Source organism: Pararhizobium sp. DWP1-1-3 (genome assembly GCF_049896125.1).
Lineage (GTDB): Bacteria > Pseudomonadota > Alphaproteobacteria > Rhizobiales > Rhizobiaceae > Pararhizobium.
Window position 1 is genome coordinate 455560 of sequence record NZ_JAFCTR010000001.1, and the last position, 50213, is coordinate 505772.

Here is a 50213-nt window from a genome sequence, read left to right on the forward strand (position 1 = left end):
CTTTTTCGCGTCCTTGACCCAGAAGTAGAGCGGCATGCCCTTGAGAGCCCATTGCTTCTTGCCATCCTTGCGCTCGACCAGCGTATAGTCGCCGTCGGCCTTGGCCGAAGTGTCGCCGAGGTAGGGCGGCCAGTTGGTGGCGCATTTATCATAGCAGTAGGATTCGCCCTTTTCATCCTTCTTATAGGTGTAGAGCGTCATGCCGTTTTCGGCGGCGACAACCTTACCCTTGTCGGTCTCGACCGTCTGGACTGCGGGGGCGGCGAAAGCGGAAGCGGCGGATATCAGGGAGAATGCGGTAACGAGCGGAAGAAATCTCATGGGATGTGTCCTCTCTGGAAGTGTCCAATCGAACCGTTGTTTCAGCCGGTTCGAACGTAAGACAGATGAGGGGCGCTTCTTATTCCCGGTTCGCGCAAAAACTTATCGCGGCGGTATCGCTTTTGAGGCGACGAAGCGGGCAAGCGATGGGCCGATGGCCATGATCATCAGCAACCGTGCCGTCTGCAGCGCCATCACGAAGGGCACGTCGACATTGCTGGAGGCGGCGATGATGGCGATCGAATCCATGCCGCCGGGGCTGGTGGCAAGATAGGCCGTCAGTGGATCGATGCCGGCGGCGTGTACGAGGATATAGGCAAGCAGTCCGGAAAAGCCGATCAGCACGAGAATCGAAATGACTGTTGGCACCAGCGCGCGGCGGGCATGGGCAAGGATCGGGCGGGTAAAGCCAAGGCCGATATTCCAGCCGAGCATGGCATAGCTCAGCGCCAGCAGCCATTCGGGGATTTCGATGACCAGCATGCCACTGACGCTGAGCGCTGAGCCGAGCAGAAACGGCACCAGAAAGACGCCGGCGGGGATGCGCAGCCATTTGCCGAGACAGCCGCCCACAAGCGCAAGTAAGAGGGTCTCGAGGAATGGCACAAAATGGATCGGCCCGAACCAGATGATTTCAGGGCCGGGTCCATCGATCCCGGCCCAGTATCGTGCCACGAGCGAGGCGGCGGCGGCGACGAAAACGACGCGCAGATACTGCATGAAGGCAACCAGCCGGACATCGGCGCCATAGGCATCGGCCATCACCAGCATCGAGGTGGCAGCCCCTGCCGAGGAGCCCCAGATCGCCGTCGTGCCCGGCAGGATGTTAAGCTTGCTGATGGCGAAGCCGCTGAGCGTGCTCATGGCGATGACCGACAGCACGATGGCGAGGAACAGCGGCCAGTTTGAAAAGAAGGTGGTTAGAATACCGGGTCGGATGGTTTCGGCGATCATCGTGCCGATCAGCGCTTGGGCGCAGAGGAAAGCCGGTCGTGGCAGCCGGATGGTGCCGCCGTTCATGCCGACGATCGCGCCGGCCACCATCGGTCCCATCAAAAGGGCTGCCGGAATGCCGGTGAGTTCGAGCCCGCCGGCAAGGATTGCCGAGATGAGGAGCAGAAAACCCCATTGTATCGGGGCAGACCAGCGGCCGATGCCCGAGGCCACGGGAGCGGACGGGTCTTCGGAAGGTTCAGGCGTCACGTTTGGCACTTTCGAATTGCAGAAGAGGCAGGCGCTTGGGAGGCGGGCGGAGAGATTATTATCACGGGTTGTAGGCCTGCGATACGCGAGCAGTGTGGAAGTTTCTTGCTATCTTCGGCACTTGCGAGCGAAAATGTGATGCGGACGGCGCGAGCGCAGGCCACCGATCAGCGCTGCAGGACGCGACAGGCAGCCCCGAATCGGGCAATAGAACAAACATGGAATTCGCACCGCAACAGGATGAGGCCCTCAAGGCTGTTTCGCGCTGGTTGAAGGAAGGGCGTTCGCCGCTATTCCGTCTGTTTGGCTATGCCGGCACCGGAAAGACGACGCTTGCCCGGCATTTCGCCGAAAATGTCGAGGGCGAGGTTCTCTTTGCCGCCTTCACCGGCAAGGCGGCGCAGGTGTTGCGCTCGAAGGGCGCCAAAAACGCCCGGACCATTCATTCGCTGATCTACCGGCCGCGCGGCGAAGAAGAGGTGTCGGACGAAGAGACAGGCAAGACCTCGATCGCCCCGATGTTTTCGATCAACAGGCAGTCGCCAGTTGCCAAGGCGGCGCTGATCATCATCGACGAATGCTCGATGGTCGATGAGGCGCTCGGCCGCGACCTGATGAGCTTTGGCACGCCGATCCTGGTGCTGGGCGATCCGGGCCAGCTTCCGCCGGTCTCGGGTGGCGGTTACTTCACCAATGAGGAGCCGGATTACCTTTTGACGGATATTCACCGTCAGGCGCGTGACAATCCGATCATCCAGCTTGCCATGCATGTGCGTGAAGGCAAGGAGATCATGCACGGCGACTATGGATCGACGGCCAGGATCATTTCCAAGAACGAGGTGACGCAGGACCTGGTGCTCGGCGCCGATCAGGTGCTGGTCGGCACCAACAAGACGCGGCGCCGCTACAATACCCGCCTGCGCGAACTGAAGGGTTTTACCACCGAATACCCGCAGTCTGGCGACAAGCTCGTCTGCCTGCGCAACGATCCGGCCAAGGGCCTGCTCAACGGCTCGCTCTGGCAGGTGATGACCTCGTCCAAGGAAACGGTGAAGCCCGGCATCAACCTGATGATCCGCCCGGAAGACGACGACATGGATCGAGGCGCGGCCAAGATCAAGCTGCTGAAAACTGCTTTTGAAGACGTGGAAGGCGAAATTCCCTGGTCGACGCGCAAGCGCTACGACGAGTTCGACTATGGCTACGCCCTGACGGTGCACAAGGCTCAGGGCTCGCAGTGGAACAATGTGGTTCTGTTCGACGAGAGCTGGGCGTTTCGCGATACCCGCGAGCGCTGGCTCTATACTGCGATCACGCGCGCGGCCGAGACACTGACGATCGTGCGCTGACGCCTATTCGGCAGACACAAATCCCAACAGGACAGCTTTGGCGACCGCCTGGAAGCGGTTGTGGCCGTTGAATTTGCGGATAATGTCGGATTCCAGCGTCAGGACGGCCGTCAGGTCCATATCCATCATCGTGGCGATCCGGTTTGCGGGGTAACCTTCGGCCATGAACACAAGGCACTTCGTCTCGATCGGTGAAAGATGGATCGGCGGCAGAGCGGTGCGCTCGGGGTTGTCGCCGTCGGCAGCCGATTCCAGGAGTTCGCTGATCCGCTGCATCTGGCGCCGCAGGATGGACTGCTGGGCCGCGAGTTCCCGTTTTCGCGCATGCAACGCATCCTCGAAAATCTGCGCTGCATCGTGTTGGCTGGTCGCGGTGCCGAGGGCTGACATCAGTTCCTGGATCGTCGCGATCGGCATGTCGATCTCGCGGCAGGCATTGATGACGGTCATGCGGCGGATGTCTTCCAGTCCATAGACCCGCATCGGCCCCATTCTGTCGGCCGAGAGTAGCCCCTTTTCCTCATAGAAATGCAGCGTGCGGTGGGTGACGCCGAAGGCATCCGCCATATCGGCGATGCCGACATGATTGTCCGCTATGGTGCCCGGCAAGGGCAGATGGGGAAGAAAACCGGACGATTGCCGGCTACCGGGTGGAGAAGGATGTGCTTTTCCCTGTTCTGGCATTCTTTGACATAACCCCGCTGGTCAGTTGGCGGGAGAACATATCCTGGAGACGGCCACCGCCTTTGGCGCATCGAGATGCGGCGCGTGTCTCCTTGGGCTGCTCTTCGATGTCATGCACGCCATCCCGGCGGGAAGGATACTCGCAACCATCGTGCTTGCCTGATGAGCGACCAGGCTTTCTCCCACTTGCACAATTAGAATACACGCGCACGTCGGCGATGAACAGCTAGTAACTTTAGGGATGGAATCTAATGTTTTTCAAAGGTTTCGGTGGTTTTCCTGCTCAGAAATACTATTTTTCAAGGTGATTTGTGACAGTTTTGTTCCGGCGCCTGAAGGCGTTGCTCGACCTAGCGAATAAGGGTCAGGGGCAGTGCGCCGGCGTTGATCACGAATTTCAGCTTGCGCTGATGACTGATCGACAGTTTTTCCTGGCAGGACTTGGCATCCTTGAAAGCCTCGCGGGTCTGCTGGTGGCGATACCTGTCGGTCAGTACCATGCATTCCATCAGCGGACTGTCGATCTTAGCCTCGCTGGCATAGCGGAAAATATTGCCATCCGAAGCCAGAACCTTGGCCGCAAGCGCCAGGCTCTCGTAAAGAATGTCGGCTTCGCTCGCCAACTGCGCGCCATCGAGGAACTGGTCGTAGACAATGTCCGACGACGCATCATTCTTGATCAGCACGCGAAGACCTGCGGGTGATTTCTGTGGCAGGATGGAAACCGTGAAAGCCAGTGGATTGGTTACCGATCGTTTGGGCCGTTGCCACAGAACGGCACCAGGCACCGGTGCGATCGTCCGGTAATGTGACGCGGCATTGCGAAACGCATCGGCAAAACGTCCGGCTGTTCCGCTGCGCGGCCATTGCGAACGCACCGTTATCTTCGGCAGGTCATCGGCGAACTTGCGCTCCAGCACTGCACCATGAAGGCCCGATTGCGCGGGAATGTTGACGCTCAGCGCCGGTGACGACAACGGAACGAAAATCAAAAGCGGCAGCACCGACAGGACAGCAAGCGGCGAGGACAGGGGGGCAGGCAACCAGGAAAAACGCCGTTTTCCGGACCGGCGCGGCGGTGCAGGCGCGCGCCGGGCTTCCGTCTGGTGCGATGAGAGCCGTTGGCGCGTATACTCGGGCACATAGGTGCCCTTCGGAATGTCGATGCGCCAGGCGTCGTGTTCGCCTTCGCCGGCATAATAGGCAGCCAGCAACTTGCGCAATTTGCCTGCGTGGACGCGGACCAGAGGATCGCTATCGGCATTGAAGGCCTGGGGGCGATCGAATACGTCGATGCCGATCGTATAGCCCTTCAGCTGGTGCCCTGTGCCCTCCATCTCCTTGTCGACGACATATTTCAGAAAGGCACGCAGGCGCTCGGAGCGCGAAAAAAGAGCGCTCGACAGCACACCGTCAAGGGATTGACGGATTGCCTGGTCGTCCGGTCTCTCATGCTGCGACGCCATTACTGCGTCATCCCCGAAAACACCATCGAGATCAGCGCTTCCCTTCCAGGAGCGGGTGGTGATTGGATAGTGTCGAGGCAAAAACGAGGGTTCATCGGTTCCGGCTTGGATGATTCTATGGTTTTCAGCACTGCCGCTCACCATTCGGGATGCATGGCCTGTACTGTGAGTCTCTATTAAATCGAAATTTTATCATTTTGTCAGGTGCTGCATTCTCTTAACGTGAGTTTTGTCTGAAATAAAGGCGTTGAACGGTCTGCGGACGATTATTGTAACGGAGACGCTTTCTCTGCCGCAGATTTGTTGCGGGGTGGCTGACGAACCGCTAGAAAAGGCGCCACAACGACGGCGGTATCCTTGGAAGGTGCTGAAATGGCTGCGAAACTCTCCGTGAACCTGAATGCGATCGCGATGCTGCGCAACCGCCGCGATCTTCCTTGGCCGTCGGTTACCGGACTTGGGCAGATTGCGCTGGAAGCAGGCGCTAGCGGCCTGACGGTGCACCCGCGGCCCGACCAGCGGCATATCCGTTTTTCCGATCTGGCACCAATCCGCGCACTGATCGACGATCTGTATCCTGAGACTGAATTCAACATGGAGGGATTTCCCAACGAGGAATTCCTGCAGCTTGTCGAGCGCCATCAGCCCGAACAGGTAACGCTGGTGCCCGACGACCCTGCCCAGGCGACCTCTGATCATGGATGGGATTTCCGCAAGAACCACAATCTGCTCGGCAATGTCGTCGGACGCTTGAAGAAGAGTGGTTTTCGAGTGTCGTTGTTTGCCGATGCAGATCCGGACCTCGAGGCACTGACGATTGCCAGGGAAACCGGTGCCGACCGGATCGAGCTTTACACCGGTCCCTACGGCGGCTGCTACGACGATCCCGCGCGCGGCGCAATGCTGCTGGAGAAACTGGGCGAGACCGCCGATCTTGCAGCGACTTTGGGGCTCGGCGTCAATGCCGGCCACGACCTGACGGTTGCCAATCTGCCGGCCCTTGCCGCGCGGATTTCCAATCTCGCCGAAGTCTCGATCGGCCATGGCCTGACGGCGGACGCGCTGGAATTCGGAATGGCAGAAACCGTGCGCCGCTTCTGCCGCGCCTGCGGGCAGGATGTTTGATTTTAACTGACAAGCAGGCAGAAGGGCTCCGTTTTGCGGAGCCCTTTGTCGTTTAGCCGAGCAATACCGCTTTGCTGGCGGCCAAAAAATCTTCGAGCGAGGTCAATTTCTGACCGGAAAGCGTGCCCGCATCGGCCGTCACCAGGTCGATATGGCCTTCGCGGGTGTTGGTGTCGAACGAGACGACGACGGGGATGATGAAGTCGGGAAGGCCAGCCGCCTTCAGGCCGCCTGCGAGCTGCTCGTCGGAGACGTGCACGACCTCAAGCGGCTTGCCGGTGACTTTTGCGACAAGGGCTGCAACCTCGTCGACCGTATGCTTCGTTTCGCCGGTCAGCGTGTAGGTCTTGCTTTCGGTCGAGCCCGACGCAAGCGCGTTCGCCGTCGCCTTGGCAATGTCGGCGCGGGCGATATGGGCAAGCTTGCCCTGTCCGGATGCGCTGTACCATTTGCCTTCGGACAGCGCCTGCGGCAGAGCCATGAACAGGTTTTCCATGTACCAGCCGTTGCGAAGGATGGTGTAGGCGATGCCGGTTGCCTTGATCGCGTTTTCGGTGCCGAGATGGTCCGGCGAGAAAGGAATGACCGAGGTCTCCGGGTTCGGCATCGAGGTGTAAAGGATGTGCTTGGCACCGGCCTTCTTGGCGGCGGCAACGGCTGAGAGATGCTGGCGCAGGCGCTTGCCCGGTTCGTCGAGGGCATCGGTTGAGATGATCAGGATGCGGCCGGCACCCTTGAAGGCGGCATCCAGCGATGCGGCGTCGTCAAAATCGGCAGCGCGGGTCTGAACGCCTTTTGCCGCATAATCGGCGAGCTTTTCGGTATCGCGGCTGGTGGCGATGATATCGGAAGGCGCGACCTTGCCTGCGGCCAGCAGTTCGTCGAGGACAAGACGGCCGAGCTTGCCGGTGGCACCGGTGACGAGGAGAGTTTCGGACATGATGGTTCCTTTGCTTGTCAAATGACGTCGGTTCGTTGCCGAAGCATCCCGTTTGAGATATGGTTCCGAAATGAGACCTTCTCTTATTTCGTTATCTGGAAACGGATGTAAAGGAGGCAGTAATTTCTCTGGTGGTTACGTGAAGGGAACCAGCCTATGAACACGGCGGCAGGAAAGACAGAGGGCGAGCAGGTGACCGTCTTTGCGGGCATGGTGTTCACGGGGCAGGATTGCCCGGTCCGCGACGTCGTCGACAATATCGGCGGCAAGTGGAACACGCTGATGATCCTGGCTTTGGCCGATGGGCCGATGCGGTTTTCGGCGCTGCGGCGCCTGATCCCGGATATTTCCCAGCGCATGCTGACGCAGACGCTGCGAGACCTGCAACGCGACGGCTATATCGGCAGGCAAGTGTTTCCGACACAGCCGCCCAGCGTCGAATACAGCCTGACGCCACTCGGCCAGTCCTTTCTCGTCCTGGTCAAGGGGCTGGTCGACTGGTCGGTAGAGCATCATCAGGCGATCAGGGCTGCCCGTGTCGAGTATGACGCAGCTGCCTGACACCGTGTGGCTTTTATCGGCTGGACGGTTCGTTGCGCTCGCTGGTAGAGATGCAGCCGGGGCGATATCCGGATAGGCATTGATGAAACAGCTCGATATTGGCGTGGTGGGAGCGGGGCCTGCAGGACTGGCGGTTGCCCTTTTCCTCTCGCGCGCAGGTCATCGCGTCGAAATCCTTGAACGTTTCGATACACCGGCACCCGTTGGCTCGGGCCTGTTGATGCAGCCGACCGGGCTCACCGTGCTCGCTGCTCTCGGCCTGTTCGACACCATTCAAACACTCGGAAACCGCATCGACCGGCTGCACGGCGCCGATGCTGTCAGTGGCCGGACGGTTTTGGACGTGCGTTATGATGCGGCACCGGGCGGGCGCTACGGGCTGGCGGTACAGCGGGCGGCTCTGTTCAACACGTTGCATGATGCGGCGGTGGCCGACGGCATCACCATTCGCACCGGGATCAGTCTTACCTCGACTGTGCAGCATGGAGAGCGCGTTGTGTTGAAGGATCAGGCATTACGCGATGGCGGTGATTACGACCTTGTCATCGATGCGAGCGGCGCGCGCTCGCTGCTGGCTGCAGGCTCAAAGTCCGCGCCGGCCATTCGTGATCTGACCTACGGCGCCTTCTGGGCGACGCTGGATGGTACGGGCGCGGTGTATGACCGAACCGCGCTGTCGCAACGTTACGACAAGGCCAAGGTGATGATCGGACTGTTGCCGGCCGGCCGCGCCACCGTAGGGGATTCGGACAAGGTGGCGTTCTTCTGGAGCCTGAAGATTGCCGATGTCGAGGCGGTCAAGGCGGCCGGTCTTTCGCGTTGGAAGTCGGTCATTCGCGATTACTGGCCGGAGTGTCAGCCGTTTCTCGACCAGATCGATGATTGGGACCAGCTGACGCTGGCACGCTATGCGCACCGGACTGCCCTGCCGCCCTATTGCGGCAATGTGGTCTTCATCGGCGACAGCGCCCATTCGACCAGCCCGCAACTGGGGCAGGGCGCCAACATGGCCCTGCTCGATGCGGCAGCGCTCAGTCATGCGCTGGCGAGTTCCGTCGATATCCCCTCTGCGCTGGCCGCCTATGCCCGTGCCCGGCGCAACCATGTTCGGCTTTTCCAGCTGTTGTCGCTTGCCTTCACGCCGTTCTACCAATCGGATTCGGCCGCGATTGCCTGGGTGCGCGACCGGCTGGTCTCTACCATTGCCAAAGTGCCGCCGATGCCCGGCTTGTTGGCTGCGATCGTCGCAGGCACCGTGATCGACCCGTTTAGATCAGCCGGTTTGACGGAGCATGACTGGCTTGCGCAGCGATATCAGGCCGATGGGGCCTTGCCTGAGCTTGCCGCCGTCAGGTCCAGGGCCCAAATCTGACCGGTCAGGTCCTTGCCGAACGAGTGGTGGGCCTCTTCCTTCTCCAGCGTGAACCCGGCGGCGACATAGATGCGGCGCGCGGAAACGAGGATGTCGTTGGTCCAGAGTTCGAGCCGCCGGTAGCCGGCATCCTTGGCAAAGGTGATGCATTCGTTGACCAGCCGCGTGCCGAGGCCTTGTCCGCGTGCGGCGCTATGGACGTGCAGAAGGCGCAGTTTTGCCGTCCCTTCGCTGCTGCCCTTGACGAGAAAAATGCTGCCGAGGAATGCGCCGTCGCGTTCCGCAATCCAGCAATGTTCGCGGGCGGGATCGAAATTGCGGATGAAGGCGGCGCAGATTTCCGCGACCAGCGCTTCGTATTCGCCGTTCCAGCCATAGGTTTCGGTATAGGCCTTTGCCTGGCTGGAGATGACCATCCCCATGTCGCCGATCCGGTGCGACCGGATGGTGATGGCAGCTGCGGTGTTCCTGCCGCTGGACAGCAGCGTCTGCACCGACGCCATGGCGGCGGCGAGATCGCGGCGGCCGTCTTCGGAGATCGGCTCTAAGAGAGCGGCGATACGCCGGCGCGACCGTTGCGCGAGATCAGTGGCAACGCCCCTGCCGCGCAGCGTCAGTTGCAGCAGACGGCCTCGGCCGTCGGCCGGGTCTCTGGTGGTTTCGAGCAGGCCGGCATCGGTGAAGGATTTGAGCAGGCGGCTGAGATAGGCCGGGTCGAGCGAAAGCTCTTCCGTCAGCCGGGATGCCGATGTGGTGTCATGCGCCGCCAGCTCATAAATGACGCGCGCTTCGGTCAGCGTATAGGGCGTGTCCATGAAGGCGCGGTCGAGCACGCCGATCCGGTTGGTGTAGAACCGGTTGAAGGCGCGGATCTGCTCGATCTCGTCGTCACCGATTTCGGCAAAGGCCGGATGTGACAGTGCTTGTTGCGACATGGCATTCTCCTGTGAATGCCATGATCGCAATTTATTTGACTGAGTCAAGTATTTTTGAGCTGACCTCAGGCAGCCTGCTTGCCGCTCTGCGACACGCCTTCAAGCGCAAATTCAACCGCCGCGTCTGCGTGGATGGCTGTGGAATCGAAGCCGGGCAGAGGCAGGTTTTTCGGATCCAGGATCAGGCAGATTTCGGTGCAGCCGAGGATGATGGCGTCGGCGCCCTGATTCTTTGCCCGCTCGATGACGGCCATCAGTGCCTGCCGCGAGCTGTTGCGGATGGCGCCGACGCAGAGTTCGTTGAAAATGATGTCGTGCACGAGCGTACGATCCTCGGCATTCGGCACCATGACATCGACACCATCGGCAGCCATGCGGTTGGTATAAAAACCGTGTTCCATCGTATAGCGTGTGGCCAGCAGCAACGGACGCTTGACGCCAGCGGCCTTCATCGAGGTAGCCGTTTCGTCGATGATGTTGATCAGCGGCACGGCAATCGATGCCTGAACCTCGTCGGCAATCAGGTGCATCGTGTTGGTGCAGATCAAAACGCAGGAGGCGCCGGACGCTTCCAGTCCCTGCGCGACCTCGGACAGGCGCTTGGCAGCGTCGTCCCAGCGGCCGGCCTTCTGCATATCGACGATGGTCTGGAAGTTGACGGAATGCAGCATGACTTCGGCGGAATGCAAGGCCCCGAGGCGCTCGCGCACGGCCTCGTTGATCATCCGGTAATAGACTGCCGAGCTTTCAAAGCTCATTCCACCGATGAGACCGATCTTGCGCATGATGCCGTTCCTGTTCCGCTGTTTTTTGATGCGGTAATTGTCACCGATGTCTGGCGGTAAGAGTTCGCTTTGTTGGGTGACATTGCGATCATTTGCGCGTATTTTTTGCATGATTTTAATTTTGTGCGCAAATATTTCTTGAATGCGCAAAGGTGCCGGGGAGAATAGGGCGTGCTGGACGAAAGGGACCGGAAGATTCTGTCGTTGCTGCAGGAGGATGCCAGCCTGTCGGTTGGCGATCTCGCCGACAAGGTCAGCCTGTCGATCTCCGCCTGTTCGCGACGCATCCAGCGGCTGGAGGAGACCGGCTATGTCGCCCGACGGATCGCGGTTCTCGACCGTGACAGGATGGGCGTGCCGACCACGGTCTTTGCGTTGATCAAGACCGCGCACCATTCCGACGACTGGATCGACATCTTTCGCAGGGTGATCGCCGATATTCCCGAGATCGTCGAGGCGCACCGGTTGACCGGCAATTACGATTACATCCTCAAGGTCGTGCTGCCGCGCGTCGAGCATTACGACGTCATTTACAAGCAGATCGTCCGCAAGGTCGAGCTGTTCGATGTCTCGGCCTCGATCTCGATGGAAATCCTCAAGAGCGGCATGTCGGTGCCGGTGGAATATGCGCGGTAGGTGACGTTTCGAATCCCCTGCCGGCCTGTGCACGGGTGCCATGCCGAAAGCGCAGTTGTCCATCGGTGCCGAAGCGTAGAAGTTGTACACAAAACAGGAGATAAGATCATGCCGCAGGATAACCTACACCATGTCGTCGTCGTTGGTGGCGGGTTTGGCGGTCTGCAGCTGGTCAAGGATCTTAAAGGTTCGCCCGTCAAGATCACCCTGATCGACCGGCGCAATCATCATCTTTTCCAGCCACTGCTCTATCAGGTCGCAACAACCCTTCTGGCGACATCGGAAATCGCCTGGCCGATCCGGCGGGTGTTTCGCGACCGGCCGGAGGTCACCACGCTTCTGGCGGCAGTCGATAGCGTCGATCCGGTAGCCAAGACCCTGGCGCTGGATGGCGGCGAGACCATTGGTTACGACACGCTGGTGCTGGCGACAGGGGCGACGCATGCCTATTTCGGCCGTGACGAATGGGAACCCGTGGCGCCGGGACTGAAGACGCTGGAGGATGCCACCACCATTCGCCGGCGTCTGCTGCTGGCCTTCGAGCAGGCCGAGATGGAGACCGATCCCGACGTACGGGCTGCACTGCTGACCTTCACCATCGTCGGGGCGGGGCCGACCGGTGTCGAGCTTGCCGGTATTATCGCCGAGCTGGCGCATGTCACCTTGCCGCAGGAATTCCGCAACATCGATACCCGCAAGACCCGGGTGGTCCTCGTCGAGGCGGGGCCACGGGTGTTGGCGAGCTTTGCCGAAGAACTGTCGGTCTATGCGCAAAAGGCGCTCGAAGAGCTCGGTGTCGAGGTGCATACCGGCGAGCGGGTGACGGAATGCACGGCGCAGGGCGTGATGATCGGCGAGCGTTTCATCGGCAGCCGGACAATCGTCTGGGCGGCGGGCGTTCAGGCCTCGCCCGCTGCCGCGTGGCTGAGCGTCCCGGCCGACAAGGCAGGCCGCGTCATCGTCGAAAAGGACCTGAGCGCACCAGGCCTGCCGAATGTTTTTGTTGTCGGCGACACCGCTTCTGTGATTCAGGAGGACGGCAAGCCGGTGCCGGGTATTGCGCCCGCCGCCAAGCAACAGGGCGCTTATGTGGCAAAGGTCATCAAGGCGCGGCTGGCGCAGAAGCCGGCGCTGCCACCTTTCCGCTACCGCCACCAGGGCAGCCTGGCGACGATCGGCCGGCGGTCGGCGATCATCGATTTCGACCGGTTCAAGCTGAAAGGCGCGCTCGCGTGGTGGATCTGGGGCATTGCCCATATCTACTTCCTGATCGGCACGCGCAGCCGCTTCGTCGTCGCCTGGAGCTGGCTGTGGATCTATCTCAGCGGCCAGCACACCGCCCGGCTGATCACCCAGAAGGAAACGCTGCAGGTCATTCCGACCGAAGGTAACAAGGCAGTGTAACCGCATCACTGATAGGCTGCAGCGGCAGTGTCCCCTGATGACGGCGGTCGCCAAGACCTATTTCTGTACGGGCGCCTGCTGCGGCGATCCCCGGGGTCGCCACCCCGAGGATCGCATCGCCAGCCTCAGGAGCAGTAAAGCATGAAAGTACAGACAATCTCTGTGCTCGTCACAGGAATCCAGGCAGCTCAAGTCCTTGAGCTGAAAGAGTCTTTTGACCCGACAGACGTCGGGTCACTGGATCCCCGCCACAAGGGCGAGGATGACGGAGAGTTGGGTGCCGATCTCGCCAGGCAATCGATTTCAGTGTCTGTCAGCAGTCTGAGCCATCCGGTACCACTTAGTCGAAGTCAATCGTTCGCTTACGGAATGATGCGCTGGGCGCGCATTTCGCGAAACACCGAGAAGAACATCTCGTCGGTCTGCACATAGTCATGGAACCCCAGCCTGCGTGCCTTGGTGCCATCGGCGAAGAAATCATAGTTCCAGCTGAACACAGCATCGCCAAAACCCCAGGAGGAGACGGCTTCATACGAGTGGTCGGCGAGTGCGTATTTCTCCTTCATTTTCGACCAGAGGGCTGCCTTGTCGGCCATCACCACGTTGAGCGACATCGGCAGCGGTGCCGCCGTTTCCATTTCGAAGAAGCGGGCGATCTTCGGCCACATCTCGTTCCAGCGGAACAGGTCGCCATTGGCGATGTTGAAGGCCTGGTTGGCGTATTGCGGATGGGTGGCCGCCCAGACGGTCGCCCTTGCGAGAAGGCCGGCATCGGTCATTTCGAGCAACGTGTCGTAGGCGCCGGGTTTGCCGGGGAAGCGCAACGGCAGGCCGAGTTCCTTTGACATCGAGGCATAGAGGCCGATGACCATCGCCAGGTTCATAGGATTGCCGGTGGCAAGGCCGATGACGACGGAGGGGCGCAGTGCCGACCACGTCCAGGCTTTCCCCTGCTGCTGCCTTTGCAGAAAGGCCTGCTGGTCCATGTTGAATTCCGGCGGCATGTGATTGTCTTCGTCCTCGCGCGCCGGTGTCTTGAATGGCCCGAGATGGGCGCCATAGACCTTGTAGCCCTGCATCAGGCTGACATGGGCAAGGTTCGGCGCCACCCGTTCGATGGCGGTGACGGCATTGACCAGCATGGCCAGATTGGGCTCGACCAGCTCGGCCCAGGTCGGGCGGTCCTGATAGGCGGCGTAGAAAATGTGAGTCACTTCCGAGAGTTCGGCAAGTTTGTTGAAGCAATCTGCCGGGTCGAGCAGGTTGACGGATATGTGCCGGATCTTGTCCGTCGGGGTGCCGCCGCGCCGGGAAAGGCCAATGACCGACCAATCCTCCAATGTTTCGAGATGGCGGGCGAGATTGCCGCCGATGACGCCTTGAGCGCCGACGATGAGGGCAGTTTTGTGCTGGTCCATGACAGTCTCCTATGTGTCGATGGATCAGATATGGACGCGCGCCAATTTGAGAACTAGACAACGATAAGGCACAGGATTTGTGAGGTGAGGGCACAATGGCACGGCTGGATATCAATCGCTCCGGCGAGATGGAAGTGTTCGTGCGGGTGGTCGATCTCGGCGGCTTCTCGGCCGCTGCCCGAGATTTTGCCATGACGCCGTCGGCGGTCAGCAAGCTGGTCACCCGGCTGGAAAGCCGGCTGAATGCACGGCTGGTCAACCGCTCGACGCGCAAGCTGCAGCTGACGCCGGAAGGCTGCCGCTATTACGAACATGGCGTGCGGGTGCTGGCCAACCTGGATGAGGCCGAACGGGCGGCTGCGGCTTCCGACAGCCCGAGCGGGCGCATTCGTGTGAGCACCAACGTCCCATTCGGCCGCCATATGCTTTTGCCGGTGCTGCCGGATTTCATAGCGCAGTTTCCGGATGTGTCGCTCGACCTATCGCTGACAGATCATGTCGTCGATCTGCTGGAGGATCGTACCGATGTCGCCGTGCGGGCCGGGCCGTTGAAGAGCTCTGCATTGATGGCGCGAAAACTGGGCACGGCGAAACTGCATATCGCGGCGGCCCCCTCCTATATCCAGCGCAAGGGCATGCCAAAACATCCGGACGATCTGGCCGGGCATAATCTGCTTGGACCCAACTATGTCCGCGCCAGCAGCGGCTGGCCGTTCTGCGTTGACGGCGTGGATCGGGTGATCAAGCCGGTGGGTAGCATCCAGGCGAGCGACGGAGAGGCATTGCGGGAGCTGGCGCTGGCTGGCGCGGGCCTAGCGCGGCTTGCGGATTTTCAGGTGCGGGGCGATTTTGCGCGCGGTATGCTGGTGCCGGTGTTGGAGAGCTTCACGGTGTCAGATAGCGAGGAGGTTCACGCGATCTTTCTCGGCCAGGGCGGCCATATGCCGGCGCGGGTGCGGGTGTTTCTCGATTTTCTTGCCGAGCGTTGCCGGGTTGGCTGACTGGGGCGATGCCATCAGAAGCGTTGCGATGCAAGCTTCATGGAAACGTTCTTGGGCGCAGCGGGCGATGAAATATCAGGGTTTCAGGCGTTTGCAGTCGAACGTGTCGCCGCTTGCCATCGACAGCCATTGCATCGACGTTTTCGTCACGCTCGACAGGCCGATCTGGTAGTTATCGTCGAAGGAAAGGATATAATTGCCATTCTCCTTTTCGACCTTGCGGATCGGCATCGGCCCTTCGCCGGCGTCATAGGTGGCCTTGGTGAAGCGGAAGGTGGCGACGCCGCAGTCCCAGCTTCCGGCATAGGGCGCGTCTTCTGCGGCAGGGACGGGTATTGTTGTGGCAAGGGCAATGACGGCTGTCACCGCGATGACGTCAAGACGCATGGTTTTTCTCCGCCGATTAGTTGTTGATGCTGATCACGGCCCAGTGGGATGAGCTGCAATCGCCGTTGTCGCAGACATTGCTCATCCACACCGCGCCATCCGCCAACATCACGCCGTCGCTGTTGACGAAGAGTTTGGCGAAGGTCTGGCCGGCAACGGCATCGCGTGTGTCCTGCGTCACCAGCGTGTCGAAATTCTCGATGAAATCGTCGGCGTTCTGAATCTCGTAGCTTTCGCCATTGGCGGCGACCCGCAGCGGATATTCGGCAAGCCCGGCGATCGTCGCCGCATCGCTGTTGCCCATCGCTTCCACCAGGCTCAGCAGCGGCTCGCTCAGGTCGCCGGCGTTGCCATGCAGGGATTCGATCCGGTTGTAGACGTCTTCATCGGATTGAGCGGCAGCAGACATGGGGAAAAAGGCAAGCGTGGCGGACAGAAGCAGGGCAAGGGTACGCAGGCGGGGCATGAAAACTCCGGAATATGGGTGTCTGAAGCCGCACACTAGCTGACCAGATCCTGAAACGGAACCGGATCGGATTGCATGGACCTGTCCATTTTTGGTGATCGTATCCATTATTCTTTCAACGTTTCCCGGGGGACCGATATTCGCGATGCGCCAGGTTTGTTTTTGCGTATCGCCGTGTGTCAAAATCCTTGCCAACAGGCTTGACCCGTTCCCGACTTTGCGGCATAAGCGGCGAACCGTACCGTACGGTACTGTGAATGGAGATGATGTCTTGCAGCTTGCCGCACACCCGCACCAGCCGGACTATTCGCCGCGCCAGAACGATGTTCTGGACAGCGCGTTGCGTCTGCTGGTTGATGGCGGCGAAAAGGCTTTGACGACGGCGGGGGTGGCGCGGGCCGCCAATTGCTCGAAGGAAAGCCTGTACAAGTGGTTCGGCGATCGCGACGGTTTGCTGTCGGCGATGATCGGCTTCCAGGCCAGCAAGGTCCGCACCTTCGACGATGCCGCCGAAACGCTGACGGCGGCGACGCTGCAGGAGCACCTAGTGCTGTTCGCCCGCGACCTGCTGGAGGTTCTGGCCGGCGATGTTTCGCTGGCGCTGAACCGTCTGGCGATCGGGCAGGCGAGCCGCGACGGCTCCAAGCTCGGATCGATGCTGCAGGAGCGCGGCCGCCGGCAGATCGGCAAACGCGCAGGCGCGTTGCTGGAAGCGGGGCGCGAAGCCGGGCTTCTGGTATTCGGCGACCGCGACGACGCCTATGATACGCTGTACGGCCTGATCGTATCCGACCTGCATCTGCGTATGCTGCTCGGCGAAGACAGCGGCCGTTTGGTCAAGGATTTCGGCCGTAGGGCAGAGAAGGCGGTGTCTGCTTTCCTCCGTCTCTACGGCAGTGAAAAGAGTTCGGCACAGTCCTGAGGACGGCCGGAAGAGTTTTGTAAGACAAGCAAAGGGAAGGAAATTACAATGCGCGTCTATTACGATCGTGATGCTGATCTCAACCTCATCAAGTCCAAGAACGTCGTTATCGTCGGTTACGGTAGCCAAGGCCGCGCCCATGCGCTGAACCTGAAGGATTCGGGCGCCACCAACGTCGTTATCGCGCTCAAGGCCGGTTCCGCCACGATCAAGAAGGCCGAAGCCGATGGCTTCAAGGTCATGACCGTTGCAGAAGCCGCCAAGTGGGGCGACCTGTTGATGATGGCGACCCCGGACGAACTCCAGGCCGACATCTATCGCGATGAAATCGCCGGCAACATCCGCGATGGCGCGGCCATCGCTTTCGCACACGGCCTCAATGTACATTTCGGCCTGATCGAGCCGAAGGACACGCTCGACGTCGTCATGATCGCACCGAAGGGCCCTGGCCACACGGTTCGCGGCGAATACCAGAAGGGTGGCGGCGTTCCCTGCCTCGTTGCCGTCGAGAAGAATGCTTCCGGCAACGCGCTTGACCTCGCTCTCTCCTACGCCTGCGGCGTCGGCGGCGGCCGTTCGGGCATCATCGAAACCAACTTCAAGGAAGAGTGCGAAACCGACCTCTTCGGCGAACAGGTCGTTCTCTGCGGCGGTCTCGTCGAGTTGATCCGCGCCGGTTTCGAAACGCTGGTCGAAGGCGGTTATGCGCCGGAAATGGCCTATTTCGAATGCCTGCACGAAGTCAAGCTGATCGTCGACCTGATCTATGAAGGCGGCATCGCCAACATGAACTACTCGATCTCCAACACGGCCGAGTGGGGCGAATACGTCTCGGGTCCGCGCATCATCACGGCTGAAACAAAGGCTGAAATGAAGCGCGTCCTCACCGACATCCAGACCGGCAAGTTCACTTCCGACTGGATGCAGGAATACCGTTCGGGTGCTGCCCGCTTCAAGGGTATCCGCCGCATGAACGACAACCACCAGATCGAAGAAGTCGGCGCCAAGCTGCGCGGCATGATGCCGTGGATTGCCAAGAACCAGCTGGTCGACAAGGCCAAGAACTAATATTGCTGCAGAGCAAAATTAGCGTATTGCACTAGCGTAATACTGAAGAGGCCGGGAGATATCTCCCGGCCTCTTTCGTTTCGTAAGTAATGTCTGGAAAATAATCGGTTTTGGAGTATTCTATTCGTCAGGAGGATACTGCAATGACAACGTTCTTCTATCACTTCGCTATTTTCGATGCTTTCATCATCGGTGCCATCGTGCTCCTCGTCGGCCTGAGCATGTTCGGGCATCACGAAGCGTGACCAATTCTCCGGACTTGCTTTGGTCCGTATGTGCAGATTGATAACGGCAGAATCGATCGCTGTGACAGACGCGGCGGTGATCTGACTGCGATCCGCTTTGGAGTGTCTTCACTCGCGGCATCGGCCGCTTTTCTGCGATTTCTTCAAAGGCTTTTCGGGACAGCCCTTTTCACAGAAAGTGCATCTTGGCATCAAAGTATAGGTCAGCATTATTGACTTAATAAGCGCGGCATGATGTGCTCCGGAAAAAGCATAATCTGAGGAAACTTCCATGCTCAATTGGGAAAACATCTTCGCGACGCGATCTTCACGGATGCGCGCCTCGGAAATCCGCGAACTTTTGAAACTGCTGGACCGGCCCGACATCATCTCCTTTGCCGGAGGTATTCCGGATCCGGCGCTGTTTCCGGATGAAGAATTCAAGGCCGCCTATGCCGACATCTTCGGTGGTCCGACGGTCAGTGCCGCGCTGCAATATTCGGTGAGCGAAGGCTATCTGCCGCTGCGCCAATGGCTTGCCGGCCGCATGGCAGCCATCGGTATCCCTTGCGACCCGGAAAACATCCTGATCACCTCGGGCTCGCAGCAGGCACTGGATTATCTCGGCAAGCTGTTCCTGTCGCCCAACGATACGGCGCTGGTCACCTGGCCGACCTATCTCGGCGCGCTGCAGGCATTCAATGCTTACGAGCCCGCCTACGACCAGCTGTCGCCAGCCGGCAACCGCACGCCGCAGACCTATCGCGATGTCGCGGCGGAAGCCGGCGGCCGGGTCAAATTCGCCTATATGTCGGCCGAATTCGCCAACCCCACCGGCGAAACGCTCGATTTGGCCGCGCGTGAAAAGGTTCTCGATCTGGCTGAGGAACTCGATATCGCCGTCATCGAGGACGCCGCCTATCAGTCGCTGCGTTATGACGGGCAAGCCGTTCCGCCGATGCTGGCGCTGGAGATTGCCCGCAAGGGGTCGATCAACGAGACCCGCACAATCTATTGCGGCAGCTTCTCCAAGACGCTCGCACCCGGCCTTCGCGTCGGTTTCGTGGTGGCGGCCATGCCGATCATCCGCAAGCTTGTGCTGATGAAGCAAGCGGCCGACCTGCATTCCTCGACCATCAACCAGATGGCCATCTGCCATGTCGCAGAGCGGGGTTTTGACGCCCAGGTCAACAAGATCCGCGCCGTCTACAGCAAGCGGCGCGACGCCATGCTGGCAGCACTCGGGAACTATATGCCGAAGGGCGTCAGCTGGACGGTTCCGGAAGGCGGCATGTTCGTCTGGCTGACCTTGCCCGCCGGCATGGATGGAGCGGACCTCCTGGCAAAATCGCTGGTGACGGCCAAGGTGGCTTTCGTTCCGGGCAAGGCGTTCTTCGCCGACGGCTCCGGCGCCAATACGCTGCGCGTCAGCTTCTCCTGCGCCGACGAGGCGATGATCCAGGAGGGAATCTCCCGCCTCGGTAACCTCATCGGCCAGGAAGCAGGGTCTATCGCCGCCTGACTAACCATCCTCTGCGAAGCAGGCGAGAGCGGCCTCGTAGATCACGTCGGGTAAGACCTCGAAGGTGTAGGGCATGTGGACGCGTTCCCATTTCTGATGGTAGTCGCGTCCCCATGGTCCGATATTGACCACCGGATAGGATAGAAGCCCGTCCGGTGCTTGATCCACGAAGGCCGAGCAGGGGGTGTTGTCGGAGAGAAGCTGCGTCTGCCCGGCGGCTGGGCGATGGCCGAAGAAGCTCATGTCCGAAATGCCGGCGAAGAACTGTTTTGCCTTGATGCTTGTCCCATGCCGTTTCGCGCATGTTTCGGCGGCGGCCATCATGTTTCGTTCAAAGATTCTTCCCTTATCTCCCGCACTGTCCAGATGCACGCGCGGATAGTGCAGGGTCGAGAAACCAACGATCACCAGCGGGCCTTCGAGACCGGCCTCCGCGAGCGTTGCCGCGACGATCTGGCGGGTGATCGACAGCGGGTCTTCGCCGCCGGACAGGGACTGATCGAGGGCGTTCAGACGTTCGGCTGCAGCCTGTCCGCCATGGGAGACGGCACGCTGGTATATTTCGGCATAGGTGAGGACCTGTCCCTGATGGATTTCCGCGCGGCCTGAGCCCTGGCGCTCGAAGAAGGCCTTTGCATTCTGCGCCTGGGTGTCGAGCGCCGTTTGCAAGGCGGTTGCGGCAAGCGCGCTGAACTCGGCGAGAACGTCTTCAGGCGTGCGCCTGTGCGTCAACCAGTTGAACGACAGCCAGACATGGGCCGGTGTCGTCACTTCATATCCATGGCGCACGTCCTTGGCTTCCAGGCAGACCGGTGCCGGCGAAATCTCGCCATGGGCCTCGTCGCAAAGGGCGCTGTTCATCTCCATGGCGCGCATGATTTCGGCGCCGATCAGATGGGCGCTGACGCCATCGAAGGCATAGCCGGCATGGGTGGGCCGGCCAGCGACAAAGGCGAATGGCGAGAATTTTCCGACCGAGCCAAGATAGACGGCGCGGCCTTCCTCGCCATCGCCATCATCGCCGCTGGCGTCGAGATTGATGCCGCCAACAACGTCCAGATCGAATTTCTCGGCGATGGCGGGCAGGACGTCGCGCAAGGACCGCATGCCGCGCGAGCGGTTCTCTTCATCCGGCGTCGCGACAAACAGCAGATTTCCGGGTGGCTCATCCAGCTCTGCGAAACGCTCCAGTGCGGCGATCCCGGCGGCAAGTCCGCTCTTCATATCGAGCAGGCCACGGCCGGCAAGGAAATCGCCGGTCATCAGGTCGGCAAGTGCTTTGTCTTCGGCGGGATTGCGGCTTTTGGCCGTCAGTTCCTCGATCAATGCCTTGGTCAGCGCCTCCGGTTCGCAAGCGAGCGATGCCAGCGAACTGTAATTGGCAATCGAGACGGTATCGAAATGCCCCGCCAGAACCAGGCATCGCCGTCCCCGGCCGCGCACCAGCGCCAAGACGTTTTGCCGGGCGGGTGTACCGTGGCTGTCGAGCGCCAGCAGGTTTTCCGGGTTTTTGCGGAAATAGGGCGTACCGCCGAGAAGCTCCATCAACCGGCTTGAGAATGCGGCTTCGCCATCGCTTTCCGTAACGCTCGGCCACCGGGTCATTTCGATCGAAAGCTCGCCGGTGCGCGACACGGAGTTGCGAAGAGATGGGCGGTCGGCAGACGGCATTTTGGGCGATCCTCTCGCGATTCGAATGGGCCTCTATGACGAGGCTGGCGAACTCTAGCGGGCGGCATCACGAAGCGAAATGGCAATAACATGGAAAATTGCTTGATATTTTGTGCAAAATGACAGGCTCTGTTGGCGTAATGATTGGAGACTCACGTCATGGACAATACCGACCGCCGTTTGCTGGCAATTCTGAGAGCTGATGGCCGGGCCTCGGTTTCGAAACTGGCCGAGCTCTTGAAGATATCGCGCGGCACGGTGCAGAACCGGATCGACCGGTTGACCGCCGATGGCGTCATCGCCGGATTCACGGTGCGGATCGCCGCAGCGCAAGACCCGCATGCGGTCCGCGCGGTCATGCTGATTGAGATCACCGGTCAGAAAACCGTCTCGGTCATCAAGATCCTACGCGGCATCCCGGAAATCCGGGCGCTGCACACCACCAACGGCGCCTGGGACCTCGTAGCTGAAATCGAAACGGAGAATCTCGCCGAGTTCGACCGCGTCCTACGCTATGTCCGGGCTTTGGAGGGCGTGTCCAAATCGGAAACAAGTCTGTTGCTGACAACGATTTGAAGGGCACATTGCATTCGAATTCAGCAATGACTAGATTGCTGACTAGTCAGTAATGGAGGAAGCAGTGCGCGAGTGGCCGGTTCAGGATGCGAAAGCCCATTTCAGCGAGTTTCTGGAGACATGTTTGACGGAAGGTCCGCAGGTCGTGTCGCGGCGCGGGGAAGCGAAGGCGGTTCTTGTTCCTCTTCAGGACTGGAACGATCTCAATAAACGCGCAAAGCCAAGCGTAAAAGACGTTCTTTTGGCCGCCGAGCCACGGTTCGAACTGGACATCCCCGCACGAACCGACTGGGCATGGCGTTCCGTTTCGATTGAGGAATAGGCGTGTACCTTCTCGATACGAATGTCGTTTCCGAGCTGCGCAGGCCGAAACCGCATGGCGCCGTTCTAGCCTGGATCCGGGCGAGAGACGAGCGTTTGATTGCCGTTTCCGCCGTCACCATCGGTGAAATTCAACGTGGCATTGAAGCCACCCGTGAACAGGACGGGGAACGAGCGCGAGCCATCGAGGCATGGCTTGGCCAGATGATGGACAGCACGAGCGTTTTGCCGCTGGACGGGCGATGCATGATCGCCTGGGCGAAAATCATGCACCAGCAGGCGCCGCACCTGATTGCCGATGCCATGATCGCTGCTACGGCCGTCGTTCATGGTCTAACAGTGGTTACGCGAAATGTCAGGGACTTCGAGCACTTTCCTGTCGCGGTCCTCAATCCATTCGAGTTTCGATAGCCGTTCCGCCTATGTATGCGGCCCGAGCAGCGACAGGTCGGCTTCGCCCAGCCTGTCCTTGGCTGTGCGGACCTGATGCCAGTAGGGGTAGAGGATCGGCGGCGCGCTGACGTCGTCGAGGCGTTGGCGTTCTTCGGCGGTGAGGGTGAGTTCGGCGCTGGCGAGATTGTCCTTGAACTGTGCTTTGGTACGGCCGCCGATGATGACGGAGGTGACGGCCTTGCGGCCGATCAGCCAGGCGAGCGCCACCTGGGCTCCGGAGACATTGCGGCTTTCGGCGATCTCGACGAGGGTATCGACGATGTTCCACAGGCGGTTTTCATCGCGGATCGGCGGTTCGTCCCATCCCGCCAGCTGCCGCGAGCCTTCCGCCGTCTTGTTGCGGCGATGCTTGCCGGAAAGCAGGCCGCCAGCCAGCGGGCTCCAGACGAGCACGCCGAGACCCTGATCGATGGAGATCGGTAGCAGTTCGTATTCGGCTTCGCGGGCTTCGAGCGTGTAGTGAATCTGCTGGCTGACGAAGCGCTGGCGATGCTCGGCCGCGCTGACGCCGAGCGCCTTCATGATATGCCAGCCGGAAAAGTTCGAGCAGCCGATATAGCGAACCTTGCCCTGGTGCACGAGCATGTCGAGCGCTTCCATCGTTTCTTCCAGCGGTGTCTGACCATCCCATTCGTGCAGCTGGTAGAGGTCGATGACATCGGTCTTCAGGCGTTTCAGGCTTGCCTCGCAGGCGCGCACAAGATGATGGCGCGAGGATCCGGCATCATTCGGTCCGTCGCCCATCGGGAAGCGGGCCTTGGTGGCGATCAGCACGCTGTCCCTGCGATTTGCACCAAGAATCTCGCCGATGATTTCCTCGGAGACGCCCTGCGAATAGACGTCGGCCGTGTCGATCAGGTTTACGCCGGCATCGAGAGACATATCGACAAGTTTTTTTGCTTCATTGACGCCGAGGTCACCGACGGTCTTTGCCCAACCCTTGCCGCCAAAGGTCATGGTGCCGACGGTCAGTGTCGAAACCTTGAGGCCGGAGCGGCCGAGAAGACGATATTCCATGATGATTTTCCCGATTCAGTTGACGTGCGCAGCGTCAGCTAAGCTAGTCGCGAGCGATCAAAAGGAAAGAGGCGGCCGGATAGCCGCAGCTTGATTTTACAGCCCTCGCTTAATCCTTTGCCAGCACGATGACCCGGTCGGCGGCGCTGTAGAGCAGCTTTTCGGACTTCGATGGATTGACCGTGACGCCACCAAGCCGGCGCTGGTCCTGATCCTCGTCGCGCTGACGGCGGTAGCCGATCGCCACTTCACCGCGCCGCAGGGCGGCAAGGCAGATCGTGTAGAAGGTGACGGGTTCGCCGATGGCGACATAATCGCTGACCGGCCGCATGTAGATTTCCGAGCCGTCCTCGTCGAGAAGCTCGTCGAAGATCGCCGCCATGCGCTCGTTTTCGGAAGCCTGTGCCAGCATCAGGCTGACCAGCTTGTTGCTGACGACGAAATCGTCGGCGCGGGTGACTTCCGCCAGTTCCCGGTTGCGCACGTCGGTCATTTCGCTGACGACGCTGATATGCCGTCCGGCATGTTCGGCGATCTTGCGCAGCTGCAGCAGGGTGACCAGCGTGCGGGTGTCGGCGGGTTGCGGCGCCATATGGTCGCTATAACCGAGAACCAGCACGTGGTCATAGCTTGGAATATCCAGCGCATCGAGCTCGGCGCGGTTGCTGGTGTCGATGACGCGGTAATCGACGGCCATGTTGCCGTTGGCGACCTTGAGGGCTGCAATCTCACCCTCAAGCTCAGGGGTATCAGCTGCAATGGTCAGCAGCGAGCCGGGCGCGACGTAGCGCGACAGTTCGAAGGTGATGATCGGTCCACGCCGGTTCCAGCCGAGCAAAAGCGTCCGTTCCGGCCCTTGCGCGCGCGCCTGCACGGGCAGAATAGCGTCTTTCTCGATATGGATTTCGTTGTTTCCGGATTTGATCGCGGCATCGTCCTCGGCGATGATGACGGCGCGTTCGCCCGGCTTGAAGATACGGCCGGGCGGCGGGTTGAGATGGACCTTGCCGTCCTCCTCGCAAAGACCGATCAGCGTCGATGTCTCGTAGGCCATCACGGCTGCGGCAAAGCTCTTGCCGGTAATGTCCGGCTGTTCCAGCGTGTAGATCTCGCAACCGTCGAAATCCAGCAGTTCGGAATAGACGGCGCTCAGGCCGGACTGGCGGCTGGAATGCACGACGATGCGGGAAATCAGGTCGTCCGCCAGGATGAGCTGCAACTCCTTGCCACCGACGATGCGGGCAACCTCGGCGTTCTTGCTGTCGCGGATTTCCGCAGCGATCTGGTAGGGCTTGGCGCGGCGGTTGGGGGCGTTCACCAGTGCCAGCACGCTCTTGATCACCTGCGAGTCCGGGTCGTCGCCTTCGGGCGACAGCACTATGACGGAGCGCGAGGTTTCCGGATTGACGATGTTCAGGTCGTAGAGATCGGTCGGGTCACCGCTGCGGCAGATGATCCTGGTGTTCTTGAGGTCGGCCACTTTCGTGGCGATCTCGTCCTCCATCTCCACCTTGTCCTTGTGCGCCATGATGACGATGCGCGGCTTCTTGCGGCTGGTATTGGCGATGACCAGTTCGGAAATGACGTCGAAGATCGAGGGCGACCAGTTGAGAATGATCGTGTGGTCGTTTTCCAGAACCTGCGAACGGCCCTTGCGCAGTTCTTCGAGCTTGTTTTCGAGGCCTGAGCTCAGAACACCGATCAAGGCCGAGAAGACGAAAATGCCTGCGACCGTGACGAACAGGGACACTCCGCGAAAGCCCCAACCGGTATCGCCACCCATTGTGCCGGCGTCGAAGGTCCGCATCAGCGATTCCCATGTGCCTTCGATAAAGCTGACGGGTTCGCCACCTTCCGGCGCGATCTGGGTGAGGGCGAGAAAGGCGCCGGCTACAACGATGACGATGAGCGAAATGACCGTCAGCCAGCCGATCAGCGCGATTGCCCCTCCGGCCATGCTCTTGTCGAACTCATAGCGCAGCCGGGCGCTCCATGTCGTGCTCTTGCTCATCGATTTCCCCTTGGTCCCGCCATACGCGCTTCGCTCGGATCGCAGATATTCCTAATATATTCAACAGGTTTAGGTGGTTGCGGGCCAATGCACCCAGTAATGTTCATTCTATCATCCGGCTATCTACCCACATCACGCTTGTGGCTGGCTGCTTATTCTCCGCGTGTTGCGAGGGCAGTGTCACATGCCTGTCAATTGCCGCCACTATCCATCGGTCCATCTGTTCACTTGGGAAGAAGACCGATGAAGACGTTGCTTGGTGCATTCACCGCACTTGTTGCCGCCAGCCTGATCGCCGTTCCGGCACATGCCGAAAACCTGGTGCTCTACACCAGCCAACCGAACGAAGACGCGCAGGCGACCGTCGATGCGTTCAAGGCCGCCCATCCGGGCGTGGACGTGGAGTGGGTGCGCGACGGCACGACCAAGATCATGGCCAAGCTGATGGCCGAGATCGAAGCCGGCAATCCGGTCGCCGACGTGCTTTTGATCGCCGACACCGTGACGCTGCAGCGGATGAAGGAAGCCGGCCAGCTCTTGGCTTACAAGTCGCCGGAGGCTGCCAACTACGACGCAGCGCTCTACGATGCCGATGGTGCCTACTATTCCACCAAGATGATCACCACCGGCATCATCTACAACACCTCCGCCACGATGAAGCCGACAGGCTGGAAGGATCTGACCAAGCCGGAAGCCAAGGGCTTGGTGACGATGCCGAGCCCGCTGACCTCGGGTGCCGCGCTGATCCACGCGCAGACACTGACCGGTATCGACGGCTTCGGCTGGGACTACTACAAGTCCCTGGCCGAAAACGGTGCGACGGCTTCGGGCGGTAATGGCGGCGTGCTGAAGGCGGTTGCCACCGGCGAAAAGGCCTATGGCATGGTCGTCGATTTCATGGCGATCCGCGAAAAGGCCAAGGGTGCACCGGTCGAGTTCGTCTTCCCGGCCGAGGGTGTCAGCGCGGTGACCGAACCGGTCGCCATCCTGAAGACCGCCAAGAATGTCGATACGGCCAAGACGTTCGTCGATTTCCTTTTGTCCGAACAGGGCCAGCAGGTTTCCGTCAAGCTCGGCTACATTCCGGCCCGCAATGGCGTAGCCCTTCCGGAAGGTTTTCCGGCGCGTGACAGCATCAAGGTTCTGCCGATCGATGCGGCCGCAGCCGTCAAGAACTCCGAAGGCGACCTGAAGACGTTCTCCGGCATCTTCGGTACCAACTGATCGGTTGCCATGCGCAGACTTTCTGCCAATCGAAGCAGCCAGCCCGCCTGGCTGCTTCCTTTCGTCATCATCGCCGTCTGCCTGCTGAGCGGGCTGCCGCTCGCACGGCTGCTGTATGCGGGATTGCGATTTTCGCTTGAGGGCGGTGCCACCGGCCTTTTCTCGGAGCCTTCCACCTGGTTTGCCATCCGCAACACGCTGATGACCGCGACCGCAGGAATGGTGATTTCCGTTCTGCTCGGCGCAACCTTTGCCTTCGTCGTGACGCTCACCGACATCCGCGCGAAAGGCTTTTTCAGCTTCGCCTTCGTGCTGCCGATGATGATCCCGCCGCAGGTGACGGCGCTGGCCTGGGTGCAGATTTCGGGCCCGGCCAGCCCTTTGTTGAAGACGCTCGGCCTCGCGCCGCCGCTCGGCAGTCCGCAACCGCTCTATTCGCTTGGTGGTATTGCGCTGCTTTTGGGTGTCCAGCATGCACCGCTGGTGTTTCTGGCGCTGAAGGCCGGTCTTGCTTCCTTGCCGCGCGATGGTGTTGAGGCGGCGCGTCTGGCCGGTGCCGCACCGATGCGGGTTTTTCGCGATATCATTTTTCCGCTGGCCGTGCCGGGCCTGATCGCGGGGGCGGCGATCGCCTTCGTCTCCGGAGTCGGCAATTTCGGCATTCCGGCTATTTTGGGAATACCCGCATCTATCTTTGTGTTGCCCACGCTGATCTACAGCCGTCTCTCGAGCTTCGGAGCGGGCACGTTTGCCGAGATGTCGCAATTGTCCATGGTGATCGCCGTCATCGCCGGTCTGGGTCTTGTGATCCAGCAACGGGCGCTGAGGGGGAGGGATTACCGCATCATCGGGCTGGCGGGACAGAGTGCGGCCTTCTCGCTCGGGCAATGGCGTCTGATCGCTGAAGCCGGGTTTTCACTTCTGCTGTTTGCCGTTCTCGTCGCCCCCTTAGCGGCCCTCTTGGCCAGTTCGCTAGTGCCCACTTACGGCGTACCGTTGAACTTCCAGACCGTGTCGCTCGGTGCCTACAGCGAAATCCTGTTTCGCCAGTCCGTCACGCTGACGGCGTTTGCCAATTCGCTGTTCCTGGCCGGGACCACGGCCTGCGGGCTGCTGCTGTTCACCGTCCTCACCGCCTATCTGCTGACCCGACGCCCAGGAAAGCTCGCCAACATCATCACTGGCCTGATTGAAATTCCCTATGCGCTTCCGGGCATCGTGCTGGCCGTCGCCTTCATCCTGTTGTTTGCAGCACCGTTGCCGTTGGTGAACGTGTCGATCTATGGGACGATCTGGATCATCCTGATCGCCTATTTCTCCAGTTTCTTTGCGGTCAGCCTGAAGCCGGTGGCGAGCGCCTTCCTGCAGCTCGATCCGTCGCTGGAAGAAGCAGCCCGTCTGTCCGGTGCAGGTTTTGGCCGCCGCATGCGTGACATTCTCGTTCCGCTGATCGCACCGGCGGCGGGCGCTTCCGTGATCCTCGTCTTCCTCATTGCCTGTAGCGAGTTGACGGTTTCGGCGCTGCTCTGGTCGGCGGGCACGCAGACGCTCGGGGTAGCGATCTTCAATCTCGACGACAGCGGCAGTTCCGATCTCGCCTCGGCGCTATCCGTGCTTGTCGTCATCATGGTGGTCATTCTGATGCTGCTTTTGGAACTACTGGCAAAACACCTTCCGAGAGGCGTGCTGCCATGGCGCAATTGATCCTCAATCATCTCAGCAAGGATTTCGGTACCGGCCGCGCCGCTGTATCCGATGTCTCGCTGACGGTGCGGGAAGGCGGCTTCCTGGCACTGCTCGGACCATCCGGCTGCGGCAAGACGACGGTGCTTCGCATGATTGCCGGTTTCGAGCAGCCGAGCGATGGCTCGATCGTGCTGGGCGAACGCACGCTGGCCGATGCCGGCGGCGCGCTACCGCCGGAAAAGCGCAACATGGCGATGGTTTTTCAATCCTATGCGCTCTGGCCGCATATGACCGTTGCGCAGAATGTCGGTTATCCACTGAACGTGCGTGGCATAAAAGGCGCTGCGTGGGAGGCGCGCGTCAAGGATGCGCTTTCGGTCGTCCAGCTCGAAGAGTTCGCCGATCGCCGCCCGGCCGATCTGTCCGGCGGCCAGAGGCAGCGCGTGGCGCTCGCCCGCTGCCTCGTGACGTCACCGGACGTGGTACTTTTGGACGAGCCGCTTGCCAATCTCGACCGTCACCTGAAGGCGGCGATGGAGGAAACGTTTCGCGCGTTCCATGCCCGGTCCGGCGCGACGATGATCTACGTCACCCATGACCAGGGCGAGGCGATGGCGCTGGCGACCGACATTGCCGTGATGTCGGAGGGGCGGTTGATGCAAGTCGCATCGCCGCAGGAAATTTATGCACGGCCTGAAGGCCGGGTCGTCGGCGGGCTGGTCGGGCAGGGGGCCATTCTTGATCTGGCACTGGCTGCCCACGGGCCGCGCCTGGTACCATGGCCAGTGCTGGAAATGGCCTTCCGGCAAACAGATGGGCCGAGCCGTCCCGTGCTCGTGCGCCCCGAACACGTTATTGCCGATCCCGCAGGCATCCTGCTGAAGGTGACATCCTGTGTGTTCGAGGGCGAGCGGTTTGCCCTGTCGCTTCGCACGGCGGGCGGACAGGGTCTCAAGGCCTATTCCGCCCATGCCCTGGACTGCGGTGTTCTGCAGCCGTTCGTGATCCGCCAAGGTTGGCTGCTCTGAGATATCAGTTCGCGCCGGAGCATTGCCAGCGGATGACCCGGCAGCTGTCGGAATGGTTCGAACAGGATGCCAGCGCTGCGCGTTGCGCCTGCCTGCGCCCCGCTGCCCAGTTGGCGCCCCAGCCGCCATCGGCCCCGCGTGCCACCGCTCCACAGCCATTCTTGAACCAGATCGCCGTGCGGCAATCGTCGGCATTCCTGTCGCAATGCGACTGCGCGATCTCTTCAGCCTCCCAGCGCGAGTTGTAATCGTGTGACCAGCCGGTGGCCCCGGTTTCGGGCGACAGCGAGATCGCCCCGAAACTGTCGGCGTGGGCGATCACCGCGCTGACGCTGAGGAAAGCCAAAGCCGATATCGCCGCTTTGGCATTGCGTTTCCAGTTCGACATTCCGTTCTTCTCCCTGTGCCGTGCATCTGTCCGGCTGATCTTGCGAAGGTGAAACGGCCGATCAAGATCGATTATTCGCAATCACTGGATGACCCCAAAAATGGTGTCGAAGCGGCCGGTTAACGGGCAGGGATGAGATGCGGAGAAAGGCATTCGACTTTTACGCCCGATTGTCTAAAGTTGCCCCAATTGCATTCGGAAACTGCTGATGACCCTTCGCCTTGCCACCTTCAATGTCGAAAACCTGATGAGCCGTTTCGATTTCTCCGGCTTTCGCAACCACCTCAAGCAGGATCGCGTTCTCCGGCTCTTCGACGTCAAGAACGAGGCGGAATATCAGCGGCTGGAGGAAGCCCGCACCATCGCCTATACAGATGACACAAGGCAGATGTCGGCGCTGGCCATTGCCGATTGTGACGCCGATATTTTGTGCCTGCAGGAAGCCGACAACATGGCGGCGCTGCAGGCGTTTGAGTACGGCTACCTGTTCCGCATGGTCGGCAACGGCTACCGGCAGAAATACCTGATCGAGGGCAATGACAGCCGCGGCATCGACGTTGCCGTTCTGGTGCGCGAGGAAACCCGCGACGGCCAGAAGATCGAGTGCGTCGACGTCAAATCACACGCCGGCGTCACCTATGCCGATTTCGACCTGTTCAATGATGCTTTAGCTTCAACCAACGTGCCTGGCGACCGCATTTTCAAGCGGGATTGCCTGGAGCTTGATTTCCGCATCGGCGGCCGGCCGTTCACGCTGTTCGTCGTGCATTTCAAGTCGATGGGGCCGGCGCGCGACGGGCTGGATGGGCGCACGTCGACGATGCCGGTGCGCGCCGCCGAGGTCGCCGCCGTTCGCCGCATCATCGAGAACCGCTTTGGAGCGGATAACCTGGATGGCAAGATGTTCGCCATCTGCGGCGACATGAACGATTATCAGGAACGGGTCGATGTGCTGGGCGACCGCCGCAATGGCTATCGTTTCGTACCGCAGCAAGAGGCGCAGAGCGCGCTGGATGTGCTCAGCCGCGACGGTTTCGTCGAAAACGTCATGCGCCGGCGTCCGGAACTCGACCGCTGGACCCTGTTTCACAGCCGTGGACCGGACGAGCGGCACCTTTGCCAACTCGACTATATCTGGCTGTCCAAGGCGCTTGCCGAGCGCAATCTGGCCAGCGTGCCGGAGATCATTCGCGGCGGACAGCCCTACCGGACGATCTTTCCGAAGGGGCAGGAGGTCGAGCGCTATCCGAGAACCGGCTGGGACCGGCCGAAAGCTTCTGATCATTGCCCGGTCGTCATCTCCCTCAACGTCTAAAATTCCCGAGGCATGGTTTATGTCGAAACGCACCAGCAACATTTCCGGATGGCCCGACGAAGGTGTGATCTTTCCCGTCACGAGCATCGATGTGCGTGTCAGCGGCGAGCCGCATCCGTATTTCCATTCTCACACGGCCGAGATCGCGACCAATTGGGAGCGGGAGGTCGCCGCCAATCCCGCTCTGTTTGACGGCCGCATGCTCTTGATGAGGTCCCTTGAGAAACGCGACGGCGGGATTTCCGGCGAATGCCATATCGTTCCGTTCTCGGCGTTTTTGCTGTGGCGTAAAACCCGGCCTGCCGGTGCCGCCCTCCATTTGTTCGGCCTGCCGGTGATTGTTTCTTCCGACGCTGCCGTGATCGCCATCCGCATGGGGCAGCACACGGCCAATCCCGGCCGGGTCTATTGTGCGGCGGGCTCGCTCGATCCGGATGATATCCGCGGCGGATACTGCGACATCGACGGCAACATGGCGCGCGAGGTGCTGGAGGAGACCGGGTTGTCGCTCTCGGATGCCAGCAATATTTCCGGATTTCATGGCCTGCGTGGCCAGGACGTCGTCACGCTTTTTCGTGCCTATCATTTTGCCGAAACGGCGGCGGAGCTGATCGCGCTTATCGATGCCCATATCGCTGCCGATCCGGAACCTGAAATCGACGCTGCTCTGGCCATTCGCACAGCCAATCCGGGGCAACACCCCTATCCGCCCTTCATGCCGCCGGTGCTCGAATGGGTTTTCAACACCATACGATGACGCTTTTGCGCTTGCCGCAAGCTACCTGCCATGCAACGTCTGCTGACAGAAAACAGCAAAAGGAGATCATCGTGGCGCGTCGCTATGCAATCTACGACGTTTTCACCGCCAAAAGGCTGGAGGGAAACCCGCTCGCCGTTGTCTTTGATGGCGATGGCCTGAGCGATGCGGCGATGCAGGCGATTGCCGGCGAGTTCAACCTGTCGGAAACAGTGTTTTTGCAGCAGCCGCAAAAAACCGGGCATGCGGCGAAGCTGCGGATCTTTACTCCGGGCTATGAATTGCCCTTCGCCGGTCATCCGACGGTGGGGGCGGCGATCGCGCTGGCCGAGGACGGGCGCGCTTCTGAAGGCGAAGACTACGATCTCGTGCAGATGCTTGAGGAAAATGTCGGCCCGGTGCGCTGCGCCGTGCGCGGCAGGGCAGGCGAGGCAACTTTCGCCGAATTCGACGTGCCGCGCAAATCGGTCCGCCTTGAGGCCAAATTCGACCGGCAGGCGATTGCCGATGCGTTCAGCTTGAAGGCAACGCAGATCGGCTTCGAAAACCATGTGCCTTCATTTTGGAGCGCCGGGGTTCCCTTCGTGATGATCCCCGTTCACGATGTCAGCGCGGCAGGTGCCGTCGAATTCGATCCAGCCTTGTGGGAGCAGATAACTCCGATTGCCGAAGGGCGGCTCGCGGCGGCCTATCTCTACTGTCGCGGCGGCGTCAATCATGTTGCCCGCTTCCATACCCGGATGTTCGCCCCCGCCATGGGCATTGTCGAGGACCCGGCGACGGGCGCTGCGGTTGCGGCCTTTTCGGGCGCGATCCACAGCTTCGACCAGTTGATTGACGGGCATCACCCGTTCCTGATCGAGCAGGGCGTGGAGATGGGGCGGCCGTCGCTGCTGCACCTCCATATCGACGTCTCCGGCGGTGAAATCAGCACGGCCCGGATCGGCGGGCAGGCGGTGAAGATTGCGGCAGGCGAACTTTATCTTTGAAAAACAGCCTCTAAACAGCCCACACACATTTTTTTGAGGAATCCGAAAGAAAATCACCCGAGGAACTAGACAAGCCCGGCGAACCCCATTATACGCCGCATCACACCACAGCAATGTGGTTCTAGAGGCCGCAAACGAAGCGGTTCTGGCGGGTGATTAGCTCAGTTGGTAGAGCAGCTGACTCTTAATCAGCGGGTCGTAGGTTCGAACCCTACATCACCCACCATTCTTTTCAAATACTTACATCGGTATTGGTGAATTGGGGTTTCCAAGCGATTGGAAACGGTTTCCAATTCACGTTCCGTTCTTGTTCCTGAACGCGGCTGGTTCGATCTCGCTCCAGCGCTCTTCCATGAGCTTCATCGCGTCCTTGGCGAGGGTCTTCAAAGCGACCTCGCGCCCATAGTGCTGCACCATCTGGGCCGACATATTGCAGATCGCGCCAGCCTGGTTCTCAGTGCATCCAACTTCCAGCAGATTGATAATCGCGTTCTTGCGCAGCCCGTGAAATACGATCCGGTTTTCGCGGAATCGCTTGAACTCTTCCTTGTCCATCATCTTCTGCCATTCGTTCCGAAAACTGTCGGCGCTGGCATAGGCATGGGTGCGGACCCCGGCATGCAGCATAACGCTGTCGCTGGTCGGCACCTTCTCGATCCATTTCCGATAGACCGTGTGGATAGGTATCCAGACGGTCTTTTTCGTTTTCTGGGCCGTCACGGCTATGACGTTTTCGCCGGCTTTCGGCTTTACCATCGCCAGAACGTCGCCTTGGCGCTGGCCGGTGAAGAATGCCGACATGCAAATCATCTGCATGTGGAAGGGTGCATGCTCGAATATCAGCTCGAAAGCCCAGTTCGGCCACGGCACCCAAGGGTCACCACCGGGGATCTTCTCTGTGTGCTCCACCGGATTGGTCAGGCAATAGCCTCTTGGGATGCCCCAAGCCATCAGGCGCGAGAGGAAGGCCCGAAATTGGTTCGCAGTCGCCGGAGTGTCGCCGAGCGTGTCTATGGCCTCCTGAGCGTCCACTGTCGTCAGATCGGCGGGCAGATCGTCGCCCCAGGACGCGATAATCATCTTCCCTGAAGCTTTGTATCCGCGTTGCGTTGATGCTGAGAGCGCCGACCAGAACGGATTCTTGTCGTCTTGGAAGGTCTCAACCAGCGACTTGAAGTCTTTGACGCCATCCCGGCCGCGACGAACGAAAGCCTCGTGAGCCTTGGCAGCTTCGGCCCAGAAGGATTTTTCCTTATGGCTGGGCAGGCGCTTGCCGTCCAGCAGCAATCCCTTGTCGTCGCGATCCATTGCCTCGCAATAGGCCAGCCGCTCGATGAACTCCTTTGTCATCGGGTCGGGCAGTGCGATCGAAGGCCACGCGGCGGCCGTGTTCCTGAATTTTGTGTAGAAGGTGTAGACCGTCACGCTACCGCGCTTGTTCGTCTTGGTGACGCGGTGAACGTGTTTCGGCAGCTCAACCATGCCGCTCTTGCCCGATCTTACCACGGAACTTTGCTCCCAATCCTGACGGCGCGTTCGGTACATTGATGTTCATCGCGCGGTCAAGATCGTCACGATACCAGAATTTTCGCCGCGTGCTGTCCACAACACGCGGGTTTGGATACGTCTTCCCGACCCGATCGAGGAAATCCTCGACATGCTTTTCGCCACAGTAGCCAGCCGCCATTTCCGCATTCATTCGCGGTGGCCAGCTGCCGGCGGGAACGAGGGATGCTCGTCTGACCGTCATTCCTTCCGCTCCTTTGCGTCTCTGAAAGCGGCGGGGTCGAAACCCGGCAGTGGGCCGCGACCGTGGCGGGTGGCGCGCTTGGCGCGGATACGGGCGATGGTCTCGGGTCGCTGAAGCTTTTCGAGGTCAGCTTCGCCGCAAGCCATCAGATCGTACCCGGCGATAACGCAGAGCGATGTCAGCGTAAGTAGGGCAGCGCCGATTTCCTTGGCCGGTTCGCCTACTGGCCGATCCCAACTGTAATCGACAAGGCGATGCATATCCTCGCGGGACATGCCAAAGGCCTGCAATGTCTCGTTCACCTCTTCCGCGAAACGCGCTCGGCGCTCCTCGACGTCGGTCGGATCATCATGGAAAAGCGCAAGGTGAGCCGCGGCAACTCGGTCCTGCCACCCCTCCTGCACGGATAGCGGCTGCTGGGCGAGGGAACGGCGGTTCCATTCTTGCCCGTGTCCCCATTCCTCGCCAGTCTCAAGGCTGCAGGAGCAGTTATCGCATTGATAGATGGTGGATTGCCTACGGTCGCCGTAGCGCTCGATAGACGCACTGCCACCGCAGAAAGGGCATGGCTTGAGTATGTCGCTCACTTGCTCTCCTCCTTTGGTGTGGGAGTGGAGAGGGCGGAACGGATGCTGGCAAGTTCAATACGGGCATGAGACTGCACGTCATCAAGCGTCATCTCGATATCGTCTAAGCCCATCAAAAGCGGTTCCCGCGTCAGACTCTCAATGAAGTCGATTGCCTTTTCCAGTGCGAGACCCTGTTTCGCCTCCACGCCCTGTCCTGCAGTTACAGGGGCAAGCGCATTCGGCGCGGGCGGAGCCGGGGTGTCGGTTCGATCAAGCTGCATTTCCCCGCGAACCCAACTTTCGCGCTGGGCCTGCCACATGGCCTGCTGTTCTGCAGGCGTCATAGCCTCAAGCTTTTCCTTGGCCGCTTCGATCAGCTTCATCAGCGCGGCCGATGTCTTCAGGTTGGACGGCATGCCACCGTGGATGTGGGCTGACGTCTTCACTGAGGGTGCGGGGTCCGTTGCGGACGTACCATGGGTGGGCTGGGGAGCGGCGAGACTTAGATGCAGAGCGAAAGCTCGGTTGAGGGATTCCACCAGAGCAGCGGCCCGTTCCCTTGTATCGAGCGGCACGGTAACACCAGAGGCGTCATCCCTTGCGCTGAACCAATGGCGTTGACCGTCAGACGAGCGCGACACATGGAATGGGCCATCTGGTGCCGCTACCGGCTCCTGTGCTGGACTTGAGAGGGCGGCAAAATTGAGGAGTGCCTGATAGACCGATTGAACTTCTTCGGTCATCCGTGGTGTGGCGCTATTGAGCGTGAACAGTACGCGGAGCATTTCCTCTGTTGGTTCTTCTGGCACAATCGTCATTGCTGATGTCCTTTCTTCCCGCGAAGGACAGACGGCGACAGGATCGAACCGTTGTTAGCGCGGTATGTCAGGGAACCGTTCTCGAAGCCGACAGCGCCATTGAGAAGCAGCTCTGTGCCTTCCGCCATGAAGCGGTCGATATTCTCAGGGTTTGCCGCCAACGAAGAGACAATCATTCCCGCGATTTCCATCGCTGGTTCGCCGGATTGAAATCCGACAGCGGTGGCGACCTGCGCGATCTTGGCAATCATCGCTTCCGCGCTGCTATCGCCCATGGCGACAGATCCGATGTGTTCAATTTCAGCCATTGTTGTTCTCCTGGTAGAGTGACCGGCGGGGAAGCTCGGGCTTCGGCACTCGCTTGGCGGCCTTCTCGGATTGCGGGAATGGAGCGGACTTGATCGGCGCGGCCTTGCGGGCAAAACCAAGGAACTTCGCTTCCCGACGTTTCGCCTCGGCAATCACCGCGACATCGACCTTGGTTTTAGGAGCGTGGCAGCACTCGACACCGAGCAGCTTGCCGTCTTCGGCCGTCAGCTTCCGGCTTTTGTCGACCTGCAGCGCGTCGGGGATCGTGTGATCGATATGATAGGGCTTCGCTCCGAGCACCAGGCCGCAGCCTTCGCAGCATATCCCGTGCTTGGGATGCAAAGCCCGCTTCACGATCTGGGCATAGACGGTCTTGGTGAACTCGCGGCGGCTCATGCTGCACCGCCTTTCGATGCGGCTGGCGCTTGGTCGATTTGGTAGCCAAGGCCAGACAGCCGGAGTTTCAGATGATGTTCTTCCGTGGCTCGCTTGGCCCGCTCCAGCGGAGACAATTGTTCCACCGCCTTTGCCTTGATAGGCGGCAGGCCGAATTTCTCGAGATACTTTCGGGAATGCTTCGCCCAGACCTTCCGGCCCCAGCTGGTCGCGCCGAACTCCCAAGGGCGAGCGGCGCGCAAAGCCTTCTTGCGGGCGGCGAGATCGGCGTCGGCCGGGAGGTTGCGGTGAACCTCGCCGATGACGCTGGAAGCGGTTTTCTGCCAGTCTATCATGCGGCCACCGCCTGCCCCAGAGCGACAAGCTCCGGTATTTGATCGGGCCATATCCACCAGACCGGAAAGGCGCCTTCCTCTTCCGCACGCCGAAAGTCGCCGCCGTTGGTGACACGACGCCCGAAGCTGTCGAAGCACATGGCGGTGAAGTGCTTGCCGCGCCATCCCTTCTTTTCGCCGTGTTCGGTGTTGTTGTACTGAGGATGGCAGGTCAGCCACGACGAGGCCTTATTCACCCAGTGCTGATGGCAGGTGAACTGCTGGCCTTCGAAAGGGGGAGCAATTCGGGTCACGCTCATGCCGCCACCTTCGCAATCTGGTCGATGTTGCCGTGCTGTACCGAGAAGGTGTAGGCGACCACCCAAGGATTGGCCTGCCACGCGCCTTCGCCGTTGATGGCGTTCCAAAGGTCGCCGTAGGCATCACGCGCCTTTGGGCAGAGCTTGCCGTCAGTTTGAGACTTCCACCAGCCGGGATGATCAGGCGCAGGCTCGACGCCTTCTGCCCTCGCGTCGGTCTCGCTGATATCCTGCAGCCGTTCAATGCGAACGTCGGTGACCGTCAAGGTGAGGCGGGAAGCCCAGCGCGGCATGTGAATGGAGGGCTTCTTGAGCCAGACAGCATAGGGGTCAGGAGCGGCGAAGGATCCATTGCGCAAGCCTTCTGGCCCATAGGTCCGGTTCCCTACGTTCTTTGGGTCGCCATCGGCTGCGTAGTGCACAGGATCGCGCCTACGGGCAGCGAGAGGCGGTGGAGAGATTTCGCAGCCGCCAGGCGTCGTGCCATAGCTGTACATCTCCGCGATCCACCAGCTTTCACGCACCCAAAGTCGGTCGCCGGTGTTGATGCGGGTCGGCACCTTCGCAAGGCATCCGCTTATCTCGGCGCACGCATAAGGTCCGTCGTCGTCGATTTCCAGCGTGCCGGGAACCGCCCACTTCGGGAGGGTGAACAGCCGCCGCGTCTGCGTCTTAGTCCCGGCGGTCAGCGCGCGAACCATCGGCGCCGAAAAAAGGATAGGTCTGTCAGCCATTACTTGCTCCTCCGAACGCCAAGCGCTTCGTGAATGTCCTGGTAGTTTTCGGCTATGATCGGCTTTGTCCGCTTGTGCTGGCGACGGAGCGTGGCGATCTTCTGCTTTCGCTCGGCGACGGCGGGCAGGGCTCTGGCGAGCTTCCGAGCGTCGATGCGGCCTTTCCACCAGTCGCAGATTTGACGGACGATCCGGTTCATCGCGAAGCCTCCGCATTGGCGAAAGCCAAGAGCGCCGGCTGATAAGCGAGCTTCCTCAACTTGGCTCGCATTCTCGAATCGTCGCGGATCACCGGGCCGGTATTGCCATCGATGCGTCCCGGCTCCGGAGGTACCGCCATAGGCTCTACCAACGAGCGCAGGATCGGGAACCGGATCAAGGAACCAAGCTCGACGGTCGTGTAGTAGCTTCCGCCTTTCATGACGTCGGCTTCGGTGTAGTCGCCTGCCCATACGAGCGGATAAGCGTAGTTGGCGTTATTCGGACGCCAGAAGGTGACGTAAGGCCGCCGGTTCCACTCGACGCGGAGATCGCAGATCAGGAACGGGCCGGGAGTAATCAGGGTATCAGTCATACCGTCCTCACTCGTGCGTGCTTCGCAAAATCAATGAAACGGAGGTCGTTCCAGCAATCGGATATCTCAAGCCACCACGAATATTTCGCAGCGCTTCGGGACTGGGCTGGGACGATTTTGGTGTAGCCGTCGAATGAGACGACGAACGCCTTCCAAGGCTTTTCGAGCGTCTTGAGATGATCGACTAGCGTGTGCCTGCCGAGATCGGTGACGCTGAAAAAAGCCATGTCGTCGCGTTGGCCCGTCTTCTTCCAATTCAGGGAAGCGGAGAACGAACGGGCTTGAGCGCCGTTCGCGTCCGTCGCGAAATAGTTGCGGTATGATTCCTGAAGTGGAAAGATCGGACGGCCGAGCGCATGGTCGATGTGATCCATGGACTTGTCCTTGAGGGACCGGTTTACGCTTGGGTTCTCGCTCATGACGCGATCCTCCCCATAGCTCGGAAGTTCGACTGGCAAGTGCGCCAGGCTTCGATGATCTGCTCGCACTTGCCGCGCGTGTTTCGGTATTCCTCATCGGCCGCGACGGCGGTGTAATAGAGTTCGCAGGCCTCGCGGTATTCATCAGAGGTCACTGCCTTGGCCTCCCGCTCGGCAACGCTGCCGGTGGAAGCCAAGAACACCTTGGCCTTTGCGATCTTTCGCTGATCGTCCCGGCGCTCCCGCATCGCTTTTGCTCCGGCGGCCGGGTTGGCTTGAAGTTCAAGCGTGTCGAATGCTGCGTGAACGGTCTCGTCGCGGATGATGAAGTGGGCCATGGGTCACCCCGCCATCAGCATCGAGGCTGCAGTATCCGCTTGGGCCGGTTCATAGAGGCGGCGAAGCTCGGCGACGGTTCCGCGAACTTCATTCAGGAAGATCACGACCTCGCGCTCTAGCTCCGCAATCATCGCGTCGTCGCGTTGAACCCGCTTATAGAAAAGCCGCATCGATTCCGGCATGCGAGGGTCATAGGATACGAAGTCGCAGTAGCTGCGACCTGTGCAGGCCATTTGCCACATCATCTGGGTAATGTACTGGCCTGGGACCGATCGCCCTCTCAGTGTCGCAATGTGGGTGGCCATGTTGGGGCACTTGATCTCGACGAGTCCGTCGTCGCCGATGAGACCGTCGGGCGAGGCCCCTGCATCGCTGATATTTGGGTGTGAAACGAACGGCACTTCGCTGATGGTCTCGCCAGTCATGAACGAGTAGGCATCGCGAGCCATTGGCTCGGTGTCCTTGCCCCATTGCATTGCTGTCGACGTGAATCCTTCGGTGGTCGCGCCGGTCAGCATTTCAGCTACAAGTTCCGCAGCATAGTTCGTCCGCGAGACACCCCAACCTTTTTGGGTTTTGGCGATGACATCGGCAACACGAGAAGCTGTGACCTTGCCGCAACGCAGCGCATGCCATTCGGCAGAGCCTTGAATGATCTCATCCATTGTTCTGGCCCTCCCGAGCGGCCTGTTCGGCGCGGAAGGCGATGCGGCGGCGAAGTGATTGAACAGCTTCGTTGAACTGTGCCATCGGCAGAGCGGGAATGCTTTCGATCTGCCAACGCTCGCAGAAGTTTGCGGCGTCAACCTCCGCTTTATCGGCCAGCTCACGAATGACTGAAGCCTGCGCTTCGGTGATCGATGATGTATCAGCCGGCGTGTCGTCGGCCTTCTTGCCGTCGTCGTCGTTCGATGCGGCAATGCCGAGCGCGGCCTTGAGCGTATAGCGTTGAAGGTACGTGATCGTGGAACCGACAGCCTGGATGCTGTTCTTATTGCCGGACTGGTCGTGGGCGCCGGAAAGCGTGTTTTCTTCCGAGTAACCATCGCGATGGGAAACGATGCAGGTGACAGTGACAGTCCCGGCCGTCGTTTCGGTGCGGAAGCGGTAGGAAAGGCCGTACTTGCCAAGGATCGGATCAACCGTCCGCGCGATTTCGGCCATGTCCTCGTGGCGGTAATTGGTCCGGCCCTTCTGCGAAGTGAAATCAACCTTGCGGTTTTTCGTGATGACAGGGATTTCCGCCTTAGCGGCAGAGATCGCGGCGTCGAAAGCCTTGCGGGCTTGGTTCTTTTCCCAGCGCTCGTGCAGGTCCATGAGCTTTGTCATCACGTCGATATCAGCCCCACGGGAGACTGCGGCGTTGAGCATGTCCATCGGCGTCATCGCGGCAGCGCGCGGTTCGTGTTCGATAAGTCCGGCGTTTGTTCGTTCGGCTACAGCGCCCATTTCAGTTCTCCTCAATATTTCAGGGTGACGTTGGGAATGGTGCCTTTGACCAAGGCGATGACGATCGACATTGCCTGCTCGTCTGCGATGCCAGAGCACTCGACGAGGGCATTGATGATCGAATTGTTGACCTTCTTCCGGTGATCGCGGTCGGCGTCCCGGCGGCGCTGCTCGGCCGCTTCTGCCTCCTGCTCGTCGGCTATGCGCTTGCGATCTGCTTCCACCTTGCGTTCGGCTTCGGCTGCCGCAGCGGCGATTTCGTCGTCGGCGCGCTTCTGGGCGTCTGAGGCAGCCTGTTCGGCGTCGGCGATCCGCTGGGCGGCATCGCGTTCGGCCTTTGAAGCGGCGGCAGCAGCCGCTACGGCGATGTCAGCCTTTCGCTTTTCTTCGGCCAGACGTTCGTCCTCAATGCGCTTCGCCTCGGCGGCTGCCGCTTCCTCGTCGGCACGGCGCTGGGCGTCCAGGCGATCACGCTCGGCCTGAGCCGCGCGCAGTTGTTCAAGCTCGGCTGCATCGGCTTCGCGCCGTTCCGCAACGTTGATCAGACGATCCAAGGCGGCGAGGGCGTCGGTCTTAGCGAGGTCGGCGCGGTCCTGAAACTCATCCCAAGCATCATCGACGACGACAGCCTCGACGGCATCGCGCATGTCTTTGAGGTCGCCGGACGGATAATCGGCCGACATGGTGACGTAGGCCAGAAGAGCGTTAACCGCCTGCTGGTGCTTTTCGACCCGCGCTTCTTCGATCGTTTCCCAATCCGTCAACGGCTGCAGAAATTTCGTCCGTAGGCCGACGAGGCGTTCCTCGATCTTGTTGCGGGTTGCGTCCACCTTCTTCTTGTTGAGGCGCCACTCCTCGGTCAGGGCAAAGCCCTGCTTGTCGAGTGCCACCTTGGTCTTGGAAATCTTGTGGGCGAGGGACTTGATCTCGTCCCGGCCCTTCTTTGTCGAGACGTCGTGCTTATGCTCGTTCACCTTTTTCAGGATCGCGTCATAGAGCTTGTCGAACTCGGCTTCGTTCGTGAACGTGGCGACGTTGGGAACGCCTGGCAGGGAGATGATCAGGTCGGTGGATATTTCGGTGGTCATGTCGGGTTCCTCAAAGCTGAACTGCGACGGCCAAGCCGAGCGCAAAGAAGATCGTGGCGGCGATGGCCAGCCAATTGTTCGGATCGCGCGGGCTGATTGCCGACGGCGTGAGCGGGATGAAGGGGCGGATGATCGGGTCGGGGCGGGTCATCGGCGCTACTCCGCAGCCACGGCGAAGACACGAGCCTTCATCCGTTCGTTTTCAGCCATGACGGTTTCATGAAGACCGGTAAGGCGCATGCGGGTGAGGTAGGCAGAGATTGCCGCCTCAACGCCCTTGTCGTTGCCCTGTTCGGCATTCCAGAAGGCTTCCATCGCGTCAAAGAGCGCGGACTTGTCGAGAGCCGCGATCATGCCGCCACCTGAAGGGCATGTCGCTCAGACTGTGCCGAGATGAGCATCTGGATCAGTTCGGTGTGCTTGCCGAGCGTCCAGCCAGCGGGCTTCACCCGAGCGTGGACGATCTTCCGGCACTTGTCCTGATGGAAGCGGATGTTCTCTGCGAGGTAGATCGAAGCCGCGCCGCGGCTGCGGCTGTTCGCCTCGTCGATGATCTTCTTTGCTGCTGCCTGGATGTCCATGTCTCAACTCCGGTGAAGCGGTTTGTTGAGAATGAACGTACGTTATGTACGATGAGATGTAAAGTACATTTTGTACGATTTGCGGTACAGACGTAATTTTTGCACGAGTGAAAGAATCGATTCGACTCTCTGCCTCTGTTCTGTTTTCATAGAACGAAAGGAGAACAAAATGGGTTGTGCAGTTCTGAAATCAGCGGCGCCGTTCACGCTCCATATTCGGTGCGAGAACTGCCTAAGGGATAGTTTCAAGGTGGTGGAGATGCCGGTGGGCGACGACGTGCCACGCGATGCCGACGAGCTGATCGAGAGTGTATTTCTGGAAAAAATCCCGTTCCGTTGCCGACCCTGCGATAGCGTTATTGGCCGGCTTGTCGGAATCAGCGGAGGAGGAGACCCCTATGCGTATTGAGAGAGACGTAATTCAATACATCATCGTCCCACCGTTCGAGCGCCGGGGTAAGGTCATCGGGGCGAAAGAGCGGCTTGAACAGTACCTGGGCGGCCGGTTTCCCGGCAACTCTTTCACAGTCGCCCGGTTCGCTCCTATCGGGGATGATCAGCAATTCTGTGTACTGCCTATCATGAACTTCGTCGGCGACAACGGCAAATCCTACATGTGCCGGGAGCCAAAGCGCTGGTTCATGCAGGAGATTGCGCAGGCGTGCAGGGAGTTTGACCTTAAGGGCTTCCGAAGCTTTGCGGCATGATATGCACGAGTGAAAAGAAACCCGCCGAAGCGGGTCACTGTGGCTAGGCAAAGACGCCGAGGCGTGCAGTCATTGCCGCGTTTGAAACGTCGAACATCTCGGCCAATTCCTCCGTAGACTTATCCATGTTCGCCTGAATAACCTGCCAGGGCATTAAAATGTCCGCGGCCAACCCGTTTGCCTGCTGCTCGACCTTGTTAGAGAGCCCGCTCCGATAAAGCGCGTCGTCGAATATACCGTCGCCGATCAGGTCCTCATGGAGAACGAAGTGCGCGACTTCATGCGCAATCGTGAATCGCTTTCGTTTCTTAGAATGAGTTTTGTTCACGAAGATCGCGAAACCGCTGCCCCCACCTTTTGATCGATCCTTTTGAATTTTTCCAGAGATGGTATCGGGCCAGGCGGCCTCATAGACCTTAATGCCGAGCCTATTAGCCAAGCCGACGACATCCACAGGGGGGCTCTCATGCATGGACATGTAGAGGCTTACTATTTGTAATTTCTCCCTCATTTCCATGTTTAAAGACCCTTAATTTCGTTTGCTTCGTTTATGGCTTTGGCCACCTCGGCCTGAGATACGTCGAATTTAGGTTCGCTGGTGCCCTGCTGAACGTTCGTAGCCTCTGCGAAAAAAGCACGTCCCTTTTCCTCGATCCATTCGCGGACATGATCCTGCGCCGTTTCTCCGGCCGCGCGGATGGCTGCGTTTCTGATCATCCAAAAACCGCCAAGAGCCGATAGAGCCAACACTATACCAAGGATAGTGATTCCAAGCGATAAGAGTTCCAAAACTCCGACGTTATAGGCGACTTGCAATGCATCTGGGTTGGCCACCGCCTGATCAATGCGACCCGCGGGAATTTGCTGGCCAATCAAGGCGACGACATTTCGTGGAGCCGTGGGCGCCGCTTTGACGAAATCGTAGTGCCAAAGGAGTATGAAAAGCAGTATGCCTTCCATTATGTGGAATACGATGAAGGCGATCGTCCAACTGTCCCGCCTATCAGACTTGCGCATTACATTTCCCCGACATCCTCATCCACAGCCCATGGATCATCTGTTCTCAATCTCAGCGACCCACCGCTCCATAACTGCATCCGGGTTTTCCATTGTGGCCGTGCAGGGTTCCATATGGTCTTTATAGAGAATTGAGACATTTGATGTGTTCCCGCCGATCCTGTCCTTCATCGAAATGAAATCAGTCTCGAAGCGCGAAGTTACAGTCTCCTTCAACAAACCGGCGACCGCTCCGGCCTGAAGCGCGTATTCAAGAGCTTGGTTGCTAACGGTTTTGTATTTAGCAGCCAGTTCCATTGCCTTTGAGTTTTCCAACGCAATTGAGACCATGAAAAAGAACGAGGCACACCGGCTAAATTCGTGTGATGCATTATTCAGGCCGAGTTTTACCTTCTCCGGGTCTGCAGCCGCTACCGGCGAGACCAGTTGAAGTGCAATTATCGACCCAAGTACTGCTGTTCTCATATTTAAAACCCTGGCATCTCGTTCATGACGCGCCGGACAAGTGCGATTACCTCGACTGATATCCCATCATCAGCCTCACTGTCATGATGCACGACGATCGGCTTGTGCTTGGGGTTCGATGAACGCGGGTGAAACTCCGCGCGATCGTTATAAATCTCGATCTGCTTCACCGACCATTCGCGGAAATGCCCGCCGTCGCGGGTTCGCTGCACCACGACGACCATGCCGTCGCGCAGCTCGACCTCGTGGGCGACGTCCTCGTAGGCGAGGCAAACCAGCCGGTCACCTGATAGGATCGGGCGAGGGCGGAGGTCATTCAGAGAATCGCCGCCTACGTCAAAGACAAGCTGCCTGGCGTTGGGGAACTTTTCGTCACGCGGCAACAGGATCTCGACCGGCTCGGATTGATCGAACTCGTCGACCTCGCGGAATGTCCCAGCTTCAACGGTGCCAGCCAACCGGCCGGCTACTAGGCCAGTTCGCAATAGCGTGAGTTCCGGTGGCATGCGCGGAGGTGTAGAGCCGTCGTCGGCTCCATTTTCGCCGAAGAGTATCCAGCCCGCTTTTGTCCCGAAAAGTTCGCCGTACTTCTCAGCAGCCTTACGAGAAATCGGCCTGTTGCCGTTCTCGTGGCTGATGAGGGTGTTCTTATTGATATCGCGAGGGAAAGCGTTCGCCGCATCTGTTGGCGAAGCGAAGCCTGCGGTCGCCCGCGCTTCTCTCAATCTGGTCTTAGGTTCAGTCATTCGTACAATATGACCGATTTTCATCGTGCAATGTGTACGATTTACTATTGCGTTATCGTCGTACTTTTTGTACGATACGGGAATGAGCAACTCACCCTCTACCATTTCGGCCCTCATTGATCAGTGGCCCACCATCGCCGAATTCGCATCCGATGTCGGTTGCGGATACGAAGCCGCCCGCCAGATGCGTCTGCGGGAAAGCATCGCTCCGAAGCATTGGCCCGGCGTCATCGCGGCGTCGGCGGCCAAGGGAATCAAGGCTGTTGATTGGAAGTGGCTGGCTGCTCGCCATGCATCAGCGGCGAGGGTGTCAGCATGAGCGCCGAAGCACGGATCAAAGCCCAGGCAGTACCGGAAGACATTCTCGACGCGGCTACGGCTGTCGAAAACGAGATCATGAAAACTGATCTCAGCGAACTCGACACACAGATGATTATCGCCGGCGCCATCCTGGCAGAGCGTGAGCGCTGCGCCGCCGTCGCCGAGCGATACGGCACCTTCAAGATCGATACCGAACACGGCGAGGGCTACGCGACCGCCGCTTCCAACATCGCAGCAGCAATCCGAGCAGGAGCTTAACCCATGTCCGATGCCCACGGCGTAGCCCGCGACCAACTCCGCTCTTTCATTGAGCGGATCGAACGTCTCGAAGAAGAGAAGAAGACAATCGCCGACGACATCAAGGATGTTTTTGGCGAGGCAAAGGGCATGGGCTTCGATACCAAGATCCTGAAAGAGGTCATCAAGATCAGGAAGATGGACCGCGACGAGCGTATGGAGCGCGAAGCGATCCTCGACACTTATCTCGCTGCACTCGGCATGATCGAGCAGCCCGATTTCTTTGCTGGCGAGAGCTATGACCGGTCTACCGGCGAACTGAGCCCGAAGCTCGCGCACACCATCGTCACCGGCATGCAGACCCAAACCGGTCGCGCCGCGCTGGTCGCCGCCGTCGATATCATGATCGATCGCGAGGAAGCGCAGGAACGAAATACGCCGAAGACGGCAAACGAGACGCCCAAGCAGGTATACGGGGACAGTGTGGAGGTTGCGACGGCACCACCGAGTCAGTCTGTCGAAATTCCTGCCGGCGGGGATGAAGCTCCGAAGATCGACGGATCGGACGAGCAATGCCCCGCCGACGACAATTCGCCGGAAACGGCAACGAAGAGCGGAGTGGGTCCGCTCCCCGGCGAAGCTGGAGCCGATGGCCCCCACACACCAGCAGCGGACGAACGGCATGTTGAAGCCACGGTGGAGCACCGTTCGTCCGCACCAATTACCAAGTTCGCGCCATCCATGGACGAACTGCGGATCGCGAACGCTCTGATCCTCAGACCGAACTGCAAGCGCCCGGGTCTGGAGACTTGCGGCGGTCAAGGACGCACCCACTGCCGCGACTGCATGGCTGCACCGGTCGAGAGAGAAAAGGCTGACGCATGAGCGCGCCACGGCTTTCTCCAGACACCAAGCAAGCAATCCTCGACGCGTATCTGGCTGGCGACAAAATCACGGTGATCGCTTCGAAATTCGGTGTCGACCCAAGCTATCCCCGAATTCTCTTCCGCCGCCATTGCATCGCGGAAGACACGAAATTCTTGAAACCAAAGAGCGAGAGGGCGTCTGCATGAGCACCTGGTGGAAGAACGCATCAACCGAAGATCGCCTGAAGCAGATCGACGCCGGTATCTCGCTTGGGATGACTGCGCGACAGGTCGCTATGAACCTGCGCGTCCCGACATACACCAACAGCCGGGAGAGCGCTGTATCGCGGTTCGCCAATAATCATGGCCGGTTCTTCAATGGCCGTTCGGGGAAATCTCCTGCCAAGTCCGCCGCCGGTAAAGCTGGTGGCCTCGTCTCGGCACGTCGCCGCGGCGTCATGAACCTCAGCATATCCAGCGCCTTTTCGATCTTCGGAGATGAACAGCCCGAACGACTGGCGTCCGACTCCCTCAATTTCGAGGGAGCCTGAGCCATGCGGGATTTCGAAACAGATTTCGCCCGCATCTTCGGTGATCCGATCGATGCACAGGCGCAGGTGGCCGTCGAGAACGGGTCGGGCATTCGTGCGGCGGTACCGCGTCCCGTTCTCGACCGACCGGCAAGCGAGTGGACGGAAGCCACGAGGAAAGCTGCCGTCGATGAACTCGCTCACATCTTTGGACGCCCGCATGTCTGATCTCTTGTTCTGGAGCCTGGTTGGTTTCGCGACGGTGGTTTCGCTGGTGCTGCTCATCGTCATTTTCATCGCCTTGAAGGAGCGGCAGCTCTATCGGCGCACTCCGGCGCAGCGAAAGTCCGACCGCGATGTCATCGCGCGTTACCGCGCTCTTCGCTCCGACACAGAGCGCATGGCGGGCATGCAGTAATTCAATCTCCCGGCTCCCAGGTCGCTGACGATAACCGCGACGATCTGGCCCAGCAGTAAAGGCCCGCATGCGGCGGACCTCTGAGACGACGGGCCAAGCCCGCCCAGGCCTAACTCGTCGTCTCTCTTTTTGCGTTCCCTGTGCATCGAAAGTCTCCATTCAACGAGAGGCAAGTTCGCACAGAGGATGAAGAATGTACGGCAAAAGGCTTTCCGAAAACGGAAAAAATGTTTCCGAGGATGAGATGAGTTCGATCGCATTGAATGAGGCAAAGGGTTGGCATGACGAGCTTATGAACCGCGAGTTCAAAGGCCGTGGCGACCGTGAGAAGTCAGTACGGGGTCGTCTGTCGGACAGGACCGGCATCCCCGAGAGCTACCTTTACCGCCTTCAATACAAGTTCGCTGAGATGCGCGACGTGGCCGGCTCGGCCTACCGCGCTCTGAAGATCGAATACGACGCACTCTGCGAAAAGCATGAGACGGCGGCCGACCGCTACCGAAACGAGCGACTAGGGACGCGAGGACAGAATGAAACGGCTGACGAAAAGCGTGCTTCGGCGCGTGTGGGAGTGGCTGCGCCTGAAATGGGCCGGGACGAAGGAAAGTAACTGATGAGCATCTACGTTCTTCGATCCGACAATCTGGTGAAGATTGGCTTCAGCGATAACCTTCGAAACCGTGTGCAGGCCATCATCGCCACCGTTCCTGTGCCGGTTGAATTCGTCGGCCATATGCCGGGTGGCAGAGATTTAGAAGCGCACCTACACGAAATCTTCGATGCCGCTCACTTTTCCGGCGAGTGGTTTGTCGAGACTGAGGCGATGCGCTCGCTCTTCGACACGGTACTCATCCCGCGAATGCCGCTCCCTGAGACGCAGGAAGAGATCAAGCGGACCGCCGAAAAGACGCACACCCAGAGGATTTCCCAGCAGGTGAAGGACGTCGCCGTCGAGAGATGGCCGACCAAGAGCAAAACGGAACTCATCGACGCATTGGCCAACGGGCTGGGTTGGAGCCGGACCCGGTCCAAAGATTTCTTCTACGCCGACCCCAGGATCGTCCTCCGAGCATACGAGCTGCATGAAGTCGACAAATGGCTCTGCGAACTGGCTCCCCCAGGCGGCTAACTCCTCCCGGCCGCCCAACTGCCGCGCAAATGCGGATTTTCTTTTCAGCGAAGGCGAATGGCATGACGAACAATCTACGCGATCTCGATCGCCTTCATCTTATCCCGGAGGTCGCCATTGTACGCCGCGCCGTCGGCGCCAGAATGAACGCGTCGATGACAGTTCGGACACAGAGCTATAACGAACCGCGGATCGTCAGGGCCGCCATCGGTAAGCCGGCGAATGTGGTGCGGCTCCAGGTAGGGAACGCCGTTTGCCCGTACAAATGGGGCAGGTTGGCTGCAACCTTCGCAATGTCCAACTGCTCGCGCAACCACGTAATCACGAACATCACGGCTTCGCTCGAAAACCGTGGTGCTCGAGGTGCTTTTGGCCGGTGCGGGTTTCGCTGCAGCAAACGCCCTTTCCCGAAGGGTCGCGAGGGTTCCGTTCGTCGTGGGCAAATCGGACACGCGTTCGATAACATTTTCGACCAATCGCAATTCAAAAACGATCGCATTACGCAGGTTGCCGAGCCGATCGGGGGCAGGGCGAACCTGGTAGCCCTCGCAGATCATTTCCCCCTCGAAAACAACGCCTCGAGGGGCGATTTTGAAAAGCAGTATGCTTTTGCCGTTCGCGGCATGATGGGCGATTGCTCGGTTACCCTTTTGCATGACCATGTCACCGACTTGGCCCTCGCCAAAATACTCGAAGACGCCGTCATCGCGCCAACGGTCGCTGTATCCGTGTTCTTCGCCTTCTTCACCGGTGAAAACGATGACAATGGAGTGTTTGGCGGGGGTAGCGATCCCGCCGCGCTGTTGGCCATCGAATCGGGCATGAATATCAGCGCGCCGGCTATACATCCGGCCAATTTCAAATCCCCAAGCCACCCGACCCTCCCCGTGGT

General features: G+C 59.8%; 67 protein-coding genes, 1 tRNA gene and 1 pseudogene (1 of these 69 running past the window's edge). 31 read left to right on the top strand and 38 right to left on the bottom strand.

The genetic code is table 11. The features are described 5' to 3' along the window. Positions 1 to 321 carry the 5' portion of a COG4315 family predicted lipoprotein gene (locus ACP7BS_RS02095; protein WP_426235713.1) on the bottom strand. 54 nt of this gene lie to the left of the window's left edge, so 321 of the gene's 375 nt are visible here — the first part of the coding sequence; its start codon is at positions 319 to 321; its stop codon lies off the left edge, out of view. A gap of 102 nt (positions 322 to 423) precedes the next feature. Next, positions 424 to 1524: an AbrB family transcriptional regulator gene (locus ACP7BS_RS02100; protein ID WP_426235715.1), complete on the bottom strand. Its 1101-nt coding sequence runs from the start codon at positions 1522 to 1524 to the stop codon at positions 424 to 426. A gap of 218 nt (positions 1525 to 1742) precedes the next feature. Between ACP7BS_RS02100 and ACP7BS_RS02105 the strand changes: the two genes are divergently transcribed. Then, positions 1743 to 2873 (top strand): ATP-dependent DNA helicase, encoded by a 1131-nt coding sequence (locus ACP7BS_RS02105; RefSeq protein ID WP_426227790.1) that lies wholly within the window; start codon positions 1743 to 1745, stop codon positions 2871 to 2873. Between the two features lie 3 nt (positions 2874 to 2876). Here ACP7BS_RS02105 and ACP7BS_RS02110 read toward each other — a convergent pair whose 3' ends face one another. Both ACP7BS_RS02110 and ACP7BS_RS02115 read right to left on the bottom strand, forming a co-directional pair. Further along, positions 2877 to 3557, bottom strand: coding sequence for a MerR family transcriptional regulator (locus ACP7BS_RS02110; RefSeq protein WP_426235717.1), 681 nt, complete (start codon positions 3555 to 3557; stop codon positions 2877 to 2879). Between the two features lie 350 nt (positions 3558 to 3907). Beyond that, positions 3908 to 5023 (bottom strand): hypothetical protein, encoded by a 1116-nt coding sequence (locus ACP7BS_RS02115; RefSeq protein WP_426235719.1) that lies wholly within the window; start codon positions 5021 to 5023, stop codon positions 3908 to 3910. 372 nt (positions 5024 to 5395) lie between these two features. Here ACP7BS_RS02115 and ACP7BS_RS02120 point away from each other — a divergent pair, with 372 nt between their 5' ends. Beyond that, entirely contained in the window at positions 5396 to 6148 is a 753-nt protein-coding gene (locus ACP7BS_RS02120) for a pyridoxine 5'-phosphate synthase (protein ID WP_426235721.1), read from the top strand. A gap of 52 nt (positions 6149 to 6200) precedes the next feature. On the opposite strand, the gene ACP7BS_RS02125 is transcribed toward ACP7BS_RS02120, so the two are convergent. After that, on the bottom strand, positions 6201 to 7088 hold the full coding sequence (locus ACP7BS_RS02125; protein ID WP_426235723.1) for an SDR family oxidoreductase: 888 nt from the start codon (positions 7086 to 7088) through the stop codon (positions 6201 to 6203). A 156-nt stretch (positions 7089 to 7244) separates the two neighbouring features. Between ACP7BS_RS02125 and ACP7BS_RS02130 the strand changes: the two genes are divergently transcribed. Both ACP7BS_RS02130 and ACP7BS_RS02135 read left to right on the top strand, forming a co-directional pair. After that, positions 7245 to 7649: a winged helix-turn-helix transcriptional regulator gene (locus ACP7BS_RS02130; RefSeq protein ID WP_426227799.1), complete on the top strand. Its 405-nt coding sequence runs from the start codon at positions 7245 to 7247 to the stop codon at positions 7647 to 7649. An 82-nt stretch (positions 7650 to 7731) separates the two neighbouring features. Further along, complete coding sequence (locus ACP7BS_RS02135) at positions 7732 to 9021, top strand: FAD-dependent oxidoreductase (RefSeq protein ID WP_426235725.1); 1290 nt, start codon at positions 7732 to 7734, stop codon at positions 9019 to 9021. Here ACP7BS_RS02135 and ACP7BS_RS02140 read toward each other — a convergent pair. Both ACP7BS_RS02140 and ACP7BS_RS02145 read right to left on the bottom strand, forming a co-directional pair. Next, positions 8964 to 9956, bottom strand: a complete 993-nt coding sequence (locus ACP7BS_RS02140; RefSeq protein WP_426235727.1) for a bifunctional helix-turn-helix transcriptional regulator/GNAT family N-acetyltransferase — start codon at positions 9954 to 9956, stop codon at positions 8964 to 8966. The two genes, ACP7BS_RS02135 and ACP7BS_RS02140, sit on opposite strands and share 58 nt — an antisense overlap. A gap of 65 nt (positions 9957 to 10021) precedes the next feature. Beyond that, positions 10022 to 10741 carry an aspartate/glutamate racemase family protein gene (locus ACP7BS_RS02145; RefSeq protein ID WP_426235729.1) on the bottom strand — a complete coding sequence of 240 codons (720 nt, stop codon included), beginning with the start codon at positions 10739 to 10741 and terminating at the stop codon, positions 10022 to 10024. A 171-nt stretch (positions 10742 to 10912) separates the two neighbouring features. Here ACP7BS_RS02145 and ACP7BS_RS02150 point away from each other — a divergent pair, with 171 nt between their 5' ends. Both ACP7BS_RS02150 and ACP7BS_RS02155 read left to right on the top strand, forming a co-directional pair. Then, positions 10913 to 11377 (top strand): Lrp/AsnC family transcriptional regulator, encoded by a 465-nt coding sequence (locus tag ACP7BS_RS02150; protein ID WP_426227807.1) that lies wholly within the window; start codon positions 10913 to 10915, stop codon positions 11375 to 11377. A gap of 108 nt (positions 11378 to 11485) precedes the next feature. Then, positions 11486 to 12781 carry an NAD(P)/FAD-dependent oxidoreductase gene (locus ACP7BS_RS02155; protein ID WP_426235731.1) on the top strand — a complete coding sequence of 432 codons (1296 nt, stop codon included), beginning with the start codon at positions 11486 to 11488 and terminating at the stop codon, positions 12779 to 12781. Positions 12782 to 13143: 362 nt separating this feature from the next. On the opposite strand, the gene ACP7BS_RS02160 is transcribed toward ACP7BS_RS02155, so the two are convergent. Beyond that, positions 13144 to 14199 carry an SDR family oxidoreductase gene (locus tag ACP7BS_RS02160; protein ID WP_426235733.1) on the bottom strand — a complete coding sequence of 352 codons (1056 nt, stop codon included), beginning with the start codon at positions 14197 to 14199 and terminating at the stop codon, positions 13144 to 13146. A 95-nt stretch (positions 14200 to 14294) separates the two neighbouring features. Here ACP7BS_RS02160 and ACP7BS_RS02165 point away from each other — a divergent pair, with 95 nt between their 5' ends. Beyond that, positions 14295 to 15200: a LysR family transcriptional regulator gene (locus tag ACP7BS_RS02165; RefSeq protein WP_426235735.1), complete on the top strand. Its 906-nt coding sequence runs from the start codon at positions 14295 to 14297 to the stop codon at positions 15198 to 15200. A 75-nt stretch (positions 15201 to 15275) separates the two neighbouring features. On the opposite strand, the gene ACP7BS_RS02170 is transcribed toward ACP7BS_RS02165, so the two are convergent. Both ACP7BS_RS02170 and ACP7BS_RS02175 read right to left on the bottom strand, forming a co-directional pair. Continuing rightward, the gene (locus ACP7BS_RS02170) at positions 15276 to 15587 is read right to left on the bottom strand and encodes a hypothetical protein (protein WP_426235737.1); all 312 of its coding nucleotides are present in this window, start codon (positions 15585 to 15587) and stop codon (positions 15276 to 15278) included. A gap of 16 nt (positions 15588 to 15603) precedes the next feature. Further along, on the bottom strand, positions 15604 to 16053 hold the full coding sequence (locus ACP7BS_RS02175; protein ID WP_426227816.1) for a hypothetical protein: 450 nt from the start codon (positions 16051 to 16053) through the stop codon (positions 15604 to 15606). Positions 16054 to 16324: 271 nt separating this feature from the next. Here ACP7BS_RS02175 and ACP7BS_RS02180 point away from each other — a divergent pair, with 271 nt between their 5' ends. The 3 genes from ACP7BS_RS02180 to ACP7BS_RS02190 all read left to right on the top strand — a co-directional run bounded on the left by ACP7BS_RS02180 (position 16325) and on the right by ACP7BS_RS02190 (position 19789). Beyond that, positions 16325 to 16975, top strand: a complete 651-nt coding sequence (locus ACP7BS_RS02180) for a TetR/AcrR family transcriptional regulator (protein ID WP_426227822.1) — start codon at positions 16325 to 16327, stop codon at positions 16973 to 16975. Positions 16976 to 17023: 48 nt separating this feature from the next. Next, positions 17024 to 18043 carry a ketol-acid reductoisomerase gene (ilvC, locus tag ACP7BS_RS02185; protein WP_426235739.1) on the top strand — a complete coding sequence of 340 codons (1020 nt, stop codon included), beginning with the start codon at positions 17024 to 17026 and terminating at the stop codon, positions 18041 to 18043. A gap of 516 nt (positions 18044 to 18559) precedes the next feature. Beyond that, positions 18560 to 19789, top strand: a complete 1230-nt coding sequence (locus ACP7BS_RS02190; protein WP_426235741.1) for a PLP-dependent aminotransferase family protein — start codon at positions 18560 to 18562, stop codon at positions 19787 to 19789. Here ACP7BS_RS02190 and ACP7BS_RS02195 read toward each other — a convergent pair whose 3' ends face one another. Next, positions 19790 to 21460 carry a M20/M25/M40 family metallo-hydrolase gene (locus tag ACP7BS_RS02195; RefSeq protein ID WP_426235742.1) on the bottom strand — a complete coding sequence of 557 codons (1671 nt, stop codon included), beginning with the start codon at positions 21458 to 21460 and terminating at the stop codon, positions 19790 to 19792. Between the two features lie 159 nt (positions 21461 to 21619). Between ACP7BS_RS02195 and ACP7BS_RS02200 the strand changes: the two genes are divergently transcribed. The 3 genes from ACP7BS_RS02200 to ACP7BS_RS02210 all read left to right on the top strand — a co-directional run bounded on the left by ACP7BS_RS02200 (position 21620) and on the right by ACP7BS_RS02210 (position 22768). Continuing rightward, the gene (locus ACP7BS_RS02200; RefSeq protein ID WP_426235744.1) at positions 21620 to 22036 is read left to right on the top strand and encodes an Lrp/AsnC family transcriptional regulator; all 417 of its coding nucleotides are present in this window, start codon (positions 21620 to 21622) and stop codon (positions 22034 to 22036) included. A gap of 64 nt (positions 22037 to 22100) precedes the next feature. After that, positions 22101 to 22358: a type II toxin-antitoxin system Phd/YefM family antitoxin gene (locus ACP7BS_RS02205; RefSeq protein WP_426235746.1), complete on the top strand. Its 258-nt coding sequence runs from the start codon at positions 22101 to 22103 to the stop codon at positions 22356 to 22358. Between the two features lie 2 nt (positions 22359 to 22360). After that, complete coding sequence (locus ACP7BS_RS02210; protein ID WP_426235748.1) at positions 22361 to 22768, top strand: type II toxin-antitoxin system VapC family toxin; 408 nt, start codon at positions 22361 to 22363, stop codon at positions 22766 to 22768. 9 nt (positions 22769 to 22777) lie between these two features. Here ACP7BS_RS02210 and ACP7BS_RS02215 read toward each other — a convergent pair whose 3' ends face one another. Both ACP7BS_RS02215 and ACP7BS_RS02220 read right to left on the bottom strand, forming a co-directional pair. Further along, positions 22778 to 23827: an aldo/keto reductase gene (locus ACP7BS_RS02215; RefSeq protein WP_426235750.1), complete on the bottom strand. Its 1050-nt coding sequence runs from the start codon at positions 23825 to 23827 to the stop codon at positions 22778 to 22780. A gap of 109 nt (positions 23828 to 23936) precedes the next feature. Continuing rightward, positions 23937 to 25838 carry a CASTOR/POLLUX-related putative ion channel gene (locus tag ACP7BS_RS02220; protein WP_426235752.1) on the bottom strand — a complete coding sequence of 634 codons (1902 nt, stop codon included), beginning with the start codon at positions 25836 to 25838 and terminating at the stop codon, positions 23937 to 23939. A 243-nt stretch (positions 25839 to 26081) separates the two neighbouring features. On the opposite strand from ACP7BS_RS02220, the gene ACP7BS_RS02225 reads away from it, so the two are divergent. The 3 genes from ACP7BS_RS02225 to ACP7BS_RS02235 are packed head-to-tail and all read left to right on the top strand — an operon-like array spanning position 26082 to position 29776. Then, positions 26082 to 27062: an ABC transporter substrate-binding protein gene (locus ACP7BS_RS02225; RefSeq protein ID WP_426235754.1), complete on the top strand. Its 981-nt coding sequence runs from the start codon at positions 26082 to 26084 to the stop codon at positions 27060 to 27062. Between the two features lie 9 nt (positions 27063 to 27071). Next, the gene (locus ACP7BS_RS02230; protein WP_426235755.1) at positions 27072 to 28766 is read left to right on the top strand and encodes an ABC transporter permease; all 1695 of its coding nucleotides are present in this window, start codon (positions 27072 to 27074) and stop codon (positions 28764 to 28766) included. Continuing rightward, positions 28754 to 29776 (top strand): ABC transporter ATP-binding protein, encoded by a 1023-nt coding sequence (locus ACP7BS_RS02235; RefSeq protein ID WP_426235757.1) that lies wholly within the window; start codon positions 28754 to 28756, stop codon positions 29774 to 29776. Before ACP7BS_RS02230 ends, ACP7BS_RS02235 begins: the two co-directional genes overlap by 13 nt. A 4-nt stretch (positions 29777 to 29780) precedes the next feature. On the opposite strand, the gene ACP7BS_RS02240 is transcribed toward ACP7BS_RS02235, so the two are convergent. After that, the gene (locus ACP7BS_RS02240; protein ID WP_426235759.1) at positions 29781 to 30164 is read right to left on the bottom strand and encodes a DUF4189 domain-containing protein; all 384 of its coding nucleotides are present in this window, start codon (positions 30162 to 30164) and stop codon (positions 29781 to 29783) included. Between the two features lie 208 nt (positions 30165 to 30372). Between ACP7BS_RS02240 and ACP7BS_RS02245 the strand changes: the two genes are divergently transcribed. The 4 genes from ACP7BS_RS02245 to ACP7BS_RS02260 all read left to right on the top strand — a co-directional run bounded on the left by ACP7BS_RS02245 (position 30373) and on the right by ACP7BS_RS02260 (position 33451). Further along, positions 30373 to 31479: an endonuclease/exonuclease/phosphatase family protein gene (locus ACP7BS_RS02245; protein WP_426235761.1), complete on the top strand. Its 1107-nt coding sequence runs from the start codon at positions 30373 to 30375 to the stop codon at positions 31477 to 31479. Between the two features lie 19 nt (positions 31480 to 31498). Next, a complete protein-coding gene (locus ACP7BS_RS02250; protein WP_426235763.1) occupies positions 31499 to 32236 on the top strand; it encodes an NUDIX hydrolase in 738 nt (245 codons plus the stop codon). Between the two features lie 71 nt (positions 32237 to 32307). Further along, positions 32308 to 33225 carry a PhzF family phenazine biosynthesis protein gene (locus ACP7BS_RS02255; protein WP_426235765.1) on the top strand — a complete coding sequence of 306 codons (918 nt, stop codon included), beginning with the start codon at positions 32308 to 32310 and terminating at the stop codon, positions 33223 to 33225. A 150-nt stretch (positions 33226 to 33375) separates the two neighbouring features. Further along, a tRNA-Lys gene (locus ACP7BS_RS02260) sits at positions 33376 to 33451 on the top strand. Positions 33452 to 33519: 68 nt separating this feature from the next. Here the strand turns inward: ACP7BS_RS02260 and ACP7BS_RS02265 are convergent. From ACP7BS_RS02265 to ACP7BS_RS02355, 19 genes are read right to left on the bottom strand one after another with little or no spacing between them, the layout of a single operon-like run. Then, a complete protein-coding gene (locus tag ACP7BS_RS02265; protein ID WP_426235767.1) occupies positions 33520 to 34707 on the bottom strand; it encodes a hypothetical protein in 1188 nt (395 codons plus the stop codon). Continuing rightward, positions 34700 to 34924 (bottom strand): hypothetical protein, encoded by a 225-nt coding sequence (locus ACP7BS_RS02270; RefSeq protein WP_113316733.1) that lies wholly within the window; start codon positions 34922 to 34924, stop codon positions 34700 to 34702. The genes ACP7BS_RS02265 and ACP7BS_RS02270 overlap by 8 nt, the downstream gene beginning before the upstream one ends. A gap of 47 nt (positions 34925 to 34971) precedes the next feature. Further along, entirely contained in the window at positions 34972 to 35562 is a 591-nt protein-coding gene (locus ACP7BS_RS02275) for a Lar family restriction alleviation protein (RefSeq protein WP_426235769.1), read from the bottom strand. Next, positions 35559 to 36362 carry a hypothetical protein gene (locus ACP7BS_RS02280; protein ID WP_426235771.1) on the bottom strand — a complete coding sequence of 268 codons (804 nt, stop codon included), beginning with the start codon at positions 36360 to 36362 and terminating at the stop codon, positions 35559 to 35561. The genes ACP7BS_RS02275 and ACP7BS_RS02280 overlap by 4 nt, the downstream gene beginning before the upstream one ends. Continuing rightward, complete coding sequence (locus ACP7BS_RS02285; RefSeq protein WP_426235772.1) at positions 36359 to 36670, bottom strand: hypothetical protein; 312 nt, start codon at positions 36668 to 36670, stop codon at positions 36359 to 36361. Before ACP7BS_RS02285 ends, ACP7BS_RS02280 begins: the two co-directional genes overlap by 4 nt. Then, on the bottom strand, positions 36663 to 37067 hold the full coding sequence (locus tag ACP7BS_RS02290) for a hypothetical protein (protein ID WP_426235774.1): 405 nt from the start codon (positions 37065 to 37067) through the stop codon (positions 36663 to 36665). The genes ACP7BS_RS02285 and ACP7BS_RS02290 overlap by 8 nt, the downstream gene beginning before the upstream one ends. Then, a complete protein-coding gene (locus ACP7BS_RS02295; protein ID WP_426235776.1) occupies positions 37064 to 37402 on the bottom strand; it encodes a hypothetical protein in 339 nt (112 codons plus the stop codon). The genes ACP7BS_RS02290 and ACP7BS_RS02295 overlap by 4 nt, the downstream gene beginning before the upstream one ends. Further along, positions 37399 to 37701 (bottom strand): hypothetical protein, encoded by a 303-nt coding sequence (locus tag ACP7BS_RS02300; protein ID WP_426235778.1) that lies wholly within the window; start codon positions 37699 to 37701, stop codon positions 37399 to 37401. Before ACP7BS_RS02300 ends, ACP7BS_RS02295 begins: the two co-directional genes overlap by 4 nt. Beyond that, a complete protein-coding gene (locus tag ACP7BS_RS02305; RefSeq protein ID WP_426235780.1) occupies positions 37698 to 38435 on the bottom strand; it encodes a hypothetical protein in 738 nt (245 codons plus the stop codon). The genes ACP7BS_RS02300 and ACP7BS_RS02305 overlap by 4 nt, the downstream gene beginning before the upstream one ends. After that, positions 38435 to 38635: a hypothetical protein gene (locus ACP7BS_RS02310; RefSeq protein WP_426235781.1), complete on the bottom strand. Its 201-nt coding sequence runs from the start codon at positions 38633 to 38635 to the stop codon at positions 38435 to 38437. The genes ACP7BS_RS02305 and ACP7BS_RS02310 overlap by 1 nt, the downstream gene beginning before the upstream one ends. Next, entirely contained in the window at positions 38632 to 39009 is a 378-nt protein-coding gene (locus ACP7BS_RS02315) for a hypothetical protein (protein ID WP_426235783.1), read from the bottom strand. The genes ACP7BS_RS02310 and ACP7BS_RS02315 overlap by 4 nt, the downstream gene beginning before the upstream one ends. Beyond that, entirely contained in the window at positions 39006 to 39428 is a 423-nt protein-coding gene (locus ACP7BS_RS02320; RefSeq protein WP_426235784.1) for a hypothetical protein, read from the bottom strand. The genes ACP7BS_RS02315 and ACP7BS_RS02320 overlap by 4 nt, the downstream gene beginning before the upstream one ends. Beyond that, a complete protein-coding gene (locus tag ACP7BS_RS02325; RefSeq protein WP_426235786.1) occupies positions 39425 to 39766 on the bottom strand; it encodes a hypothetical protein in 342 nt (113 codons plus the stop codon). Before ACP7BS_RS02325 ends, ACP7BS_RS02320 begins: the two co-directional genes overlap by 4 nt. Before the next feature lie 3 nt (positions 39767 to 39769). Continuing rightward, a complete protein-coding gene (locus ACP7BS_RS02330) occupies positions 39770 to 40432 on the bottom strand; it encodes a lambda exonuclease family protein (RefSeq protein WP_426235788.1) in 663 nt (220 codons plus the stop codon). Beyond that, a complete protein-coding gene (locus tag ACP7BS_RS02335; protein ID WP_426235790.1) occupies positions 40425 to 41216 on the bottom strand; it encodes an ERF family protein in 792 nt (263 codons plus the stop codon). The genes ACP7BS_RS02330 and ACP7BS_RS02335 overlap by 8 nt, the downstream gene beginning before the upstream one ends. Before the next feature lie 11 nt (positions 41217 to 41227). Beyond that, positions 41228 to 42304 (bottom strand): hypothetical protein, encoded by a 1077-nt coding sequence (locus ACP7BS_RS02340; protein ID WP_426235792.1) that lies wholly within the window; start codon positions 42302 to 42304, stop codon positions 41228 to 41230. A 10-nt stretch (positions 42305 to 42314) separates the two neighbouring features. Continuing rightward, positions 42315 to 42455, bottom strand: a complete 141-nt coding sequence (locus ACP7BS_RS02345; protein WP_426235794.1) for a hypothetical protein — start codon at positions 42453 to 42455, stop codon at positions 42315 to 42317. 5 nt (positions 42456 to 42460) lie between these two features. Further along, positions 42461 to 42658 carry a hypothetical protein gene (locus ACP7BS_RS02350; protein ID WP_426235796.1) on the bottom strand — a complete coding sequence of 66 codons (198 nt, stop codon included), beginning with the start codon at positions 42656 to 42658 and terminating at the stop codon, positions 42461 to 42463. Beyond that, positions 42655 to 42885 carry a hypothetical protein gene (locus tag ACP7BS_RS02355; RefSeq protein ID WP_426235798.1) on the bottom strand — a complete coding sequence of 77 codons (231 nt, stop codon included), beginning with the start codon at positions 42883 to 42885 and terminating at the stop codon, positions 42655 to 42657. The genes ACP7BS_RS02350 and ACP7BS_RS02355 overlap by 4 nt, the downstream gene beginning before the upstream one ends. Before the next feature lie 169 nt (positions 42886 to 43054). Here ACP7BS_RS02355 and ACP7BS_RS02360 point away from each other — a divergent pair, with 169 nt between their 5' ends. Both ACP7BS_RS02360 and ACP7BS_RS02365 read left to right on the top strand, forming a co-directional pair. Continuing rightward, a complete protein-coding gene (locus ACP7BS_RS02360) occupies positions 43055 to 43294 on the top strand; it encodes a hypothetical protein (RefSeq protein WP_426235799.1) in 240 nt (79 codons plus the stop codon). Next, positions 43284 to 43592 (top strand): hypothetical protein, encoded by a 309-nt coding sequence (locus ACP7BS_RS02365; RefSeq protein WP_426235801.1) that lies wholly within the window; start codon positions 43284 to 43286, stop codon positions 43590 to 43592. The genes ACP7BS_RS02360 and ACP7BS_RS02365 overlap by 11 nt, the downstream gene beginning before the upstream one ends. A gap of 43 nt (positions 43593 to 43635) precedes the next feature. On the opposite strand, the gene ACP7BS_RS02370 is transcribed toward ACP7BS_RS02365, so the two are convergent. The 4 genes from ACP7BS_RS02370 to ACP7BS_RS02385 all read right to left on the bottom strand — a co-directional run bounded on the left by ACP7BS_RS02370 (position 43636) and on the right by ACP7BS_RS02385 (position 45820). Then, the gene (locus ACP7BS_RS02370; protein ID WP_426235803.1) at positions 43636 to 44046 is read right to left on the bottom strand and encodes an ImmA/IrrE family metallo-endopeptidase; all 411 of its coding nucleotides are present in this window, start codon (positions 44044 to 44046) and stop codon (positions 43636 to 43638) included. Positions 44047 to 44111: 65 nt separating this feature from the next. Then, positions 44112 to 44609: a hypothetical protein gene (locus ACP7BS_RS02375; RefSeq protein WP_426235805.1), complete on the bottom strand. Its 498-nt coding sequence runs from the start codon at positions 44607 to 44609 to the stop codon at positions 44112 to 44114. Between the two features lie 36 nt (positions 44610 to 44645). Continuing rightward, complete coding sequence (locus ACP7BS_RS02380) at positions 44646 to 45074, bottom strand: hypothetical protein (protein WP_426235807.1); 429 nt, start codon at positions 45072 to 45074, stop codon at positions 44646 to 44648. A gap of 2 nt (positions 45075 to 45076) precedes the next feature. Then, complete coding sequence (locus ACP7BS_RS02385; RefSeq protein ID WP_426236459.1) at positions 45077 to 45820, bottom strand: LexA family protein; 744 nt, start codon at positions 45818 to 45820, stop codon at positions 45077 to 45079. A gap of 82 nt (positions 45821 to 45902) precedes the next feature. Between ACP7BS_RS02385 and ACP7BS_RS02390 the strand changes: the two genes are divergently transcribed. From ACP7BS_RS02390 to ACP7BS_RS02430, 9 genes and pseudogenes are all read left to right on the top strand, one after another. Next, complete coding sequence (locus ACP7BS_RS02390; RefSeq protein ID WP_426235809.1) at positions 45903 to 46139, top strand: hypothetical protein; 237 nt, start codon at positions 45903 to 45905, stop codon at positions 46137 to 46139. Next, on the top strand, positions 46136 to 46399 hold the full coding sequence (locus ACP7BS_RS02395) for a hypothetical protein (protein WP_426235810.1): 264 nt from the start codon (positions 46136 to 46138) through the stop codon (positions 46397 to 46399). The genes ACP7BS_RS02390 and ACP7BS_RS02395 overlap by 4 nt, the downstream gene beginning before the upstream one ends. Before the next feature lie 3 nt (positions 46400 to 46402). Then, positions 46403 to 46654: pseudogene (locus ACP7BS_RS02400) on the top strand (DUF2312 domain-containing protein); the annotation flags it as partial. 605 nt (positions 46655 to 47259) lie between these two features. Further along, entirely contained in the window at positions 47260 to 47451 is a 192-nt protein-coding gene (locus ACP7BS_RS02405; RefSeq protein ID WP_426235812.1) for a hypothetical protein, read from the top strand. Continuing rightward, the gene (locus ACP7BS_RS02410; RefSeq protein WP_426235814.1) at positions 47448 to 47795 is read left to right on the top strand and encodes a hypothetical protein; all 348 of its coding nucleotides are present in this window, start codon (positions 47448 to 47450) and stop codon (positions 47793 to 47795) included. The genes ACP7BS_RS02405 and ACP7BS_RS02410 overlap by 4 nt, the downstream gene beginning before the upstream one ends. A 3-nt stretch (positions 47796 to 47798) precedes the next feature. Then, on the top strand, positions 47799 to 48002 hold the full coding sequence (locus ACP7BS_RS02415; protein WP_426235815.1) for a hypothetical protein: 204 nt from the start codon (positions 47799 to 47801) through the stop codon (positions 48000 to 48002). Beyond that, complete coding sequence (locus tag ACP7BS_RS02420; RefSeq protein ID WP_426235817.1) at positions 47995 to 48192, top strand: hypothetical protein; 198 nt, start codon at positions 47995 to 47997, stop codon at positions 48190 to 48192. Before ACP7BS_RS02415 ends, ACP7BS_RS02420 begins: the two co-directional genes overlap by 8 nt. Positions 48193 to 48436: 244 nt before the next feature. Continuing rightward, positions 48437 to 48802: a hypothetical protein gene (locus ACP7BS_RS02425; RefSeq protein WP_426235819.1), complete on the top strand. Its 366-nt coding sequence runs from the start codon at positions 48437 to 48439 to the stop codon at positions 48800 to 48802. Between the two features lie 3 nt (positions 48803 to 48805). Further along, positions 48806 to 49321 (top strand): GIY-YIG nuclease family protein, encoded by a 516-nt coding sequence (locus ACP7BS_RS02430; RefSeq protein WP_426235821.1) that lies wholly within the window; start codon positions 48806 to 48808, stop codon positions 49319 to 49321. 74 nt (positions 49322 to 49395) lie between these two features. On the opposite strand, the gene ACP7BS_RS02435 is transcribed toward ACP7BS_RS02430, so the two are convergent. Next, on the bottom strand, positions 49396 to 50169 hold the full coding sequence (locus ACP7BS_RS02435) for an HNH endonuclease (RefSeq protein ID WP_426236461.1): 774 nt from the start codon (positions 50167 to 50169) through the stop codon (positions 49396 to 49398). Positions 50170 to 50213 lie beyond the last annotated feature (44 nt).

What these genes read in the sequence shown, in the direction of transcription:
- ACP7BS_RS02105 (WP_426227790.1), top strand. Translation starts at nt 1,743, where the DNA reads ATGGAATTCGCACCGCAACAGGATGAGGCCCTCAAGGCTGTTTCGCGC.
- ACP7BS_RS02110 (WP_426235717.1), bottom strand. Translation starts at nt 3,557, where the DNA reads ATGCCAGAACAGGGAAAAGCACATCCTTCTCCACCCGGTAGCCGGCAA.
- ACP7BS_RS02115 (WP_426235719.1), bottom strand. Translation starts at nt 5,023, where the DNA reads ATGGCGTCGCAGCATGAGAGACCGGACGACCAGGCAATCCGTCAATCC.
- ACP7BS_RS02120 (WP_426235721.1), top strand. Translation starts at nt 5,396, where the DNA reads ATGGCTGCGAAACTCTCCGTGAACCTGAATGCGATCGCGATGCTGCGC.
- ACP7BS_RS02125 (WP_426235723.1), bottom strand. Translation starts at nt 7,088, where the DNA reads ATGTCCGAAACTCTCCTCGTCACCGGTGCCACCGGCAAGCTCGGCCGT.
- ACP7BS_RS02130 (WP_426227799.1), top strand. Translation starts at nt 7,245, where the DNA reads ATGAACACGGCGGCAGGAAAGACAGAGGGCGAGCAGGTGACCGTCTTT.
- ACP7BS_RS02135 (WP_426235725.1), top strand. Translation starts at nt 7,732, where the DNA reads ATGAAACAGCTCGATATTGGCGTGGTGGGAGCGGGGCCTGCAGGACTG.
- ACP7BS_RS02140 (WP_426235727.1), bottom strand. Translation starts at nt 9,956, where the DNA reads ATGTCGCAACAAGCACTGTCACATCCGGCCTTTGCCGAAATCGGTGAC.
- ACP7BS_RS02145 (WP_426235729.1), bottom strand. Translation starts at nt 10,741, where the DNA reads ATGCGCAAGATCGGTCTCATCGGTGGAATGAGCTTTGAAAGCTCGGCA.
- ACP7BS_RS02155 (WP_426235731.1), top strand. Translation starts at nt 11,486, where the DNA reads ATGCCGCAGGATAACCTACACCATGTCGTCGTCGTTGGTGGCGGGTTT.
- ACP7BS_RS02160 (WP_426235733.1), bottom strand. Translation starts at nt 14,199, where the DNA reads ATGGACCAGCACAAAACTGCCCTCATCGTCGGCGCTCAAGGCGTCATC.
- ACP7BS_RS02165 (WP_426235735.1), top strand. Translation starts at nt 14,295, where the DNA reads ATGGCACGGCTGGATATCAATCGCTCCGGCGAGATGGAAGTGTTCGTG.
- ACP7BS_RS02170 (WP_426235737.1), bottom strand. Translation starts at nt 15,587, where the DNA reads ATGCGTCTTGACGTCATCGCGGTGACAGCCGTCATTGCCCTTGCCACA.
- ACP7BS_RS02175 (WP_426227816.1), bottom strand. Translation starts at nt 16,053, where the DNA reads ATGCCCCGCCTGCGTACCCTTGCCCTGCTTCTGTCCGCCACGCTTGCC.
- ilvC (WP_426235739.1), top strand. Translation starts at nt 17,024, where the DNA reads ATGCGCGTCTATTACGATCGTGATGCTGATCTCAACCTCATCAAGTCC.
- ACP7BS_RS02190 (WP_426235741.1), top strand. Translation starts at nt 18,560, where the DNA reads ATGCTCAATTGGGAAAACATCTTCGCGACGCGATCTTCACGGATGCGC.
- ACP7BS_RS02195 (WP_426235742.1), bottom strand. Translation starts at nt 21,460, where the DNA reads ATGCCGTCTGCCGACCGCCCATCTCTTCGCAACTCCGTGTCGCGCACC.
- ACP7BS_RS02200 (WP_426235744.1), top strand. Translation starts at nt 21,620, where the DNA reads ATGGACAATACCGACCGCCGTTTGCTGGCAATTCTGAGAGCTGATGGC.
- ACP7BS_RS02215 (WP_426235750.1), bottom strand. Translation starts at nt 23,827, where the DNA reads ATGGAATATCGTCTTCTCGGCCGCTCCGGCCTCAAGGTTTCGACACTG.
- ACP7BS_RS02220 (WP_426235752.1), bottom strand. Translation starts at nt 25,838, where the DNA reads ATGAGCAAGAGCACGACATGGAGCGCCCGGCTGCGCTATGAGTTCGAC.
- ACP7BS_RS02225 (WP_426235754.1), top strand. Translation starts at nt 26,082, where the DNA reads ATGAAGACGTTGCTTGGTGCATTCACCGCACTTGTTGCCGCCAGCCTG.
- ACP7BS_RS02230 (WP_426235755.1), top strand. Translation starts at nt 27,072, where the DNA reads ATGCGCAGACTTTCTGCCAATCGAAGCAGCCAGCCCGCCTGGCTGCTT.
- ACP7BS_RS02235 (WP_426235757.1), top strand. Translation starts at nt 28,754, where the DNA reads ATGGCGCAATTGATCCTCAATCATCTCAGCAAGGATTTCGGTACCGGC.
- ACP7BS_RS02240 (WP_426235759.1), bottom strand. Translation starts at nt 30,164, where the DNA reads ATGTCGAACTGGAAACGCAATGCCAAAGCGGCGATATCGGCTTTGGCT.
- ACP7BS_RS02245 (WP_426235761.1), top strand. Translation starts at nt 30,373, where the DNA reads ATGACCCTTCGCCTTGCCACCTTCAATGTCGAAAACCTGATGAGCCGT.
- ACP7BS_RS02250 (WP_426235763.1), top strand. Translation starts at nt 31,499, where the DNA reads ATGTCGAAACGCACCAGCAACATTTCCGGATGGCCCGACGAAGGTGTG.
- ACP7BS_RS02265 (WP_426235767.1), bottom strand. Translation starts at nt 34,707, where the DNA reads ATGGTTGAGCTGCCGAAACACGTTCACCGCGTCACCAAGACGAACAAG.
- ACP7BS_RS02270 (WP_113316733.1), bottom strand. Translation starts at nt 34,924, where the DNA reads ATGAATGCGGAAATGGCGGCTGGCTACTGTGGCGAAAAGCATGTCGAG.
- ACP7BS_RS02280 (WP_426235771.1), bottom strand. Translation starts at nt 36,362, where the DNA reads ATGACGATTGTGCCAGAAGAACCAACAGAGGAAATGCTCCGCGTACTG.
- ACP7BS_RS02285 (WP_426235772.1), bottom strand. Translation starts at nt 36,670, where the DNA reads ATGGCTGAAATTGAACACATCGGATCTGTCGCCATGGGCGATAGCAGC.
- ACP7BS_RS02290 (WP_426235774.1), bottom strand. Translation starts at nt 37,067, where the DNA reads ATGAGCCGCCGCGAGTTCACCAAGACCGTCTATGCCCAGATCGTGAAG.
- ACP7BS_RS02295 (WP_426235776.1), bottom strand. Translation starts at nt 37,402, where the DNA reads ATGATAGACTGGCAGAAAACCGCTTCCAGCGTCATCGGCGAGGTTCAC.
- ACP7BS_RS02300 (WP_426235778.1), bottom strand. Translation starts at nt 37,701, where the DNA reads ATGAGCGTGACCCGAATTGCTCCCCCTTTCGAAGGCCAGCAGTTCACC.
- ACP7BS_RS02305 (WP_426235780.1), bottom strand. Translation starts at nt 38,435, where the DNA reads ATGGCTGACAGACCTATCCTTTTTTCGGCGCCGATGGTTCGCGCGCTG.
- ACP7BS_RS02310 (WP_426235781.1), bottom strand. Translation starts at nt 38,635, where the DNA reads ATGAACCGGATCGTCCGTCAAATCTGCGACTGGTGGAAAGGCCGCATC.
- ACP7BS_RS02315 (WP_426235783.1), bottom strand. Translation starts at nt 39,009, where the DNA reads ATGACTGATACCCTGATTACTCCCGGCCCGTTCCTGATCTGCGATCTC.
- ACP7BS_RS02320 (WP_426235784.1), bottom strand. Translation starts at nt 39,428, where the DNA reads ATGAGCGAGAACCCAAGCGTAAACCGGTCCCTCAAGGACAAGTCCATG.
- ACP7BS_RS02325 (WP_426235786.1), bottom strand. Translation starts at nt 39,766, where the DNA reads ATGGCCCACTTCATCATCCGCGACGAGACCGTTCACGCAGCATTCGAC.
- ACP7BS_RS02330 (WP_426235788.1), bottom strand. Translation starts at nt 40,432, where the DNA reads ATGGATGAGATCATTCAAGGCTCTGCCGAATGGCATGCGCTGCGTTGC.
- ACP7BS_RS02335 (WP_426235790.1), bottom strand. Translation starts at nt 41,216, where the DNA reads ATGGGCGCTGTAGCCGAACGAACAAACGCCGGACTTATCGAACACGAA.
- ACP7BS_RS02340 (WP_426235792.1), bottom strand. Translation starts at nt 42,304, where the DNA reads ATGACCACCGAAATATCCACCGACCTGATCATCTCCCTGCCAGGCGTT.
- ACP7BS_RS02345 (WP_426235794.1), bottom strand. Translation starts at nt 42,455, where the DNA reads ATGACCCGCCCCGACCCGATCATCCGCCCCTTCATCCCGCTCACGCCG.
- ACP7BS_RS02350 (WP_426235796.1), bottom strand. Translation starts at nt 42,658, where the DNA reads ATGATCGCGGCTCTCGACAAGTCCGCGCTCTTTGACGCGATGGAAGCC.
- ACP7BS_RS02355 (WP_426235798.1), bottom strand. Translation starts at nt 42,885, where the DNA reads ATGGACATCCAGGCAGCAGCAAAGAAGATCATCGACGAGGCGAACAGC.
- ACP7BS_RS02360 (WP_426235799.1), top strand. Translation starts at nt 43,055, where the DNA reads ATGGGTTGTGCAGTTCTGAAATCAGCGGCGCCGTTCACGCTCCATATT.
- ACP7BS_RS02365 (WP_426235801.1), top strand. Translation starts at nt 43,284, where the DNA reads ATGCGTATTGAGAGAGACGTAATTCAATACATCATCGTCCCACCGTTC.
- ACP7BS_RS02375 (WP_426235805.1), bottom strand. Translation starts at nt 44,609, where the DNA reads ATGCGCAAGTCTGATAGGCGGGACAGTTGGACGATCGCCTTCATCGTA.
- ACP7BS_RS02380 (WP_426235807.1), bottom strand. Translation starts at nt 45,074, where the DNA reads ATGAGAACAGCAGTACTTGGGTCGATAATTGCACTTCAACTGGTCTCG.
- ACP7BS_RS02385 (WP_426236459.1), bottom strand. Translation starts at nt 45,820, where the DNA reads ATGACTGAACCTAAGACCAGATTGAGAGAAGCGCGGGCGACCGCAGGC.
- ACP7BS_RS02390 (WP_426235809.1), top strand. Translation starts at nt 45,903, where the DNA reads ATGAGCAACTCACCCTCTACCATTTCGGCCCTCATTGATCAGTGGCCC.
- ACP7BS_RS02395 (WP_426235810.1), top strand. Translation starts at nt 46,136, where the DNA reads ATGAGCGCCGAAGCACGGATCAAAGCCCAGGCAGTACCGGAAGACATT.
- ACP7BS_RS02405 (WP_426235812.1), top strand. Translation starts at nt 47,260, where the DNA reads ATGAGCGCGCCACGGCTTTCTCCAGACACCAAGCAAGCAATCCTCGAC.
- ACP7BS_RS02410 (WP_426235814.1), top strand. Translation starts at nt 47,448, where the DNA reads ATGAGCACCTGGTGGAAGAACGCATCAACCGAAGATCGCCTGAAGCAG.
- ACP7BS_RS02415 (WP_426235815.1), top strand. Translation starts at nt 47,799, where the DNA reads ATGCGGGATTTCGAAACAGATTTCGCCCGCATCTTCGGTGATCCGATC.
- ACP7BS_RS02420 (WP_426235817.1), top strand. Translation starts at nt 47,995, where the DNA reads ATGTCTGATCTCTTGTTCTGGAGCCTGGTTGGTTTCGCGACGGTGGTT.
- ACP7BS_RS02425 (WP_426235819.1), top strand. Translation starts at nt 48,437, where the DNA reads ATGAGTTCGATCGCATTGAATGAGGCAAAGGGTTGGCATGACGAGCTT.
- ACP7BS_RS02430 (WP_426235821.1), top strand. Translation starts at nt 48,806, where the DNA reads ATGAGCATCTACGTTCTTCGATCCGACAATCTGGTGAAGATTGGCTTC.
- ACP7BS_RS02435 (WP_426236461.1), bottom strand. Translation starts at nt 50,169, where the DNA reads ATGTATAGCCGGCGCGCTGATATTCATGCCCGATTCGATGGCCAACAG.